Origin of the sequence: Rhodococcus sp. UYP9, assembly GCF_040547235.1 — a bacterium.
In the GTDB taxonomy this organism is placed as follows: domain Bacteria; phylum Actinomycetota; class Actinomycetes; order Mycobacteriales; family Mycobacteriaceae; genus Rhodococcoides.
Genome location: NZ_JBEPPH010000001.1, coordinates 634156 through 691826, shown reverse-complemented (window position 1 = coordinate 691826; position 57671 = coordinate 634156). Strand labels below are relative to the sequence as shown.

The following is a 57671-nucleotide window of genomic DNA, read 5'->3' as shown; positions in this document are numbered from 1 at the left end:
GCCTGGGATGATGGGCTGATGGCACAACGGACGATGCGGTACGAGTTCAGAAGTGGACTCTGATTAGGATCCGCGAACTACCGCGCCACCCGATCAATTGGGTTGCGGGTGCGCTCCTCTTGGCCGCGTCTGTCGTGTTCGCCAATTATGATTTCCAGGACGAAAGTTATCGGGAAGTTTTCTGGCAGTGGCACCGAGGGCCTCCTTTGATTTTGTTGGCAATGGTTGGCTTGATTTGTGAAGTGCTGTATTTGATCGGCAGGATGCGTCGAACGAGAGCGCTCATCTTGCTGCCATCGGCGATATATCAGCTTAAAAATGTGCTGTTCTTCCTGTACGCCACGGATTCGACCTGGCTGCCAGGAATTGCAAGCGCCGCGCTGATCGTTGTCGCTGCAATTGTTGCGCTCGAAAAGCGAGGCCCGGAGATGCTGTCCGGGTCCCCATTGCCTGCCGGATAACGTTGAATCAGAACTTAATTCGGACAATGACGGTGCGTGTAGCGTTCCATAGAATCGACGGGTGTCCAGAACTCGAAACGTGCGATATCCCATGATGGCGACGCCGGTTCACATGATTTGGACCAGCTCAGTCGAACCGCTCGCCGATATGGTGGCTTGATGACGAAGTTCCAGGCCCTGGATGAGTGGGTAGCTGAGAAATTGATCGGCGAGCCTGCATTGCGGAAGCCACCTGGCTCAATCTTCCTGGCGATTGTCTCCGCCGCCGTCATGGTGTGGATCTGTCTTCAGCGCAACTGGTGGCCTTCCCCGTTTGGGGTGTTCGCCTGGCTGGACCCTCTGCTCGTCACCCTCGCCCTGCTTTTCCTTTTCCTCGCTTTAGGCGTATTTTGGGCAATTCGCACTCTGTACGTTCTCTTGGCTGATCGTCGATGGTCCTGGTGGATCCTTCCGGCGCCGATCGGCGTAGGCGTAGGTACGGCTGCATTGGTGCTGCTACCACCGCAATCGATTCTCGGTGATCGAGCCGAATTTGAAACTGTCGCCTCGGATCTGCTGCGAACGCCCGGAACTACTCGCGAGGATTTCGAAATTGGGCCGTTCGACATAGGGTTCGCTCAGGCAACCCCGGAAGGCGAAGTCTACTTTCACGACGAGGGCAGCATGTTCCTCACCACTGTGGGATGGGTGTACTCACCCGACGGTGAACCCACCGGGTTCGATGACTTCACCGCAACACATTTGGACGGTCCCTGGTACGAATTCACAGCCACCTGGCGAGACTGACGAGCACAATCGCAAACGCCGAGAATCGCCTAGTCGAACTCGATTCCGCGCGTGTCGAGGTTCGGCGCGACTTGGATCGACAGCGGCTTGGTGATGAGGCTTTCTACGAGCGTTTAGTCATCTTCTGAGATCTTGCGTGCAGAAGTGGACTTCACAAACGGTCATCCAGGTTCGAGTTATCGGAAGCTGAAACGGGGGTGGACCGACTCCGGAATTGAGGGATGGTCACCGACCTGGTGGCCTCCGCTCCTGTCTGCAGTGTTCACAGAGGACTAGGCGGGGGCTCCCACTCGGGGCGGCAAACTTGTTCGCACTGCTCGACCGTGGCACGTCCGGTCGCCGGCGACAGCGAGGGGAAGCAGAGTCTTCCTCAGTGATCACCGGGATACCACAACGGAAATGACTTGGAAGAGATTTTTCCTTTGATGTCTTTCACCATCGGTTGTGACGGTGGGACCAATGTAGGTTCGCCTGTGCCCGGCTTATCCTCCTGAAGTGTGGAGAGGTTGTCAGCTCCCAGCCGAGCACCCATGACTGCGTCGCTTCCGTATATGTGGGTGGGTGCGGATGGAACGTCTTCCGCCCAAACCTGAAGCAGGTACCGCTCTACAGGCTCAATGGCGTCGCCCTTGGCGCGGCCCAAGTCGCGGCCCACTGCGTGCAACCTGATCCGCACGTGGCCGACGACGTCCGTCACGAGTACCTCGGGCTCGGAATCGTTTATATTGCCCATCCACACCGAGGACGACGGGAAGTGTGGATCTTCTGATGCGAGATTGTTCAGACTGCGCTCACAGATGACGTCCCAGCACTCACCCTCAACCGGTGCAGGGCCCGTCCACTCCTCGATGGTGATTCTCACTGGTCCGTAGGTTGTGCCGGTAACTACGTGGATTGCTCCGTGCCGAATGTCCGTCAGTGCGTCGGAGGTCAACCTCCAAGGATCCTCATCCGCAGTGTCCGGGCGGATCCGAAATTGTCCTTCAGCGGTCTGGACGATTGCCGACCTGTCGCGAATCAGGGTAGCCATGGCGCCAGTATGCTGCCTCCCCAGTCGCGGATCGATGCCTTCGATTCACGCGTTATTTCCGATTTGGCCTACACCGGTTGAACACGGCTTGGATTAGCTACCTGACATTGCGGTCTCGCCAGAGAACTGTCTGACATACGTAGGGCAACGCGGCTACAGCCCCAGCTTCGTCCTCGTCCCGCTCCTCTAGCGAGCCCCGGTCGGGGTCTCACCAGTCATCGTGCGAAGTCCGTGGGAGTTCTTCCGAATAACCACGGCTCGCGGTGCTGATAACGGGCGTAACCTGTCGTTGGAAACCGTTAGCTCGATCGGGGGCCTGCTGTGACAAGCGAGGACGAGCTTGATCAACTAATCCGAGACCGATTCGATTTCAATCGGTCCGACCTCATATCTGCCTTGCGCGCTTTACATCTGCAGCGGCCTGGCTCGGCTCGACGGACCGCCGCCGGGGCACAGTTACTCGATTCCTTCGGCCTGACCGAGGATCCGGAGTCCTGCGACGAGAATGCAGCCGAGGTAATCGCTCATCTGGCTCGGCTCTACAGCACGGCGTACTCGCCCGCAGAGGTAGCGAAAGGGTTGAACGTCAGCGATTCTCGATTGAGGCAGCGCCGCCTCCATCACACGCTGTGGGCAATCGACGACGGTGGCACGTGGGTCTATCCCGCACTTCAGTTCGAACTCGTCGAGAGTCGCAGGGAACCGAAGGAACTCACCCTCAAGCACGTCCGCGCGCTCGATCAGGTACTGCCACATTTGCTGCGCCGAAAGCTGCACCCCGCCGCTGTGGCTGGCTTCCTCACAACACCCCAGCCGGAGCTACTCGTCGATGGGAAGCCAAGATCGGTCAGGGAATGGTTGTTGGTCGGAGAGCCGGTCGACTCGGTGCTGCAGCTTGTCGAGGTTGGCGACTGGGCAGGTTCGTGACGTCGAATCCAAGTCCGATGCTGCCGGATTCACCTTCCCCACAAGTGCTGCGCGAGTTGGGGATCCAGGACGGTGAACTACGGGCGATTACGGCCGAGGAGGTGTGGTGGCGGGTTCATGGGACCGACGGCGACCATGTGCTGGCCTGGGAGCAAAATGTGTACCTACGGACCGCTGTTGCGCTTCGACCCGCACGCCCTACCTCTCGGCTATGACCCGATCGGTCGCGGTGTCTGGTACGGCGCATCAACTCCGGAAGTAGCTCTAGCCGACGCCTTTCAGGTAGATCGCACGATCGATCGAGAGTGCAATCGCCCCTATCTGACGGGTCTTTCGTTCAACCGACCGATCACCGTCCTTGACGTTGCGACCGATAGCGATGGAGCATGGGCGACGCGCGCTGGCGGAAATTTCGCACTTTCGACCGGACAGCATGCAGTCACTCAGCAATGGGCACGCCACGTCGTGGAGGCATTCCCGAACCTTGACGGACTGCGATACAACAGCCGGTTCGCCGGCGGGCCTTGCGTAGCGCTGTTCACACCTGCTGGCGCTGCAATGCCCATTCGACCAGTGCTTTCTTTACCGTTGAGTCATCCTGACCTTTCGGGCCGCATCACTGGCGCTGCAAAAAAGCTGGGCTACCTGGTGGTCTGAAGTCGCTGAGGGACGCAGGTGGCACCGTCAGCGACGACGACGCCGCCGAACTCGGCCGGCGCAGCAGCACGCGCCTACGTCGAAACTGCCGACTCCGACAACGTCGACGTCCCAGGTTGGATCCGTGACGTCGCAGCCGGCGGCAAGGTCCCACCGCCACATCAACACTGACCATCAACAGCGAAGGTCGCCGCCGCGAAATAGTGGTGGCGGCCTTCGACGCGTGCGGTGTCGGTGCGCAACGCAATACTCGCCGGTATGCAAATCCGAAACACTAATTTCATGGCCGTGGTCCGATGGTTGCCTTCGATTCGGCCGCTTTCTGGGTGACAGAAACATATATTGCACCAAGGGTGAGTGAGATTGCGGCGACCCCTGCGGCCACCGATGCGGCGTGGTCGGTGACGGGCACCAGCGCCACCGGGATGGCGAGGCCGACACTGGCACCGAGTTGTTGCAGGGTGCTCCCTATAGCTCCAGCGACGCCAGCATGAAGACCTGCGTTCTGGTTCATGGAACTGTTTGCAGTCGGCATCACACGCGAGGTGCCAAACCCCATGACGCCGAGGGCAAGTAGCATGCTGAACAGGCTCATCGGGACCAATGCCAAGACTGCCTGCCCGAAGCCGATCAAACTTAAGCCGATACTGATTGCGTTCGCAGATGAGCCGAGCAGTCCGCGGCGTCCTACGAACAATCCAATTTGAATAGTCGCTGGGTAGACAAGGAAGAACGCGCCTGCTGCGAGGGGTGAGAAACCGAGATCTCGCTGGAGCGTTCCGCTGACCCAAACGAAGGTCGTGATAGTAGCCACTCCCCAGAGGAAAAGCGCAAGGTAGGCGCTCGCCCTGGCGCTATCGGTGAACAGCACGACTGGAATCAATGGAGTGCTGGAAGCCCGATCCAGGACCGAAAACACGACGATCACGATCAGCCCTGCAAGTGCGAACACAAGGGCCTCGGTCGGGTTGTCGGTCACAGTCAACGCTTGCAGCAGGGCGCCTGCACCGGCGGCAAGAATCAACCCCCGCCATGCTCCTCTCAGATGGCCCGGGGACCTTTCGGGAGAGTCCCTCGCATAGACCGAAAAGATCAGTGCTACAACAACGAACAACACGTTGACGTACATGCACCATCGCCAACCGGCGGACTCGGTCAGGATCCCGCCGAGCAGGACACCGACAGCGGTTCCACTACCCATGATCATTCCGAAGATGCCGTAGGCCCGGTGGCGATCAGCGCCGGGGAAGGCAGCTGACAATCGTGCCATCGCTGCCGGGGTCAGCACAGCGGCACCGACACCCTGAACTACCCGGGCGGCAATGAGAACTCCCGCATTGTCCGCGCTTCCCCCCACCGCTGAGGCAACCGCGAAAATGACCAGTCCGCACGTCATCATTCGTGTGTAACCCAAGGCTTGGGCAATGCGACCTCCGGTGATCATCAGCGATCCCGCAGTGAGTACATACCCCGCCATTACCCAAGTGGCTCCGGCACTCGAAAGCTCGAGGTCGGGAATCGCGCTCGGGAGTGCGAGCGCGAGGATGGTGGCATCGACCGCAACCATCAATTGAGCCGTGGCAACGCATGCAAGCACCTGCCAGGGTCTTGGTCCTTCGGTCATCGAGGCTCCTTATGTTGGTGTCACCAACGAACGGTAGGCTGTTGGTGACACCAACGCAAGGGGTATTCAATGGCCTATCAACCACCGCGCCGACTGCTGCAGACTCCCAGTTGGCTGATGACACAGACAGCGGTCACCGCTGCTCGAGCCTCACGAGAGGTGTTCGATGCGGTGGGTGCGGGCCGCTACCATTACGCAATTCTGTGCGCACTCGACGAATTCGGGCCATGCAGCCAAGCTGATGTCGGCAAGCACTTGCGCATGGATCGCAAAGACGTAGCAGACAGAATCGCTGAGTTGGAGGATTCTCAAAGTGTCACCCGTAAAGCCGATCCCGAGGATCCTCGCCGTAATCTAGTCCGCATCACCGATGCAGGGCGACGGCGAATGATCGAAATACATGACCGCTTGTCCATCGCGCAGGATGAGCTGCTCAAAGACCTCACCCCTCAAGAGCGAGCGAAGTTAGTTCACTTGTTGCAGGTCGTTCTCGGCCATCGAGCAAAGCCTTCCGCCAACGCAGACTGATTGCTCAGTCAATTCAGCTGCACTAGGCGGTCACGATCTACATCTGCACAGATTTCTCGATAAGTTCTGCGCGGTAGTCGGCCCACTGGGGGCAGCTCCGTAAATCTCGATCCCGACGAAACTTGAAGGTAGAGGGCATCAAACTGAAAGAAGTGTCATTGGGCTGGAATGGCTCGAGGTCTCACCCGAAAATCGAATTAGACTAAACGCCAAAGTCGCCGAAAATGCCTTCATCGCTGCCTATTTCCTGCTAGACCGGTCGCCGCGCAGGTTATCCTCCGGAGGGTAGAGGACGCCCGCTACCGACGAATTGACTGCAGTGTGGCCCTATCACCCGATCTTCACCAACAGAAACGTTTCCGGCGACGACCGTCACGTCAGCCGCGAACTCCATGCTGCTGCTGGAACCGTCACAGGCTGTTTGTACGCGAAAGGTCGCGGGATGACGCATCCTATCGATCCGTGACATCGCTTGAATGCCGATAACCATTGAAACGTTAGGCGGGCCAGCGGTCGAAATACCCCGGACAAGACCGTCACGACTTGCCGGTCAGCAACCGATGTAGAGCAAGTCGGATCCACTGGGGTTAGGTGAAGGCGTTGACGTCGGTAAGGGATGCGGAGAGGGTCCACAGTCGGGCGGCATCGACGGGGTCGATCGCCCACGGCTTGACGCCTCCAAGGAGCATGTCGTTGTCGATGGCCATAGAGGCGATGTCGCAGTCTTGGCAGTACGCCCCGGAAAACGCATCCAGGCCTGGAGCGGTCGCCGCCCAGACAGCGGTTGCTGCACCCTGCTCTGGAGTCTTGAACCCGTCGACCTGACGCCCATTCGGATCGATCCAGCCGAGCTCGATTTGTTCCTCTTCAGGGATGTGGCGTTGTAGGGGGGTCAGGATGCTGCCGGGATGAATCGAGAACGCGCTGATTCCCCGCGGGCCAGCGACTGCGGCGAGGTGCACGGCCATCAGCGCGTTGGCAGTCTTGGACTGCGCGTACGCCGCCCAACGGTCATAGCCACCACTGAAGTGCATGTCTTCCCACCGGATGCCGGAGAGAAAGTGCCCGGAGGAGGAAAACAACACGATGCGGGCTCGACCGGGAGTGAGAGCAGGCACAAGCCGGTTGATCAGGGCATAGTGCCCGAGGTGGTTCGTTGCGAAGTGGGCCTCCCAGCCTTCCCCGACGTGCGTTTCCGGGCAGGCCATGATGCCGGCGGCACCGAACGCGAGATCGAGGCGACGCCCCGATTCCAGATAGCGATCCGCGAACCGCTCTACGCTCGCGAGGTCCGCGAGGTCGAGTTCGTGGACCTCAACCGAGGGGATCCCAGCGACGGCCTTGGTGGCAGTGTCGACGCGGCGCGCCGCGACCACCACTGTTGCCCCCGCGTTAGCGAGCGCGCGGGTCGTCTCGAGGCCGAGCCCGGATGCACCGCCAGTGACCAGCGCGACCAGCCCGGAAAGATCGACACCGCCAAGAACATCCGCCGCGGTACTACGGGAATCGAATTGAGAACCGATGGGGTGCTGTTGTACGGGAGGTGTCATGCCCGCTGACGCTATGACCTAGAGCAGGCTCTAGGTCAAGCCGTAGACTCGCGCGGTGGAGTCCATCACCGAGGAAATGTCAATCGGCGAGGTTGCCAACGTGACGGGCTTGAGCGTGCACGCGCTTCGATTCTTCGAGCGTGAGGGACTGCTGCTTCGTGATGTCCCTAGGAGCGGGAGCTGTCATCGGGTATATGCGCCGGCGGATGTGGAGTGGTTGAAGTTGTGCAACCGTTTTCGTGCTTCGGGGATGCCGCTGGCGACCATCCGGACGTTTGCAGATCTTGTCCGGGCCGGGCCCGGCAATGAAGCCGAGCGTCTCGCGGTGCTTCGAAACCATGAGCAACATACGCGGGATCGGATTGCCTCGTTGAACGCCGACCTCCAGGTCATCCATGAAAAGGTGATCGCGTACGAGCGTCATGTTCAGGACGGGACCACTGACGGCGTGTGGGACCCCACTCAACCCCCTGCGGTGAAAGCGTAGACCGCCCGATAGTCGACGATGCCCGGTGCATCCTGATTGCGCCCCTTGACTCGTACTCGCCGAACTGTGCATTCCCGAAGCAGACCGGTACGCCATCCGAACCCGAGTAGTTCTGTGAAGCGCCACGTCAGAGACGGATCTTTAACTCCGTGCTGGAAATCGATTCGCTGTTTCCACCGAGAACTTGCAGATCCAACGAATCCTCTTGGCGGCGAGATTGATCCCGTATACACATCGATGAAGCAAATGGATCAGTCGATGATTACTCGCCCCAGAATCCGGGCACGTACGCGGTGCAGATCCGGTCTCGATTCGTTCGAGGCCGGCCGTCATCCGCGAAGCGCGTGGTGACCCGATCTTCTAGGGCTGACCCACTTTGTTGTCGGGGATGTGTTGACCTGTCGAGACCACGGTCGTTTACGGTTGAGCGCTCTCGGCGATGTGCTGGGAGAGTTCGACTAGGCGGTTGGAGAATCCCCATTCGTTGTCGTACCAGGCGAAGACCTTGACCTGATCCCCTATGACTTGAGTGAGCGGGGCGTCAAAGATTGCGGAGTGAGGGTTGCCGACAATATCGGCCGACACCAGCGGTGCTTCGGAGTAGGCCAGATATGTCGACATTTCCGGGGCGGCGGCAGCACTGCGGAAGGCCGTGTTCACTTCCTCAGCGGTCACTGGTCGGCTGAGTTTGGCGGTCAGGTCAGTGATTGATCCGATAGGCACAGGAACACGCAGCGAAAGGCCGGTGAGCTTTCCATCCAGCTCGGGGATGATCCGCCCGATGGTACTGGCAGCACCGGAGGAGGTCGGGATCGTGGACAATGCGGCAGCGCGCGTCCGACGCAGGTCCGTGTGCGGAGCGTCTTGGAGGCGTTGGTCGCTGGTGTAAGCGTGAATCGTTGTCATCAAACCGGATTCGATGCCGAATGCTTCGTGTAGCACCTTCGCCATAGGCGCGAGGCAGTTTGTCGTGCAGGAGCCATTCGAGAAGATATTTCCCGCCAGGTCGACAGCGTCGTCGTTTACTCCGAGGACGATTGCGGGAACGTCGCTGTCGGCGGGTGCCGAGATGATAACCTTCTGCGCCCCTGCGGCCAGGTGTTGCCGAGCACTCGCGGTGCCCGTGAATCGGCCAGTGGATTCGATGACGACGTCCACGTTGTCATCACCCCAGGGGATACGGGCCGGCTCGCGTTCGGAGGTGACGCGGATCCGAGCGCCATTGACGACGATCGTATTTCCGTCGACATGCACACCGGCCAAGTGCCCAGAAAACGAATCCCATTCGAGGAGCGAGGCGAGGGTTGCCGCATCGGCGATGTCGTTGATTGCGACAACCTCGATGTCGGCGTTGCTGAGTAGTGCGGCGCGGAGGTAGCTGCGGCCAATTCGGCCAAAACCGTTGATCCCGATGCGAGCTGTCATTCGTGTCCCCTTGTTGATCATGACTCGGTGATGATTGCCAGTTGGGCGGCGTCGAGCAGCGAAAGTGCGCCCCTGATTGCTGCGTCCATAGGGCCTTGCTCGCCCTTGGCGCGAGCAAGCACATAGCCGCCCTGGATCACGGCGGACAGCGTTCGGGCAAGGTCGCTTGGGTCGATGCTTGTCGGTAGCTCGCCTGCGGCGATCGCGGCGGCGATCGTCTGTTCCCACCGATCGAGCATCGTGTCGAAAGCATCAGCGACGATAGCGATGAGTTCTTCGTCAGCGACGACTTGCGGGTCCTGGGTCATTCGTCCCACCCGGCAGCCCAACGTTCCTGGGCGCGGCAAAGAGAGATATTGCTTCATCCGTTTCAGCGGAGAGCCCCCTTCTTCGAGAGCGGCGGATGCGGCCGTCAGATCACCGGCAATGGTGGATAGTGCCTCGACGGCGAGTTGGTGCTTTCCGCTGAAGTGGTGATACATGCTGCCCTGGCCGACACCGGCACGAGCCATCACGTCACGTGGACTGGTTGCCGCATAACCGCGGTCCCACAGCAGATCCGCCATCGCATCCGTCAGTCGGTCTCGAGAAGTCATGCAGGGAATGTAACAACTAGTATGTACGGGTTGAAACTGCCCCCTCGGGGGATGGGCGGTTCGGTATCCCGATGCGTATCGACGCCGCCCTTCGGCGAGTATGTCCGGGGCCCGCCCGACCTCGTATTCGCATTGCGCCCTACATCCGCGGTGGCCTGGCTCGGTTCGATTGACCGCCGCCGGGACGCACTTACTCGATTGCTTTGTGCGCTCAGAAGGCCGAGCCGGACAAAGGTGCCGCTCGATCGCAGGGGACCGGCCGCGGATTCTCTGGATCGAGGGCGTTGAGCACGAAGTGGGCCGCTCGCCGGGATCCGGCGATGCCGGCGTGCTCGGTGAAGTCGACGTCGCATCCGTCCTGGACGAGGATGTTGTGAACGTTGTCGCCACCGGGCTGCAATGCCGACGTGTACGGGACTACCAGCTCGTCGTATTTCGTCGCGATGTTGGTGTACTCGATCTCGGGGTAGTAGTAGCCACCCTCCCGGATCGCATGCATGAACGACGAGTCGGGATCGAGCTGCCCACACGCATGGCAGATCGGTAGGTCCTCGGTTTTCATTCCGAGTCGCCGGGCCTGTTCGAATATGAGGTCCATTCCTGCCACAGTGGTGCCGTTCCATGCGGGTGCGATCGAGACGTACTTGTCGATCTTGTCGCGGCCGCCCAGATGCTTCGCGTAGTAGGCAGGCAGGATCGTGCCCTGTGAGTGGCCGACGACATCCACCTTGGAGGCGCCGGTAGCGGTGAGAACTCCGTCGACGAAGGTGGCGAACTCGCTCGCGCTGTCCTCCATGTTTCCCATGCCCCCGATTGCCGTTGCAGGCCAGGGTAATCCGTCCGGTGCACCGTAGGTGAGCGCAAAAATGCAGTATCCTTCGTTCTTCAGTAGAGGAACATATGTCCCCCAGTTGGTCTGTTGCGAGCCGCCGGTTCCGTGCACGAGCACCACTGGGTCGGGATGTTCTTCGGACGGCACGCACCCGTAGTCGTTGGAACCGGGTAGTGAGCCACCGGGATTGGTCAGCTCCGGCACGATGCCGCCGAAGAAGTCGTACGACACCGGGAGTTCCGACGCCGAGGCCTGGCCGGTTCCGGCGAACAGCAACGCAACTACCGAGCCGAGCGCCGCAATCAGTTTCCTCTGCATGTCGAGAACCTAGCCAATGCTTGATCTCATGGGGCCTGTTTGGTCAAAGAAGCGGACCATCGACTCCACGAGGGGAGCGACGACCGCACTGCCGGCACTGACCGAACTGCTCGAGGTACTTCTAACCGATGCGACAGTCAGGTATCGAAACCATCTGGACAGGAGCAGTTCTCAGTTTCCGGCAACGGGGACATGAACTCCCCGGAGTCGATCCAATTCCCGCTCAGTGTGGGGTGAGGTTTCGCAAGGCCAGACCGAGAATGCGCGGCAGGTCGTCGACTCCGTAGCCTGTCCCGGATTTGCCCGTCCGATCGGCAATCAGGTGGTTGGACATGGCCAGCCCGTGCAACAGGACCCAGAGCAGTGGGCCGACGTCCCGGGCGTCGCCGGTGATGAGAATGTTGCTCCGCTGCGCCTCGACGACGAGTTCATGGAAATAGCTGGTGAAGTCGGTAGCGGCCTCTTTCAGCACCCGGCTCGGCTTGAACGTGTAGTCGCCTCCGAACTCGAGCCGGTAATGGTTCGGATGTTCCCAGGCGACACGGACGTAGGCAAGGCAGGCGCGGAACAGCGAGGTAGAAGCTGTCGCGGGTTCCGCTGCTGCGCGCTGCATCTCCGCTTTCAAGAACGCCAGGTTCTCGGCGGCCACCGTACTGAGCAGATCGTCCTTGTCTTGGAAGTGGCGGTACGGCGCGGTCCGCGACACATCGGCGGCCGCGCCGACTGCTCGCAGTGTGACGTGAGCGGGCCCGCCCCGTGCCAAGAGGTCGCTGGCCGCGGCTATCAGGGTGCCGCGCGTGTCTCGGGTCTGTTCTTGCACCTCCTCAGGATATGAGGTTGTTGACGCTGTCAACGATTCGCTGCTAGGTTGACGCTGTCAACTTGGTGCTCGGTGGCGTCGGTTGCCCTGGTCAGGTGGTGGCCAGTCACATTGCTTGTCCTACGGGGGTTCAATGACATCGACAGCGCAGACGCATCTCCTCGAACTACTCCGCACGGATCTCCCGGCCTGGAATTCCCTCCGAGTCCTTGACCTGGAGAGCGTCAGTCTCGTCGACGCCGATCTGACAGGGGTGAACCTGGCTGGTGCAAACTTGTCGGGCGTGGACCTCACAGGTGCCGACCTGTCTGGAGCCGATCTCACCGACGCCACCCTCGCCGGCGCCGATCTGACGTCCGCCGAATTCGTCGGCACTGATCTGGCGAGGGCCGATCTCACTGGAGTGACCGCTCACGACGCCAACTTCACCGGCGCTTACCTCACGCGGGCTTGTTTGAGGGATGCAGACCTGACGTTGGCATATCTGACGTCAACCTTCCTCGGGCACGCGGATCTCGCCGGAGCGGATCTCTCTTGCGCGTACATGACCGGCGCATACCTCGCTGACGCTGACCTGACCGGCGCCATCCTGATTGGTACCTATCTAGGCAAGGCCAACCTGACCGGCGCGAAAATCGGCACTGCCGTCCTGACCGGTGCAGATCTAACTGAGGCAACGATGCCGGACGGCACCTCGACCGACTGACGGCGATCGGCAATCGGTACAAAACTCGGTTCGCCAGCAGCTCGACTTTCAGCCTGGGCCGAACGCATGACGGCCGAGACCGCTACATACGAAGGGAGGCTGGGGGAGGGTGCGGGGGTGGACCCGCGCTCTTCTGACCGCAAATGCATCCAATGTTGAAGACCGCCTTGATGATCCGCAACCAAGCGGCCGTAGTCTTGTACCGGATATCAGACGGTCGCCTCGGTGGGAGATCCGTTGGACTGCCCGTTCTTCTGTTGACGGTGCCTGGGCGTAAGACTGGTATTCCACGAACAACACCTGTCATCTATCTCGAGCACGGCGATTCGTATGTTGTGGTGGGGTCGGCATTCGGAGCGAAGTCCGATCCTGATTGGATGCGGAACCTCGCAGTCGCCGAGCTTGCCCAAATTCGGGTCAGCGATCACGAGTGTGAAGTATCAGCAAGGATCACGGCCGGCGAAGAGCGCGAACGCCTTTGGAGGCAAGTGATTGTGCCCGCACTGCCGACGATCGCGAAACATGAGGTGAGGTCCGGACGCATGTTCCCTGTCGGCGTCCTGGCGAGACATTAGCAGGGGCAACGAACCTCAGCCGAAGGAAGAAGTCTGGACACGCGTGGCGCATCGGTACCGTCAGGACCGCAGAAGGGCCCTGATCCAAGTCGCCTGGCGATTGCGAAGACGACGACTTCCATCGGCACACGAAGCGCACGGCAGTTGAAGACGATCGACGTTCGCGGCCGACCCGTGTCAGGCCATCGGCGGCGTCCGAGCGAACCGTGCGGTCAGGCCCAGCCCTCTGAATGAGCCCCGCGGTCGCCTCGGTCTGGTCGCTGGTCTCGCAATTCGGCTACTTAGCAATTCCTCTCACCAACCCGCACTACCTGTGCACTAAGGACTGCCGCCTCCGCAGCATGAAACGCACTGTGCTTGAGCGCTGTAAACCGCACGGCCGCAACCCCATCTCGAAGGTCCGGTAACTATTTCTTCGACGTTCCAGTGCTCGTAGCAGCTGTGATGAGCGTTGCTGCTATTCCTCTTGCCTTGGCCGAAGTCCGGTGGCGATGGTCACGGAGGCGCATGGCGAGGTCTCCGGTCAGGACCATCAGAATGGATTCGGCGAGTCCGTCGGGATCGGTGCACGGCAGATTCGACGCCAGCGATCGTAGGGTGCGACGTAGGTGAGTGGTGTCCGTCTCGACCGCAGCCGCGATTTCGGCAGGTGGGTCAGCGTATTCGGCTGCGGTTCCCAGGAAGGCGCACCACCGCGCACCGTCCGGTCGATCAGCGAAGTCGTCGATCGCATCGAACACTGAGAGAAGACGCTGCTCATCATTGTCTGCGGTCTCGATGGCGAGGCGCCAGGTGTCCTGCCAGCGTTGCTGGCGACGTTCCAGCGCCGCGGCGACCAGGGCCTCTTTGCTGCGGAAGCCGCGATACATGGTCGCAGCCGAGACTCCAGCTCGAGCCAGGACGGTATCGACGGGTGTGGCCTCGATGCCCCGGGTGAACATCAATTCGTCCACTGCGTCGAGAAGTTTGGTCTCGGAGCTCTTGCGCACCGGCATGGTCTCTACCTTAGACTGCCCAATATGAAACGATCGTTTTCGTTTGTAGACGAACGTGGTGTCCTGACGGTCGCGTTCGGGACCTGCTTCATCGCGGCCACGTACGGACTGGTGCGGTTGGCATACGGACTGTTCCTCCCGGATATGCAGACCGATCTCGGTGTCGGGGCCGAACAGGCGGGGTACATTTCGGCTGGTTCGTCGTTGGTCTACTGCGGGGCCGCAGCAATCGGGTTCGCCTGCGCTGCCACCCGGCCTCGACTGCTCGTACTATTCGCGACGTGCACGGCATGTGCTGGGGTGTGGGGGATGGCTGGTGCCGATGACGCTTCGGCATTCTCGGTTTTCGCTGTGATCAGCTCTGCCGGTGCGGGATTCGCCTCCCCTGCGCTTGTGACCATCGTGAGCCGCAATGTAGGTTCTGAAACCGTCGGTCGTGCCCAATCCACGGTCAACGCAGGGACAGGTCCGGGGCTCGTCGGTGCGGGGGTCCTAGCTCTGGCGCTCCTGCCCGAGTGGCGTCTGGCCTGGATGACGATCGGCGGACTCGCGGCAGCGTTCGCGGCGGCAGTGCTGATGACGGATCGAAAGCGGGCCTCGAGCCGAGCGGCCGCAGGGGCGGGCGGCCTGTCGAAGTCTTGGCTTGGGGCGCACCTCGAGATACTTGTCGCGGCAACTCTGATGGGCGCAGGATCCAGCGCAGTCTGGACGTACGGCCGAAGCTTTCTCGTCGAGACAGGTATCGGATCCGAACACGACACCATCGCTGCTTGGATTGCACTCGGATTGGGTGCGACTGCGGTAATCGCCACCGCCCGAACTGTCTCGACGCTCGCGGCTGTTGATGCGTGGGCTCTCAGTTGCACGGTGATGGCAGTGGCGATCGCGGCCTTGGTGCTGCAACCACAACACCTATCGATCGCGCTGGTGGCGTGCGTGGTTTTCGGGTGGGGGTTCACCGCAGCAACCTCAGCGCTCATTGCGTGGACTACCGACATCGACCCGGCCAACTCAGCTGCAGGTACTGCAATGCTGTTTGTGGCCTTGGTGTTCGGGCAGGCTATCGGCGCAGCAGTCCTCGGTGCCGTAATCACAACCGCCGGGTTCCGGCCCGCGTTCACCGCAGCAGCAATAGTGACAATCTTGGCTGTCGCAGTGCGTGTGGCGCGTCAACGGAGGTAGCAATCGCGTGGACGGCGGCCGTCGAACTGATCTGCCGCGAAGATTTCGGACGTTCGAGATGCCATTTTCAGGACGCATTCGCGGCCGGCGACGGTAGTGGACGTCGTTCGGGGGTTCGGTACCCAAACGCTGAATGCTGGCTCCGCGGGTTGTGTACACCGCCACTCGATCTCGTTTTACGCTATGTCGCTCTGCGCTAGACGAATTCGATCCGGTGGAATGATTCCTGCGCGATAGCGATGGCCCTCCGGCGAGATGGTCAGCTCGTCGTCCTCCACACCGTTGACCTCCCACACATCGACAGGGCCACCAGTGTTGTTCATCCGAACAAACCAGTCTCGCTCCTCGGGGCTGCAGGCCAGAAAGCAACCCTCCTGCTCGGCCTCGTAACTACCGGCTATACCGTGGGCGGCGCCCATCTTTCGGTAGTCGAGGCCGTGCTCACGAATAGACGCACGGTTCAGCACGGATGTGACGTGGAATCGAATGGCCATTGCACACAAGCTAGTCGAAGTCAGAAACGAAACACCACCGATTAGTCCACACCATGCTCGGCGAGCGTGTGAACGGTACCGAGCCGCCCAGGTCGGATCCACCGTTAACCTGACACTCCCGGAGACCGATGTGCACATCGGTCCGGTCGGCAGTACGACGGCAATGTGGGCAATAGACCCGCGGGTCCACAAGAGTCCAGCCTATTCGGAGAGTTTGAGGCCTTGTTCGGAGTCAACTGCCTGACAGCAAGTTGCCGCTGAAGCGAATGCGTAGATCGGGTCAGTGAGCAGTCAGCCGGGTCGTCGTCGCGGAAATCTGTTCGAACGTCGTCGCATGGACAGATGAGCGCAGCATAGGAGCTCATTCAAGAAGCGGTCACACGGAAGCGGTCACACGTCTGTGAAGCCTTCTGATTACACGCGATGCGAACAGGTTCATCAGGGCAATCGACGTAGATTAGGACGATGACCGACGTGCGTTACACCGATTACGCATGGATCCGAGATGATCCATTTCTGTTCGACGAGGGATTCTGTTTGACGATCTGCACTTCAGCGACCATCGACGACGTAGCGGCAGTGCTACCGGCGGTGACCGCATCGAGCAGCGGCGATTACGAAGCCCTCACCGAATTCGCGTATGACCACGGGTTCGATCTGATCGGTGGTCTCCTTCAAGTCGATGATGCCGTCGTTTTCTACGAGCCCCACGGCTACCTTGGTGATGATGCCAAGCAGTCACTATCGGTTGGTCGGACGGCGGTCAGCATCGATGCAAACCCTGCTGTCAGCTACTTCAAGTTCTTCCGAGACGGGTCGACGGTCACAACGTTCGAGAAGATGTTCGCAGACTCACGTAGCGGCGAGGACCCTGATGCACTTCTTCCGCTCATGGAACGGATCGGTGGCTTTCACCTCGGTCGAGAACCTGATGAGATGCTGCCGGAGATCGTCACCTATCACCAGGCAGCGTTCGCGCTGGCCGAGGCGATAACCGTTGTACGGCTGACTCATTCGTTGCTGAGTCAGTCGCAGTACCGTATTTGTCAGTTCACCTGATCAGCAGTAGACCTTCGAGCTCATGCAATTCACCGAGGGTGTCGACCGGGCCTAGCTCCAGGGTGTACATGTCGTAGTTCGCGGTGTCGGACATGGAGCCGACTGTAGGTCCTGTATTGCGACAAATTTGTCGGAGCCTGCTGCGTGTTGGGCTGGTGCCTCTTCGAGTGGAAAGCTGGGCTGATGACGTCGACAGAAATTTCCCAGGACGATTTTGCGTGGGTCGAGGAGGACGACCGCTTCGATATGGGTTTGTGTTTCACGCTGGTGCATTCCGCTGACCCGGAGGCTGTGCTCGAGGTGTTCGATTCCGTGAACCCGAGGAAGGTGCGTCGGGCGGCGGGGATGAGTGATGACGAGTGGATGGACTCGTTCGGCGACGATGATCTGGCGCAGAGGTTTGCGGGTGTTGCCGGTGGCTGGGTGTGGGTGCTCGAGGAGTTCGCGATCAATGCGGTGTTGCCACCGCTGCCGGAGCGGTTGTCGGATGCGTTCGGTACCAGCATCACTGTGCAGTGGGATGTGAATTTGCTGTCGACGTTCGTGTACGCCGTCGATGGCGCCATCGAGCGGCATTTCGAGTTGGGGCGGGTGGCGGACCCGTCGGATCGTTCGGTTCCCGAAGGCTATTTGGATGAGGAAGATGAGATCGATTGGGAGGAATGGATGTCGGGCGGACTGTGTATGCAGGCGCGGCTCGCGGGAGTGATTGCTCTGACGGCTGATCCGATCGAACCTTTGATCACCGAGACCTGCGGTGGGGCATAGCTGTCGGATAGGTTCGACGAATGTCCTTTGACGCACGTGCGGTTGCGCTCGGCCTCGTCGCGGTGCTCGGGCTTGTACTTCTGATCGCGGTGGTCGTTCTCGAGTTGTGGTTTTTCGTGCTGTGGGCGGCGGTGTTGTTGGCTGTGCAGCTCGCAACCTTTGCCGTGTACGCCTTGATCTACGGACGCACGGAGCCACCGGAGGGGAGTGCGTCCGTCGTCGCGTTGGGCTGTGAGGTGGGTCCGGGCGGCAGCGTCACTCCGCTGTTGGCGAGCCGGTTGGATCGCGCGCTCGAGGTGTACAAAGCTCAGCTCGACGCCGGATCCTGGCCCGCCCTGATCATGTCGGGTGGGCAGGGGACCGACGAGTCGGTGCCCGAGGCCACTGCGATGAAGCAGTACCTCGCAGCGCGCGGTGTCGCGGAGGCGAAGGTCTTTGCGGAGACGGAGTCGCGGAATACTCGCGAGAATCTCGTGTTCAGCAAGGAACTACTCGACTCGGCGGGTTTGACGTCCGAGCCGATGATCGTCGTCACCAGCGACTTTCATGTGTTGCGGACGGCTGGGCTCACCCGCGATCTGGCTATCAACGCTCATGTGACGGGGGCCAGAACTGCCCGTCCCTACTTACAAAAAGCTTTCCTACGCGAATTTGCGGCTGTGCTGCAGCGCTATTGGAAGGCCAACGCGGTCTTGCTTGTTGGCATACTCACTTTCGTGGTCTTCCTACAGAACGTCAACTGATGAACACGAAACTCGCACTCTCGCACGTGACGCTGTTGGCGGGGGCGTTCGTGGCAGCGTTGACGCTGACGACGACGGTCTCGCATAACTTCGCGTTCGTTTCCGGCGGTGACCGCCTCGATGTCTTCGTCGACAGTGCGGCATCTGCGGCCACGCTCGGTGCGATTGTTGCCGTGGTGATCGCAACGGTAGTCTCACGCACCCGGATTGCCGGTGCGGCAGCGGGATTCGGTGTTGTACTGCTTGCAATCGTTTCGCTGGTGGAGCCGGCCGGGGTGCTGCAACTGCGGGCACTTGCGGCGGGGCTCATTCTCGGCGGCGTCGTGGCACTGACCGGCATGCGAGAGCGTCGTACATTGCAGTGCGCTCTGGTAGTGGGCGTGGTGTCCGCGACGGCCATGGCGGGCCCGCTGGAAAGCGAAGGCATGTCGCGCCGATACGCCGATTACTTCGAACCTGATGCACCGCAGGCGTATCTATTGGTCGCGCTGGGTGTGTTTGCTGTCCTGTTGGCGGTGTCGGCGTGGGCGCGAGCCTTCGACGGCCAACCCGCAACCGTGGACAACAAGGGCCGAATACTGTTGGTAGGGATCGCTATTCCTGCTGCGGGTTTGGTGCTGTACTGGCTGTTCCAGCGGTCGGTGTGGACCCTCGGGACCGGTGACGCCATGCAGAATCGATGGTTGTTCGGGCTTGCGGTGATCCCGCTACTGGTCGGCGCGGCGTTCGCTCTTCCTGCTGCGACGGGAGCCGTCGTACTCGCTGCCTTGGCGTATCTGGCTGCAGGCTCCACCGGTTCTTTCGAGATGTCGACGGCGCTCGTATTCGTGGCACTGTTGTTGGCGGGCACCGTGGTCGGGTGGCGATGGCGTTCACCGATGATCGGGTTCGCGCTCCTGGCGGTGGTAGCTACTACCGGATTGTTCACCGATCCGCCGCTCGACTGGATCAATATGGGCGCCACCGTTTTCGTGCTTCCCTTCGCTGTCGGCCTGCTCTACGCATCGCTGCTACCGACGGCTGCTCCCGTTGCAACGATGTCGGTGACGACGCCGATCGTGGTGTCGATCCCGATCGTCGCCGAGTTCGGGTGGACGGCCTACACCCCGCTCACCACGATCGAGCCGGAGTTCTCCCCGACCGCCTGGACGTGGACGTCGACCGCAGTGTCCGTCGTTTCGGTCCTGGCGGCGGGCGCGGCTTTCGTGATTCTGCAGAGACGGTCTGGGAACAGTCCCACGAACCTGAAAGGGTGAGGGGACTCGAACCCCTTAGCCCCTTGCCTCTCGTGTTGCTGCCGGGAGTGGGAGGAGCCGATTGATGACAACGTCCAATGCGGCCAAAGCCTGCGATGCTCTGCCGTCGTCGTACAGCATGGTCAGCGCAAGACCGTCACTGGTTGCGATCAATGCATCAGCTACAGCCGAGGTTTCGATGTCTGCTGAAACGGCTCCTTCTCGTCGCCCCTGTTCGAGATAGTCGGTGAGTGCTGCGCGAATGTCGTTGTCGACTGCGATGGCGGCTTCGGAGTAGGGGCGGTGTCCGATCGCTCGGACTGAAAATTCCGCCCAGATTCGGGCTTCCGCTCTTCGTTCGGCGTCGAGGGGGAGCGTGGCGACCAACCAACTCCGTACGACGTCGGTCAGGGCGCCGGTGCGATCGACTGCTTGGATTCGCTCTTCCACTCGTTCGCCTACGAGTTGCAGCGCGAATTCGAGCATGTCGTCCTTGGTGCGGAAGTACTTCTGGATTGCGCCGACGGAGCAGCCGGCACGTTCGGCGACTGCTCTGATGTTCGTTCCGGCGAGGCCTTCGTCGGCGATCAGTTCCAGCAGCATGTTTCCGACATGTCGCCGTCGCTCGCTGGGGTCGTATGTCGGGGGCACAGAATCCAGCATAGAATACAAACGTATTCTATGCTGGACGCTGTCAGTTTCGATCGAATGGAGTACGAAACATGTCCGATAACATGCCAACTCGTCGAGCAACCGACGCAGAGCGCCTCGATGCAACTTTCCACCTGACGGACGCTCTGGCCAGGGGAGCCTTGAGCGGCGAGGAGTACAACGATCGGATCGAACAAGTGAACAGCGCCCGGTCGATCGATCAGGTGACAGTCACGCTGGTCGACTTACCTCCCTTGTTGCCGGCCACCACCACAACCGAGAAGCGTAAGAAAGATGATCTTCGAGAGTGGCTCAGGGAGTGGCAGTACTGGCTCGGCGGTTCGGTGTTGATGGTCGGCATCTGGGGAGTGCAAAGCCTGATCGACGGATCTGCGATCAAGTTCTGGCCGGGGCTTCCGATTGGAATATGGGCCGTCGTGCTCATCGCGTGCGTATTCTGGCCGCGTGACGAGCGCGAAAGTAGCTGACCAGCACAAGATATCGATAATTTTCGATTGTTCCACCCGGCTTGGAACTAGCATCCACCCATGAGTCGAGGTGCGTCGCTCGGACGAGTCGCGGTTGCCTATGTCGTTGCCATTGCCGCCGGATTGGTGTGGCTGGTGTGGGGTCCGGATACCGGCCACTTGTGGCTCGACGGCCTGATTGCCGATCTGATCGCGACACTGGTGATTTTCGCTGCGAGTCGGATTCACCGCAATTCGAGCTTCTACGAGGCGTTTTGGTCAGTGCTGCCTCCGCTGTTGGCGTTCTACTGGTGGGTCGACGCCGGGGCAGGGGTCGACGATGCCCGGTGGTCGCTGATGATGGCGGTGATGCTGGCGTGGTCGGTGCGGCTGACGGTCAATTGGATCTACAGCTTCCCTGGTCTGCATCACGAGGATTGGCGGTATCCGCTGCTGCGTGAACGCGCGGGGCGGTTCGGGTTCGTCGCGGATCTCTTTGCGATTCATGTCTTTCCGACGTTGCAGGTGTTCGCCGGGCTGATTCCGGTCTACGTCGTCGCGACGAGGGCCGGGGAGCCGTTCGGCCCGCTCGACGTCGTCGCGTTCGTCGTGGGTGTGGGTGCGGTGAGCATCGAGACGATCGCCGATCTGCAGATGCACCGCTTCGTCGTAACCAAGTCGCCGGGGCAGATCATGGAGTCCGGCCTGTGGTCGTGGTCGAGGCATCCGAATTACTTCGGCGAGTTCGGAGTGTGGTTCTCGTTCGGGCTGTTCGGGTTTGCTGCCTATCCGGGCGCGTGGTGGGTGTTCGCCGGTGCCGCCGTCATGTTGGCGTTGCTGCTCGGTGCGAGCATTCCGATGATGGAACAGCGAAGCCTGCAGCGACGGCCCGAGTATCGCGACGTGATGGATCGGGTGTCTCGTTTCGTTCCGCGTCCGCCCAAGAAGATCCACGCGTGAGCCGTCCCCGGCTCGTGGTCGCCGGGCTCGGCGACACCGGTGTCCTGACGGCCATTGCGCTTCGACGGCATGGCGACGTCGTGGGCATCACCGCGAAGCCTGGGTTCGTCAGTGGCCAAGAGCTCGGCCTGAGGTTGGCCCGGCCGGAGGCGTGGGCACGTGACTACCGCATCGGGTACGACAGATTCCGGGGTCTCGACCATGCGCGCGTCGTGCACGGCAGTGTCTCTGCACTGGATACCGAGGCTCGGACTGTCCGCATCACCCGCGCCGACGGCTCTGCCGCCGAGGAACCGTACGACGTCCTGGTGATCGCAACCGGAGTGGCCAACGGTTTCTGGCGCCGACCCACCGTGCAGGACACGGCGGGTGTCGACGCCGACATCGACTCGGCGCACCAGCGCATCGCTGCGGCGAGTTCGGTGGTGATCGTCGGGGGTGGTGCGGCAGCGTCGAGTTCCGCTGCGCAGATCGCCGAACGGTGGCCGACCAAGAAGGTGGACCTCTACTTCCCCGGCGAGCGCGCACTGCCGCATCATCATCGACGCGTCTGGCAGCGAGTCGAAGCTCGGCTGACCCGCCTCGGCGTCGGCGTCCATTCAGGTTTCCGCGCGGAATTGCCGTCGGGCGACGATGCCCAACAATTGACCGAGGCGCCGGTGACGTGGTCGACGGGGCAGCCGCCGGTGGTCGCCGACGTCGTGATCTGGGCGATCGGCCGCGTGGAGCCGAACACCTCGTGGCTGCCGGGGGAGATGCTCGACGCCCGCGGCTTCGTGGCGGTGCAGCCGACGTTGCGGGTGGTCGGGCACGAGAATGTGTTCGCGGTAGGTGATGTCGCTGCCACCGATCCGCTGCGGACGTCCGCCCGCAACCGCGGCCACGCACTTGTTGCTCGCAATGTTCGTGCGCACCTGCAGGGCGCTTCGCTGCGTGACTACCGATCACCGGCACGTCGTTGGGGTTCGGTGCTCGGGCCTCAGCGCGACGGGCTCGTCGTGTTCGCACCGACTGGGCACGGAGTTCGAGTGTCCGCCTGGGCTTCCGACGTCGTACTGCAGCGGCTCATCACCCGGTACGGGATCTACGGGGGAGTGCGGAGAACCGGCGACCAAGTTCCTTCCCCTTTCAACTTATAGCTGGGTGAGGGGCTTGTGGCAAGGCCCCCACAGCGGCGCACAATCGTCAGTCCACGTACTGCAACAGACGGAGATCGACGTGACGAACCCGCTGAAACCTTTCGAAGTGCATCCCTCGGGTGCCCTACTTCACGGAACCAAGGCCGACGTGTCGATCGGTGATCTGCTGGTGCCCGGTCGTCCGTCGAATTTCGAGGCCGGACGGATTTCGAATCACATCTACATGACATCGACCCTCGATGCCGCTGCGTGGGGGGCCGAGTTGGCGACGGGTGACGGCCCGGCTCGGATTTTCATCGTGGAACCCGAAGGTGCAATCGAGGACGACCCCAATGTGACGGACAAGAAGCATCCTGGCAATCCGACCCGTTCCTATCGCACGCGCGAACCCGTCAGAATCGTTGGCGAAATAGCGGACTGGGTCGGACATTCACCCGAACAGCAGCGCACCATGCGTGATCGGTTGGACGATCTCAGGAGGCGGGGGCTGGCCGTCATCGATGACTGAATGCCCCGTGAGCGTGGGCGGGGCGCGGAATCGAGGTTGACTTGGAGTGCACTCCAAGACGTACTGTCGCATTCATGAGTGCATCAGCACGGCAAACATCGATCGACCGACCAGAGGGCATCGGAATTGCCGAGATGGCGGAATGCTCGGGGCTGACCCAGGACACGCTTCGATGGTACGAGCGAGAGGGGTTGACTCCTGACATTCCCCGATCGGCAAATGGTCGACGCATTTTCACGCCAAGGATGGTCTCCCTGCTGAATCTGCTTGTTCGCCTTCGGTCGACGGGTATGCCGACTGCTGATATGCGCGATTTCGTGAAGCTCATCGACGGCGGTCCGGCCACGCATCGTCAGCGGGTCGCTATTCTCTCGGCGCACCGCGCGCGTATCGCGGAGCGTCAGCGGCACCTCACCGATGCCAGCAGCGCTTTGGAGTCGAAGATTTCACACTACGAACTCCTCATCTCGGAGGGGTTGGACTGCGAGGGAGCCGCAGTCCCCAATCCAACAGACAACGACCAGTAAGTGGGTACACGCATGTCAGTTCCAACTCGTAGGATCCCCGCCCTCAACCGTGACGTCAGTGCCATCGGCCTCGGCTGCATGGGTATCAATTGGGCATATGCGCGCGACGACGCGGACTCGGCTCGTGCAGGCTCGGAGATACTTGCCCACGCACTCGCGTCGGGAATCGATTTCTTCGATACCAGTGACGCGTACGCCGCCGGAGAGAACGAAAAAATTGTCGGCGACGCTGTGGCTGACGCCGACGTCGTCATCGCGACGAAGGCGGGCCTGATCGGTTCCATGGTCAGCGGGAAACCGACACTGACACGCAATGGCCGCCCGGATCACCTTCGGAAGGCGTGCGATGACAGTCTGCGGCGCCTCGGAATCGACATTATCGACCTCTACTACCTGCACCGCGTCGATGATCAGGTTCCGATCGAGGAATCGTGGGGAGCGCTGTCTGATCTTGTTGCTGCAGGCAAGGTTCGAGCGTTGGGGCTCAGTGAAGTCACCGTCGAGCAAGCATCGGCAGCGCATAGTATTCACCCGGTGGGGGCTGTGCAGTCCGAACTATCGGTATGGACCCGAGACGCATTGGGGCAGGGTGATACTCCTGATGGTGCCGCTGTCGGGAACATCGTCGACTGGACCCGTGAGCGTGACGCGGTGTTCGTTGCTTTCTCACCGCTGGGTCGCGGGTTCCTGACCGGGAGCCTCGATACTGCGGCGCTGCCGTCGAGTGACTTCAGAACGACCCTGCCCCGGTTCACCGGTTCGGCGGCGCAACAAAATCAAGCGATCGTCGACGCCCTCGCCGTAGTCGCTGATCGCCACGTCACGACGCCTGCAGCCATCGCGTTGGCGTGGGTGTTGGCGCAGGGGCAGCACGTAATCCCGATCCCCGGGACCACCAAGGCGAATCACCTCGACGCCAATCTCTCTGCCGCGCAGCTCATTCTTACTGCAGAGGATCTCGATGTCCTCGACGGTGCGCCTGCTGCTGTCGGCCCACGCTACTGACATGGAACAGGTGAATGCGACAGCGTTGCTCGAAATCGACTTTCAACCGTGGGTCATCGAACTTGGGCATGATTCTGATGCGGTCCCTCGGGCAAAACGAATACGGGAAAGATTTCGACGCGAGGGTGCGCTTGTAGTGTGTACCCGGTATCTGAGCCGCGATGCCGAAGATCCGATGCGATCGGACCCTGACGGTGAAGGCGCACGTTTTCACCCCTCGATGGAACCGCAAGCCGGCGACCTGGTTGTAACCAAGTTCGACCGCGACATCTGGAGCAATCTCGATCTGGATGTTCAACTGCGGCTGAGGAAAATCAGCGGAATTGTCGTTACAGGATTCGTCACCGACTTCGGTGTCGATCTCGCTGCCCGTACCGCCCTGCGGCTGGGCTACCGAGTGACAGTGGGGGCACAAGGATGCGCGGGAACCACTGCCGGCGCACACCACTCCGCCCTGGCCTCGATGTCCAAGGCTGGAATCTCGATCGACGAGTAAATCGGAACACATTTATGACCGATATCGCGCTGTCATCCAGTCGTGCGGCTGTGCAGTGTGGGTCCGGGAAGTGGGAGGAGCCGATTGATGACAACGTCCAATGCGGCCAAAGCCTGCGATGCTCTGCCCTCGTCATACAGCATGGTCAGCGCAAGACCGTCACTGGTTGCGATCAATGCATCAGCTACAGCCGAGGTTTCGATGTCTGCTGAAACGGCTCCTTCTCGTCGCCCCTGTTCGAGATAGTCGGTGAGTGCTGCACGAATGTCGTTGTCGACTGCGATGGCGGCTTCGGAGTAGGGGCGGTGTCCGATCGCTCGGACTGAAAATTCCGCCCAGATTCGGGCTTCCGCTCTTCGTTCGGCGTCGAGGGGGAGCGTGGCGACCAACCAACTCCGTACGACGTCGGTCAGGGTACCGGTGCGATCGACTGCTTGGATTCGCTCTTCCACTCGTTCGCCTACGAGTTGCAGCGCGAATTCGAGCATGTCGTCCTTGGTGCGGAAGTACTTCTGGATTGCGCCGACGGAGCAGCCGGCACGTTCGGCGACTGCTCTGATGTTCGTTCCGGCGAGGCCTTCGTCGGCGATCAGTTCCAGCAGCATGTTTCCGACATGTCGCCGTCGCTCGCTGGGGTCGTATGTCGGGGGCACAACGTCCAGCATAGAATACAAACGTATTCTATGCTGGACGCTGTCAGTTTCGATCGAATGGAGTACGAAACATGTCCGACTACATGCCAACTCGTCGAGCGACCGATGCAGAGCGCCTCGATGCAACTTTCCACCTGACGGACGCTCTGGCCAGGGGAGCCTTGAGCGGCGAGGAGTACAACGATCGGATCGAACAAGTGAACAGCGCCCGGTCGATCGATCAGGTGACAGTCACGCTGGTCGACTTACCTCCCTTGTTGCCGGCCACCACCACAACCGAGAAGCGTAAGAAAGATGATCTTCGAGAGTGGCTCAGGGAGTGGCAGTACTGGCTCGGCGGTTCGGTGTTGATGGTCGGCATCTGGGGAGTGCAAAGCCTGATCGACGGATCTGCGATCAAGTTCTGGCCGGGGCTTCCGATTGGAATATGGGCCGTCGTGCTCATCGCGTGCGTGTTCTGGCCGAGTGGCGAGCGCGAAAGTAGCTGACCAGCACAATATTCGATTGCTACCACCGGCATCACCATCCTTGACACGCCGAATATTTTCGAACACAACCACACTCAGGTCCAGGAGACACGCCCTAACTGTCGTTCGGAGCGGAAGCTCGGTTGCGAACTTGGTCTGGTGTACCGAACCCGGCCGAAGTTCCGTCGGTGACCTCGATCCGGTCCTCCCACGGCACACGGTATTTTCCGGCCACGAGATCCTGCATGAACGTGTAGGGGCAGTCGGTCGCACCGCCCTCCACAGCGACGTAACCGCGGTGGCCCAGCTGATAGATGTTGTTCTCGACCCCCCATGTGCGTCGCGCATCATCCGCACGGGACGGCACCACTTCTGCGGTGACCACCCGGTCGGGCGTGCCGTCGCCTTGGACGATCACCATGCCGTCGACGTCGCACACCATGGCCTCACCCTGGGAGCGCTGCCCGGTGGCATCAGCACCGGCCAGGCATACCGATGCAGTGAAGGCAAGGTTGTGGAATGCGTTCGTCTGGTTGGTAATTCGCCAGGAGTGCTGGATCGGATATGTGTAACCGGCGGTGCGCAAGATGACGTTCGCCCCACGGTATGCGGCCTCCCGAGCCACTTCCGGCAGCATCCCGTCGTGACAGATGATGAGGGAGAGCCGCGACCCCTTGGGGCCGTCGCATACCGGCACCCCGAGGTCACCCGGTTGCCACGGCTCTAGAGGTACCCACGGGTGGAGCTTGCGGAAGTAGAGGACCACGTCGCCCGAATCGTCGACGATGATCCCGCTGTTGAAGGGCGCGCCGCCAGGGTTGCGCTCCATCAGTGAAAAACAGCCCCACACATTCGCGTCTGCGCAGGTCTGGCGCAGCAGAGTAATCTCTGGGCCGTCTAGATCACAGAGCAGCTCGTTGTTCAGCCAGGTGGCGGGGTCGAGTCCGTTCAGGCTGTATTCGGGAAACATCACCAAGTCGAGAGTCGGCATCCCCGACTTGGCTCCCCGCAGAACCTCGGCGAGGCGCTCGGCGTTGCGAAGCGTGTCGCCCGGCTCGGTGTTGATCGGTACCTGCGACTGAACCAGCCCCAGGACGAGTCCGCCGGGCGACGGGTTCAGGCCGCCCAGCCCACTCATGCTCTTACCCCGCTCGTCGATTTCGACGGCCACGCATGCGCCCAGGGAGCAGCAGTTTCGAACGCCGCCGAGGCGCGCAGCACCGTGGCGTCCGCGAGATGGCGGCCTACCACCTGCACGCCCACGGGCAGACCTGCGGCGGTGAAGCCGGCGGGCAGGCTCGCCGCCGGTTGACCCGTCATGTTGATGGGGGAAGTGAATCCCAACCACGCAGTGTCGGGCACAGTGTGTCCATCGACCTCTGTGGGGCCCTGAATCCCGGTGGGGAAAGGTGGCACGGTGAGGGTCGGGCTGAGTAGCAAGTCGTAACTGGCCATGAGTCTCCACATCCGGTTGGTCAGTTTCTGTCGCGCGATTTTCGCATCGGTGAGCTGCTCGGCCGTCCACGGCTGCTCGAGGATGGCGACGAGGTGCGGGGACATCTCCGCGCCGTGTTCGGCCACCATGGCGCGCATTCCGGTGAGGTCGGTGTCGCCGACGACGAGGCCCCAGAATGCGTCGAACGGATCGTCCCAGCCGACGTCGACGTGTTCGACGACGGCGCCGAGGTCGCTGAACACTTCTGCGGCTCGTTGTGCGATCTCCCTGACTTCGGGGTCCACCGCGAGGTATCCGAAATCGCTACTGAATGCGACGCGTAGCCCGTCGACCCCACCGTGAGTTGCGTTGAGCCAGTCGACGTCTCCTGCGGGGATCGAGTGACGATCGCGGGGGTCCGGGCCGGCGAGGACGGACATGAGCAGCGCCGCGTCGTCGACGGTGCGGGTCATCGGCCCGATGTGTTCGAGGCTCTCCCAGCTCGAGATGCCCGGGTACCGTTCGTCGCGGCAACCCGGATAGGCGGGCACGCGTCCCATCGAGGCTTTGAAGCCGTAGATCCCGCAGTGCGCGGCGGGGATCCGGACGGACCCACCGCCGTCACTCCCCAGAGCGAGCGGGGTCATCCCGGTAGCTACGGCCACACCGGAGCCCGCACTGGACCCGCCAGGAGTCAGATCGGGGTTCCACGGGTTGCGGGCGGTGGGGCCGATGGGGTTGTGCCCCACTCCGGAGTAGCCGAACTCCGGCACGGTCGTCTTGCCCAACGAGATAGCCCCGGCGCCGCGTACCCGCTCGACGACGATGTCGTCCTCGTCGGGCACGAAATCCCGGTATGCGGGTGCCCCACAGCGGGTCGGCACACCTGCGGTCGCGATGAGGTCCTTGATGGCGATGGGGACTCCGGCGAGCGGGCCCAGTTTCTCGCCGCGGACGATCGCGTCGGACTGCTCCTGGGCTTGGGCGCGGGCGCTGTCGGCGGTCTGCTCGCAGAACGCATGCAGGGTCTCGTCGAGCTCCGCCACACGGGCGAGCGCGGCATCGACGACCTCGACTGGGGAGACCGTGCGCTCTCTGACGAGGCGGGCGAGCTCGGTGGCTGAAAGCGTGGTGAGATCCTCTAGCTGCCCGGTCATGCGGGCACCGCGACGGTGGGTTCGGAGTCTGCGCGCTTGGTGCCAGCTCGGTCGAGCGCAAGATAGACCAGCCCACCGACGAGCAGCCCGGCGATGGCCTCGCTGAGCTGCGGCGCCCACAGGTGGACGACATAGGCGACGAGCGAACCCACAGCCCAGGCAATGAAAGGCGATGTGCGCCAAGCCGTTACGGGCCGGGCGACGCGCACTCGAAGTTGGTCGACTATGAGCACCGCACCGATCGGCGGCACGAAGATGCCCAGCAGGTTGAGCCAAACGGGGAAGTGGCTCCACACCCCGGCCAACGCAGCGACGAGCCCGATCCCGCCGAGGACGAGCGTGAGTACGCGCATCCGGCTACCCGTGATCTGGCTCCAACCGACCGCACCGTTGTAGAGGCAGTGGGTGCACACCGAGCCGAGGTTCACGAAGACGAACACCACGGCGACCGAGGTGAGCAGAGCGCCGTGCGAGGTGAGGATCGGCAGGAAATCCCCGCCACTTTCGTTCGGGGACACTGCAGCTCCGGCGGCGACGACAATGCCGCCGACGAGCAGCGAGATGAAGTTGGCGATCGGAAACGCGGTGAACGCGGCGATCACGGCTTCGCGTCCGGTGCGTGACCAGCGCGTGAAGTCCGCCGTCATGGTGCCGGAGTCGGCGAATCCCGCGATGACAATCGTCACCGCGGCGCCTACGCTGAGAACCCCCGCGCCCGCGCCGCCGCCGGCGTAGGAAGTGACACCCCCGAGACCGCCGTCTCGGGCGGCGAAGGTCAGAGCTACCAGGGCGAGGATGACGAACAGCGGGGCCGCGATGATGCCGATGACCGTGAGCGCACGGATACCGATAAAGGTGACCCCGATGTAGAGCATTCCGGCGATGAAGATGGTGAGGGTTTCGTTCCACCCCAGCGCGGTGTGCAGTGTTGCGCCGGTGAGACCGGTCTGGAACGCGAACCACCCGATCACCACAGTCGACAAGAATCCTGCGGCGACGGCCGCACCCCGGCGGCCGAACGTGCGAGCGGCTGTGAGCCCGAAGTTCTCTCCGCTACGCCCGGCCATGTAGCTCAGCGCGCCGACGTAGGTGAGCAGCACGAGATTGCCGATGAGAATGGCGGCCAGGCCTTTCCAGAATCCGAGGCCGTAGACGATGGTTCCGCCGAAGATGGCGTTGGTCAGGATCATCGGGAACCCGAACCACACGGCGGAGACCGAGCGCAGCGAGCGACGGTGTTCCGTGGGGATAGGTTCGTGCTCGTATTCGTGAGCGAGTCCGTATTCGGTGTCGGCACTGGTGGTCATGGAAGGCCTCTCGGAGGGGTTCTTGGATGGTCGGGTCAGGTGAGCGCGGCAAGCACCGCGTCCGAGGTGGCGACGGCGCCGAAGACACCGCCCTGCATTGTCACCATTCGTAGTGCAGCAGTGTGGTTTTCGGGATCAGTGGCTCCAGTGCAGTCCGACAATACGAGGCACTCGTAACCGCGGTCGTTGGCCTCGCGCATCGTGGTACTGACGCAGACGTCGGTGGTGATGCCAGTGAGAATCAGGTGCGTGATGCCTGTTCTGCGAAGCACCAGGTCTAGGTCGGTGGCGTAGAACGCGCCCTTTCCTGGCTTGTCGATGATGACCTCGCCTTCGATGGGCGCGACCTCGTCGACGATCTCCCAACCCGGCTCACCGCGAGTGAGAATACGACCGCACGGTCCGAGGCTGCCGATCTCGGCGCCGGCTCTCGCAGAGCGCCACAGCTTGTTCGCGGGCAGGTCGGACAGGTCGGGCCGGTGTCCTTCGCGGGTGTGGATGACCGTCATTCCCAACCGGCGGGCGGTGGCGATGACGCGCTGGGTGGGAGCAAGACCTGCTCGGGTGAGCGCCAGGTCGTACCCCATTGCGTCTACGTAACCCCCCACACCGCAGAAGTCGACCTGCCAGTCGATGTTGATCAGCGCGGTGTGCGCCGGGTTCAACTCACCGTCGAAAGGCCACGGATACGGGTCGGCCGGCACCGGGTTCACGGACGAGCTCGGTGCGAAGTAGTTGAATTTGCAGGCATGTTCTTATGATCGGGTATCAAGTGTTAAGGAACGGGTCCTCCGTGTTAAGGCCTTGTTGCGCAATGAGTGTGCGAACTCGGTACCGGATCGGTCCGGCTCAGGCGCGAAGCTATCGACGACGCGCGGTGGCGGCTGATGCTGGTGTTGCTGTTGGGCGCGAGCATTCGGATGATGGAGCAGCGGAGTCTGGAGTATCGCCACGTAGGGGACCGGCTTTATGGTTCTTCTCGCGTCTGCCCAGTGATCCACGCTTGAATGGTTCATTCATACGAATGAATGGCTTCAATGTGACATTCAAGCGATCGTGATTACAAGAATGCTCCGCACACGTTCCCTTGCAACGAAATCGCCTAGAGTATCGAATGTGATCCTCTGTTCGGGCCAAATGCCCGTTTATCAATGCGGGTGATTTACCTCACTATGTCGATTACCGCGATGTATTTATTCTGTTTACTTGCTTTACTGCCTATGCAGTAATTATCCGGTGCGCCACCCTGGCGGTGATCGGGCATGATGGCAAATGCCAAGGGGAGGGCGCGATGTCGGTCGCGGCTAGTCGGATCCGTCGATGACGACAGAGCAAGCATCTCACGTGCAGGCACCCGACAAAGAGAATCTGCGTACGCGGATCTCCCGGAGTGTCCGTGCTCCTAGGCAATTCACCCTTACCGGTCGCTTTCTCCTCACTGCAGGGACGACCACTGTCGCATTCGCGCCGGTGATTTCCGCTAACTTTTTTGCAGCGATCGACGGTGCACCCACGCTCTATCTGGTTCTGTTGCCGATGTGGGTGCTCATGATCGGGTATGGGGTCGGTCAGGTTACCCAGGGACGGGTCATCGACGACAAAGAATTGGACTGGATCGCAGCGCTGGTGATCTGCGTGGTTGCTATCGGCTGCACGTACATGGCGATTCCGCGACTATTGGCGAGTGCGACGCTGTGGCATATCGAGCTGGTACCAATTTTCGCGGTGGTTTTCTGCGGATGCATTCTCAATTTCGGCATCAGACGGGCGTTTCGCGGATGGCGCGTTCTTCTGTTCACGGCGTTCTGTTTCCCGGGAACGGTAGTGCTCGCCTCCGCGTACTTCGGCGGTACACCGCTGGTGTTCAGTCTCGTCGTCGCCGGTCTCAATACTCTTGCCGTGTGGCTTGCGATGGTGCGCCGGCCGGTGCGCTGGGGGTTGTCCTTCGCTGTGGCAGTGTGCACCGTTCTCGGCGCGGTGGCCTTGACGCCGCTGTCTAGTACCGCGGGTCTGGTGGTTCCGTCCATCGTGACGTCATGCTGTGCGGCGGCGTACGCGTTCTTTCGTCCTGGAGTTCATTCGTCCGGGGCGTATTTGGATATGCCACAGCGGTCGTTGATTTCGGTGTTCGTGCTGGCTCTGGTGGCCTTGCTCGCGCTGGCGGTTCTTCCGGACCCTGCTTCGCGCGTGCGCGAATCGAGCATGGCGACCGCCCCGACCGATTGGCTCGACAGCCTTGCCGAATCGAACAGTTTCAACCTGAGTGAGCAGGAACGGTTCGATTGGGGACCGGCAATTCTGGGTCCCGGCGGATCGGTAGTCCGGTACGAGTTGGACGTCGCCGGAGATCCTGAGCGAGTGATGTTCCTCGACGTGTTCACCGCCCGATCAGCGGGTGTTCTCTCCAGCTTCCGGGGGTCGATCTGGTACGCATCGAACCCGCCGGCCCGTGTGAAGGAGAAGTTCGCGGAGTTGGATCATGGTGTCGTAGTGGTGGGTTCGCAGAACGGCACCGACGAGGTCAGCACTCCGAATGAACCACTGTGGGCAGCGCTGGGGTGGACGTGGAAGACACAGTCCGCCGACGACAGCAAGGTGTTCCAGCGCGTGTATCTCATGATGTCCAAGCGCGCGGATGAACCTCGCAACGTTCCTCGCCCGAAGATGCCCACGTTCGAGGGAACCGTTCTGGGACCGATCGACTGGTTGGCTCGTCAGCAGGGCAGCGCGGAGTGGGATTCGGGCCAGGAGAAGTACATGGACACCCTGGTGGAGACGCTCGAATCGATCCTGGCGAGCGGATCCTTCGATGACTGATTACACCCAAGCGTTGCCTGCCCGTTGGTCCGCGGCAGTGACCTTCACACGTGGCCAGGTGATCGGACTGCTCGCGTGTGCGTTGGTGCTGTCGACGTCACTGGTGTTGGCCACCGACAAGACACTGACCGCAATCGTCGTGGTCGTCAACCTGTATTACCTGGCATCCACCATCGACAAGACGTACCTGCTGCATCTCGGCATGACCAAGAGCGTTGCCGTGCGTGTGTCCGACGAGCGGGCGCTGGCTGTCCCCGATGACGAGTTACCTCACTACACGGTCCTGCTTCCGGTATTCGACGAACCCGAGATCGTGCGGACGCTGATGGACGGTGTCGGTCGGTTGAACTACCCGCCCGACAAGTTGGACATTCTGCTGCTACTCGAAGCAGACGACTCCGCCACCATCGAGGCGTTCGAGGAAGGGCGGGTAGGCGGTGTCACTCCGGTACTGGTGCCACCGAGCGAGCCCAGAACGAAACCGAAAGCCTGCAACTACGGGATGTCGCTCGAGTTCGAACGCAGCGAGTACGCCACGATCTACGACGCCGAGGACATCCCTGATCCCCTGCAATTACGCAGAGCTGCAGTCATGTTCGCCGAGTCGCCACCCGAAGTGGCCTGCATTCAGGCTCGTCTCGGTTACTTCAACGAGAAGCAGAACATCCTGACCAAGTGGTTCGCCATGGAGTACGACCAGTGGTTCACCTACATGCTTCCCGCGCTTGCTCGACGCGGATGCGTCATTCCTCTCGGCGGCACGTCGAATCACTTCCGGAGCAGTGTGTGGCGAGAGCTGGGTGGTTGGGACTCGTTCAATGTCACCGAGGATGCCGACTTGGGAGTTCGCCTGGCACGCCACGGTTACCGGACGGCGCTGATGGACTCGGTGACCCTCGAGGAAGCGAACAGTGATCCGGTCAATTGGATTCGCCAGCGTTCCCGGTGGTACAAGGGCTACTTGCAGACCTTTCTGGTGCACTTTCGTTCGCCCCGAAAACTGGTACGCGAGATAGGCCTGGTGCCGACGCTGCGGTTTGCGAACACCACGTTGGGGATGCCGTTGAGCAACGTCATCAACTTGCTCTTCTGGTGCAGTGTCTTGTTCTGGTATGTCGGGCATCCGGCGATCATGGAGACGCTCCTACCCGGCGCGATCTACTACGTCAGTCTGCTGCTCTTCACGCTGGGGAACGTCGTGACACTGATGTTGGGGCTGATCTCCACGCGGGCAACCGAGAAACCTTATCTGCTCCTCGCCGCGCTGACCGTGCCCGCGTACTGGGTCATGCAGGGGCTCGCGGCGGTCAAGGGACTTTTTCAACTCTTCTTCCGTGCGTCGTACTGGGAAAAAACTGTTCATGGCCTGTCGAACGATGGCGAGGGAAACAAGTGAATGCGATCTGTGGTCGAGTGAGAACGGCGTGCTCGGTTCTCGTTGTAGGACTGGTGCTGTCGCTGTCGACGGCAGGATTTCCATCGACTGCCATAGCCCAGCCCTCCGAGTCGATCGAGGATCAGGAGGGCGAGCCGCTGGTCTTGACCTGGCCCGCGTTGGGGTTGGGATCCGAGATCGTCTTCGACGCGGCCGATGCGGAACAGGCTGTGCAGGTGCCCGTTCCGGCGGGGAGTGCGATGCTCGCCTTGACCGGTCAGTTGCGCGCCCCTGTCGAACTCGGACGGGGATATCTCGAGGTCACCTCGGCCGACGGTCGTTTTCTCGGTTCCGCGGACATCCCCGATGTCGAATCGGGCCAGCGTGTGACTCCGTTCTCGATCGATCTCGCGGGTGCGGCCGTCGATGCAGCTGCCGGTATGGCGACACTGCGGATGACCGTCAGGCCTCTCGACCGTTCGAGTGCGGTGTGCGGTGCGCCGCAACGGCTGACAGCGGCCGACCTTGCGGTCAGTTTCACTGCTGCAGAACAGGTCCCGGAAACCGTCGATCAGTTCTTTCCCTCGGTGCTCGATGCGGTGGAGGTGTTCGTGGACCCGGAACCGACGACTGCCGAGAAAGAGAGTGTGTTGACTCTGGCTGCAGCCCTGGTGCATCGGTACGGCTCCATTCCCGTGCAGATTTCGGTACGGCCGTTGAGCCGGACAGCGCCCGTCCCTGCCGGTGGTAGTGGGTTGACCCGCTCGGTCGTGGTGCGTGAATCTGCCGAGCCGGCGGCCAGTATCGCCGACGCCGGCGCGGGGTCCGTTCTCGTTCTCAGCGGAACCGGTGCGTCGCTGGCCGATCAGGTCGGGGTGTTCACTGCCGGCCTCGACCGAATTGTTCAGGTGCGGTCCGCGACGGTCACCAATCTGGAAGCCGATGAAATCCTGGGCACCGACACGTTGACCTTCGAGCAACTCGGCGCCGTCGCATCCACGTCGGTTCTCGGCTCGGCGCAAATGTTTTCGGGCTTCGACTCCAGTTCCTTCGGGTTGACCCAGCCCGGCAGTATGGACGTGCATCTGATGGCCGATTACACCCCGGTGTCCGACGCCACCGCCACTGCCACTATTTCTGCGGGCGGGCAGGTGATGCATTCGCAAGAGTTGGATTCATCAGGCCGAGTGGACACGACGTTCTCCGTCGCCGGCGGGGCAATAGCTCGCGCAGTGGGTCTGAATGTGGCCCTGACCTACAGCCCGACTGCCGGGTGCACTCCGTTCACTGCTCCGATCCAGTTTTCGATCGACCCGGAGTCGACGGTCACGGTGTCCGGAAGTAGCGGCGGCACCGGCGGATTCAAATCCCTTCCCACCAGTCTCATGCCCACCTTCCAGGTCGCGTTCGACGAGCAGGACCCCGAAGCGAACGGCGTGCTCGGATTGTCTTACGCGACGCGCGTGGTGGCGTCGATGCAGACCACAGCGAATGCGGTGATGAGGCCGATGGTCGCACCGATGGATGAGGTTGTCGGTAGCGGCATGGGAGCTCTGCTCGTTGCCGATGCGGATTCGCTCGGCGCTGCGGGTGTAACGGCGCCGTTGGCCGTCGTAGATGGGGCGGTGAAGATCTCGAACGATCAAGGCCTGACCATGGATGTCGACGGCGGAATCGGGTCGTTGCAGGTCTTTGCCGAAGGCGATCGGACCGTCGTCGCAATTACGACGACGGGAGAGTGGTCCCTGGTCGGGCCGGTTCTCGACCGAGCGACTGCCGGCGGTAGCTGGGCGGATCTGTCCGGTGACGTCGTCGCTGCTGGTCTCGGCGGTGAGGCTGCGCCGATGACAGTGATGAGCGATGGACCGGCAGGGGCGGTGTCAGGGCCGGAGCGCGGGTGGGTGACGTGGCTCTGGATCGGAGCGTTGGCCTTGGTCGTCGCTGCGGCCGTGATGGTGGCTGGGTTGTGGATGGATCGACGTCGTAAACGAGCGGCGTCCCAGTAGTGACGGTGACGGATCTTCGGGAACCCGAAACCCCGATCATTGCGAAAACTGCACGGTACGAGCGTGTCTGGACCTATGCGCTGTTCCTCCCGTGTGCGGTGCTGTACGGCATCGTCGGATACCTGCTGGCTTCGACATACAACCTGATCGACGGCGACGGACCGTCTCGAGTGGCCAATGCGGGCTACACAATTTTCAGCCGGGACCCGCATCTCGGTGCGATCGGGTTCGTGTGGAATCCACTACCGAGCGTCGTCGAGATCCCGTTGCTGTTGCTGACTCCGGTGTGGCCGGAGATGAAGACGCTGGGTTTGGCCGGTGTGGTGCAGAGTGCGGTGTTCATGGCGCTCGCGGTGGTGGCGGTTCGTCGTATTGCGTTGGACCGGAACGTGCCTCGGGTATGGCGGTGGCTCGCCGTGGCCACCTTCGCGCTCAATCCCATGATCATCGAGTACGGCGCGACGGGGTTGAGCGAGGCCGCGTTCATCTTCTTCGTCGTCGTTGCCGTTCGACGCCTGCTGTTGTGGATGAGTACTCGCGACGTGCTCGATTTGGCGTGGGCGGGTTTCGCGATCGGTCTGAGCTATCTGGTGCGTTACGACGCGCTCAGCGTGGCGGCAGCAGCAGTGGTGGGTGTATTTCTGGTGACCTGGTTGCGTTATCGGGGTACCGCCGGAAACAAGGGGGCTCTGGGAACAGCTCTGCACGACGGGGTGATCGTGGGATTGCCCGCGGCGGCCGCGTTCGTGGTCTGGGCAGTCGCCGGGTGGGTCTTGACCGGAGAAGCGATTTCGCAGATCACCTCCCCCTACGGAAACTCCTCGCAGGTATCGGTGGCTGCGGTGAACCAGGGCGGAAGCGGGGTAGACCTGTCTTTTGCCAGTGGCGAGATTCTCGCTCGAATCTTCGGCATGCAGCCGTTGCTGGTCGTGGTGTTGGCGGTGGCAGCTGTTGTCGCACAACGACAACGACGCCTCGATTCGTTTGTCCCGACCGCCTTGTTCGGTGCGGTGATCATCTTTCAGGCCGCTGCTCAGATCACGGGTACCACCTTCGGGTGGTTCCGGTTCTACATCTTCGTCATTCCGCTGGTGGTCATCACGGTGCTGACGTGGTGGTCACCGGTAACGGAGCGCGCGCGGAGTGCGTCGGGATGGGCTCGGCATCTGCCCGGTGTGGCCATGCTCGCTGTCGCGGTGACGTCCATTCCGGTCACCTGGGTGTCGATGTTGGACCCTGCGGTGGGGAATCAGAGTGTGCAGTTCGGCTTGCGGTCGATCGTGTCGCCTTCGACGAATCCGATGGACCAGGAGTACTACTTTCAACTCTTCCAGGATGACAGGGCGATCGCCGAGTGGCTCGATCGGCAGAATCTGCCGGAGGGATCGGTTCTTTCCGATAGCTTCCAGAGTTGGGGAATCTGGTTGGCGTCGAACCGACCGGACCAATTCGTGATCACCAGCGACTTCGATTTTTTCGCGGTTCTCAACGACCCCGCAGCGAGTGGCATCCGGTACATCTTGGTCTCCGATCCAGTGGCGGACGGAGGCATGGATGCCATCAACACTCGCTATCCCAGTTTGTGGGACGACGGGGCGGGCATCAGTACTCGCGAGATGAGCGTGGTGGGCCCGGGCGGCATGATCCGCTGGCGAATCTATTCGGTCGACGCGACCGGAGGTTGACGGTTGGCGAAGTTGTCGACGCAGGCGCCTTGGATCTGGCGAACGAGTACAACGGTCAACGGTGCCACGGCGATCAACGCCACCCATGCGACGGGCGACAAGGCCACTACCGAGCCCGTTGCCACAATCAGTACGGCCAACACGAGCGCACCAGCGAGCCAGGGCACGATGCGCCGAGAGTGGATCAAGAAGCCCGCTACTGGGCGCTGAGTACTGGATTGGCGCTGTACCGCAGGCGCGTCGCTATGCAGATCTATCATGACAGTCTCCTGGACCACGAGGTGTCCGGTAAATGTACCTTTGGTTTGTTTAAACTTCAAATACAGACCAGTCGTAGGCGTCTGCCCGATTTTGATGTCATAGAGTCTGCCCACGGCCGGGGCCTGCAGTGGTATCGGCTCGTCAGAAACATTCGGGCGAATGACTTGGTTCGACGATCGATCACCGGCATGATGCCTTCTTATGTACAAAGTGCGCAGACGTAACGTCTTCCTCAGGCCTCGCATGATCGACGTCTACATCGGGCTCGCCGGCGGCGGGATCGTAGCGGCCGGGATGCTTGCGATGAGCCTGCGCTGAACTGAGCTCTCGAATGACTGTGCAGGTCGGGGTGGAATCTGCCCGACCTGCACAGTGATTCGACTGTAATCAGTCGGCGGGCTTCTAGGTGAGTGCGGCGTAGACGACGATGTTGTCGTCGTAACTGCCCGCACCATTGTCGAATGCACCGCCGCAGGTGATCAATCTGAGTCCGGCAGTCCCACATTCGTGATCAAGCTAATACGGGTCAGTCCTTTCGGTGTCGGATCGGACGGTGCGGCGGTGGAGTGTCACAGCGGCGGCGTCGTAAACGCACTGAATCGTTTCTGAGGTATCAATCCAGATCGAGCGCTCTTGGATTTATGCCCCGAATTACGGGAGCAGCTTTCCTCGCGTTATGTTCCCGTTCGGATGCCACGGGTTGACGAGGTTTGTACTCTAGAGTCATGGCGAACACCACGCACCGAGACCTCGACCCGACCTGCCCACCGGCAGAGCCGGGCCGTGACTCCGACCGGTTCGCCAACCGCGACGACGCCCTGGCCATCGCACGTAGCGAAGCCTCGCGCTGGTCCGGCTTGCTCGACCGTCTCGCGAAGTGACGGTCTATCTCGACCTGGAGACCGTACTCGCGATCAATCTAGAACATGGCGGGCCAGGCGCTGGAGTGCGAGATCGCGAAGGTGTCGAAGGGGCCATCAACCGAGCGCGAGCCACCGGTTTCGGACAGGACTTGTTTCAGGACGTGTGGACGAAAGCTGCTGCTTACCTGCATGGCTTGTGCAGCACCCAGTACTTCCATGACGGGAACAAGCGAACGGCGTGGCTGGTCGCGACGACTTTCCTCATCCTGAATGGCAAACGGCTGCCTCACGTCGACGACGTCGAAGCCGAAGCGTTCGTGCTCACGGTTGCTAAGGATCTATTCAGCAACGAGGACGAACCCGACCGCACAATCGAGCAGTCGGCCGAATGGTTTCGCGTCAAGTGGGACAACCAGCGCGTCGGACCTGCCACGGACCCCCGACTCGAGTTCGTTTTCGCCGCACTGAGCTGGCACCACGAGGAGGGAAACTTCTCTCTGGACCATGCGGGCCTGTATGCGCTCACGCCGTTGGAGCCATTTCCCACCGCGCAACTAGCCTTCGGTGTGTTCATGCGCATCCATTGGCGATCAGAAGACCTCGGGAGGGAGCATGAAATCACTGCAGTGCTCACGCCGGACGACGACCACAGTCCACGCGTGAACCGGAACCGAGTCAGTGGAACCGTTGGGCTGCCAGTCCCCAGCGGTCATCCGCACCACACCCACGGTGTCATGCCGATTCTTCTGGGCCTGGAGTTCAAAGCGGTCTTCCTCGGCCCCGGTCACTACCGAATCGACTTGTTCATCGACGGCGCGTCAGCGGCTTCCCTGCCGATGAAGGTCACTGATCCCTACGTTGAAGCTCCAGCCTTCTACGACGCCACCTCCAAGGTCTAGGTTCGGCAGGGAGTACCAAGCCCATCCTTAGCAAGGCCGAGCGTGAGACTCTCGAGCCACGCGTTGAGTTCAGCGCTGCAGCGAAGGCAATCCTGATCGTCGCGAGGTCGCGTTCTAGGTGTGCGTCGTCGTCACACCGCCCTCGGTGGAACTCACGACTGTGCCATCGGGGTTGTACGTTATGCCATCCGGGAGCAACGATGGGAGAACATAAGAGATGTTTCATGCCGCCCAATTGGAGGGCACACGTCAACGCCGGGACCGTTCGCCGCCTTGTACATCGAGGAACGCCCGAGCCGGAATGTGCCCGACCCGTGAATCTCGAACTGGAACGCCATTCGCTACGTCGCAGTCGACGGCACCACGACAAGCGGGGTCTGGAAGACACCCTGCCGTGGAAAGTACGGAGCCTCAAGGTCCCACGCGCGACCCGGATCTACGGTCGCGGTCGAGAGAATCTAGATGAGCCCCAGGATCCGCGCAGGAATCGGCGACAGGCGGCCCGCGAGCCGGGCCCCGAGCAGAGGCCTGTGGTGGTGTGGTTGTGGTGGTGGTGAGTCTCTCGTCCCGAACCCCAACGACCGCGACGTTTGCATCGTCACCGGCGGGGCGGCCTCGTCCCGGACCCGTCTGATCCCGACATGCTCGTAGCTTCCTGAGAGGAGAACACCCATGACTAGATTCCCTACAATCAGTGCGGAGAGCGAGGCCGCGGAGGTCGCGCGTTCCCTGTGTGAAGCTATCGAAGTTGTCGCGGGCATTGTTCGCACGGATCGCGCGTGGTAGCGACTGAGCTCTCGAATGACTGTGCAGGTCGGATGAATCTGCCCGACCTGCACAGTGATTTGACTGTAATCAGTCGGCGGGCTACTAGGTCAGTGCGGCGTAGACGACGATGTTGTCGTCGTAACTGCCCGCACCATTGTCGAATGCACCGCCGCAGGTGATCAACCTGAGTCCGGGATAGTCGATATCGCCGTAGACCGATGCCGTCGGAAACTCGGCCTTGGGATACTGCTCGACATCGGAGATTGTGAAGGTCTGCACGGTGTCATCCTCACGGCTGACGATGACCCTGTCCCCGCTGCTGAGTTCACGAAGCCGATAGAAGATCCCCGGGCTCCCGGCCCAGTCGACATGCCCAGTGATGATCGACGGCCCCAGCTCGCCCGGCGTGGGTGAGCCGTCGTACCAACCGCCGGGGAACCCTTCCGCCGGCACCTCCATGGTGCCGTCGGATTTCAAGCCCAGTCCGATGAGGTCGGAATCGACGCCGATGGCGGGGATTTCGATCCGTATCGGAGTCGACGCCGACGCAGCCGGGGCGCCGACAACTTTCTCGACGACGTCCGCATCCCCCGCAGGCGGGAGTGCAGGTGCGTCCGGTGGCGTAGCGACCGAAAAGGCAGAACCAGAGGAGTCGACCAACGACGATGGCTGCCCGACGACGACTCCATCGGGTTCTGCCGGGGCGCTGCAGCCGGTGACCAAAGCCAGTGCAAGCGCTACGGCTACGGCGAACCCTCCTACTGCGCCCCGACGTCGGGACGCAGTAGGACGATCACTCAAATCTGAGCGATGCGAGAACATCAGCTGCCGTTGGTGTTTCGGTGCTGTCGCCTAGCAACTATCAGTGCGGCTCCACCGACGAGGGCCGCGGCCGAGATCCAGATCGGTGCCCAGTGGCGCGTATCGCCTTGGCTGATCGTGCTGCCGTCACCGGTCTCGACTCCGCCGTTGGGAATCTGGGTGATCTGGCCACCCGGTGCATTGGTGCTCGGGCCGCCGTTAGGGGCAGGTGACTGTGGAGCCTCTGGTGTTTCCGGAGCGTTGGGTGTTCCTGGTGTGCGCGGAACCTCGGGAACTGTAGGTACGCCCGGAACTGTAGGTACGCCCGGCACTGTAGGTACGCCTGGCACTGTGGGTACACCCGGGATTGTGGGTACGCCCGGCACGGTCGGAACCCCGGGGATCGGCGGGATCGTGATTACCCATGGGACCTCAGGAATCGTAGGTACGCCCGGGATTGTCGGGATGGTGATGACCGGTGGTGCGGTCGTTGTCGTGACCGGGGGTGCGGTCGTGGTGGTGGTGGCCGGGGGTGCGGTCGTTGTTGTGGTGGTGGTTGGCGGTGCGGTCGTGGTGGTCGTGACCGGTGGCTCCGTTGTCGTGATCGGCGGCACCGTCGTCGTAGTGGGCGGCGTGGTGGTTGTAGTCGGCGGCGTGGAGCACATCGGCCGGGTGATCGTGTTCGTATCCAGCGCGACTTGACCGTTACGCGCCAGGATTCGGCCCTCGACTTTGGCGCCTGTTTGCAGGGTGATCGAGGTGAGAGCCATGACTGTGCCGACGAACGTGGTGGTCGTGCCCAGCGTGGCGGAGCTGCCGACTTGCCAGAAGACGTTGCACGGGTTTGCACCACCGATGAGGTTTACGGTGCTGTTGGGTGCGGTGATCAACGTCGAACCTGCTTGGAAGATGAAGACGGCCGCCGGATCGGACTGGGCATCCAAAGTGACTGTCCCGGTCAGTCCGAGTGCAGAGTCCGCTTTGTACACCCCAGGAGCCAGTGTTTGCCCACCGAGATCGGAAGATACCAATGTCGGCGGCGTCCGTCCTGCCGCGTCGTTGTATGCGGTGGTCAGATCAGCCTGTGCCTGCAGCGCTGGGGCATCTGCGGAGTGAATGACGCCATCGTTGACCAGGCCCGGGGGGAATCCGGTCACCTCTGTGCCAGGGCTGACCCCGAGATCGCCCGAGACCTTGGATGGGCCGGTGTTGGTGACCGTAGTACCGGCCAGAACTGCATAGCTGTCTGCAGTTCCCAGACCCACCGGTGGGGTGGCTGCACCTGCCGTCGCATTGGGCAGTATCAATAGCGCAGCGGTTCCCAACGCAAGAATGCCGACCGATGGTATGGCAAAAAATCGATATCGTTGGGTGAAATTCGAATTCAATGCAGAACGTGTCTGTGGCATATGTAGTCCCTTTTTTTGGCGGCATGTTTGAACCGCACACCGGCGTCCCCCGACTAGCCGGATTTGTACGTTGAATGAGCCTTTACGGCGGCGACGCTTTGCTGCCTCTGGTGTGGAGGCGCTGGTCATCGAGGTTCCGTATGGGTTGACGTGCAGCGGCGCATGGGCCGAATCTGGTGTAGTCCGATGAACGCCAGATAGAAAAAATGGCGTCGGACTACGCGCTGGGCGCGTCAGGGACTTCCTCGTAAATCCGTGTGTAGACGTTTTACACACTAGGCATACATTTTCTTAATAATCGCGGAATTCGATCGGTTCACAGGTTTGTTTCAACGAAGCTAAACGGGTTTTTGTGGGGAATTTTTGTTCCGGGACTCGCATTCGGCTGAATTCCCTTTTTCTGGCCTTGTTGAGAAAACCAAGCTATTTACTTGCTTTCAGCACCGGTGGGCCTCTGGGTTGAAGCTGTAAGTGTCGCGTGGCTGGGCGAGACTCTGCGAAGAGTCCTCGGTGGGCCGATCGCGAAGCCTGGTACAAAAGCCGAGAAACGAGACGCGAGCATGTGACATGCATTACAGAAAATTACTGAAGTTAAAATTTAGAAACGAATTCATTCAACTGAACGACAGTGGAAACCTTTGAGATACCCGGTTGCGTCATCGATTCTGTCCCGTTGCCCCGCTGGTGATCTCGCGAGTCTGCGTACTTCCGGCCGCTGTCGGAGCTAGGTGTTCGTTGCTCACCGGGTTCATTCGCACCTGCAGCACGCCGTAACCCGGTGTCAATTCTACGCAAATGCTGCCTCGTTCAATAGATGAGCGAGCGGTACGGCACAATGCATCCCATGGCATCGCCCTCCAACCAAATCCGCTACATCATCCGATCGTTCATCATCAACGGCGTACTGTCGTCGATGCTTATACCTACCGGAATGCGGTGGAGGCTGTACCGCGTCATGGGAATTAAAGTTTGTCGGTCGCGTATTTATCCTGGCGCGTTCCTCGCTAGCGGGCGCAATGTCGAAATCGGCCAAGGCGTGTTTTTGAATTACGATGCGTTCATCGACTCATCTGCTCCAGTCGTGATCGGAGACGGCGTATCATTCGGAATGAAGGTGTCTATTGTCACAAGTTCGCACCAGATCGGACCTTCCAGCAAGCGAGCGGGCGCAGGAACGTGCGAGCCTGTGACTATCGGTATCGGAGCTTGGCTCGGAGCGAATGTAACCGTCCAGCCCGGTGTGACGGTCGGCGAGGGGTGCGTCGTTGGTGCTGGCTCTCTGGTCACCAAGGACTGTGAGCCGAACGGACTCTATGTCGGTATCCCCGCCCGACGGGTCCGCGACCTCGACTGAACGGCAGATGCTCGCGTAGTTGTGGTGATTCCAGCGCCCCGGTGTGTTTTTAGAGAAGATTGCATGGCGAACCGCCCAGGCTTGCATTCCTGTCGTCCCTGCCTCAAGAAGGGTCTAAGTCTCTGGTAGAGACTGTTGTGCGGGTGGGACAGGTGTTCTGCGCCGTGCCTATCGTGGCTTGCTACTTACTGACTTATGGTGCGGACCTTGCGTCGAAGGGTGATATCAATCGGGTTTGGGATTCTTCGGATCGCCCTTGGCCCGGCTCTGCTGAGAATTGGTAGTAGCCTTCTGAAGTGCTGAGCGATCGCGGTTATGCCAGTGACTTGCATTACATGAAAATGCTGAAGCGGGATTTAGTGAACGAATTAATTGAACTGAATGACAGTGGAAACCTTTGAGATGCCCGGTTGGGTCATCTATTCTGATCCGTTGACCCGCTGGGGATCTCGCGGCGACACGCAGGGTCGGTTGCGTCGTGCCCGGCTAATTTTCGGTGTTCCTTTCGGCGCGCACTTTGTCACACCTGACCCTTAGGATGTGCGAGAGCAATGACTAGTCATCGACGTCATGCGCTCGACTTCGCGTTCACACTGTTCGCGATTCACATTCGGCCTCTGAAATAGGAAGACTGCCCCATGCGAATTACCGTGTTCGGAACCGGCTACCTCGGCGCGACCCACGCGGCGTGTATGGCGGAGTTGGGGCATGATGTCCTCGGAGTCGACGTCGATCCAGCCAAGCTCGCCAAGCTTGAGGCTGGTGAGGTTCCGTTCTATGAGCCTGGGCTCGAAGAGGTACTCCAGCGCAACATCGCAGCGGGCCGTCTGAAGTTCACTTCTTCCTATGAAGAGGCTGCAGAGTTCGCCGAAGTCCACTTCCTCGGCGTTGGCACTCCGCAGAAGAAGGGTGAATTCGCGGCCGACATGATCTATGTCGACGCGGTCATCGAGCAGCTCGCACCGCTGCTCACCAAGCCTGCAGTCATCTTCGGCAAGTCTACGGTCCCGGTCGGAACCGCTGCCCGGCTCGCGACACGAGCCCGGGAGCTCGCGCCGGCGGGCGATGAGGTTGAGGTGGCGTGGAATCCGGAGTTCCTCCGTGAGGGCTACGCCGTCAAGGACACCCTGCATCCGGACCGCCTGGTGCTGGGCGTAGACAAGGCGCGCCCCGGCCGTGCTGAGGAATTGGCTCGCGAGGTATACGCGCAGCTGCTCGAAGAGCAGATTCCCTTCCTTGTCACCGACCTGGCGACGGCCGAGCTGGTCAAGGCCTCGGCCAATGCCTTCCTTGCTACCAAGATTTCGTTTATCAATGCGATCGCCGAGGTCTGCGAAGCCGCAGGCGCCGATGTGACAGTGCTGGCAGATGCCATCGGTCACGACGATCGCATCGGTCGTAAGTTCCTCAACGCCGGCATCGGTTTCGGTGGCGGATGTCTACCCAAGGACATCCGCGCATTCATGGCCAGGGCCGGTGAGCTGGGCGCCGACCAGGCGTTGACGTTCCTGCGCGAGGTCGACAACATCAACATGCGGCGCCGCACCCGCATGGTGGAGTTGGCCAGAGAAGCCTGCGGGTCCCTGCTGGGCGCGCGGGTCGCGGTCCTCGGGGCGGCTTTTAAGCCCGACTCTGACGACGTACGCGACTCGCCGGCCCTCAATGTCGCTGGTCAGATCCAGCTGCAGGGTGCTGCGGTCAACGTGTACGACCCGAAGGCGATGGACAACTCACGCGCCTTGTTCCCCACACTCGGCTACAGCACCTCAGCGCTCGAAGCGTGCGAAGGCGCGGATGTAGTGCTGGTGTTGACGGAATGGAAAGAGTTCAAGGCACTGAAGCCGAAGGACCTCGACAGCGTGGTTCGGGCGAAAACCTTGATCGACGGTCGAAACTGCCTCGACCCGGTGCAGTGGCGCGATGCTGGATGGACCTACCGCGGGCTTGGGCGTCCGTAAAGCAAAGCTGACATTGTTTATAGCGATTTAACAGACGCGACAATATTTAGCAGGTGACAAAAGAACTGGCGTCATTCAATCGTATGAATCGGCGTCAAGACTGTTTTCGACTGCATGGAAACCTTCAGAATGACCGTTAAACTGGCAATCCAACCGCATTGTCAATGTTTCCAGTTACGAAAATTTATCGAGGGGGGCGCGGTCGGCCGCTCGCTTTGGAAGGGCCTGGCGTGCATGCGCCCCTGTAGCTTCAGTCAGGAAAAAGCTTGTCACGCTGCAAGATTGCTGATCAGGGTCGATTGGGCGTGTGGGTGTAACAGGAGCTCGCGCTCGTTCGATAGGTAGTGTGGGTAGATTTCTGTACACGCTATGCTCGCGGTCTGCATAGCCGGTGTGGTAAACCAATTAAGTCACGTAATTAAACTGTGATGTGACTCACTTGGAGAGTCGGATTTCGGACAACGTGCGAAAATTTGAATGCTCGAGCAGTAGAGCTGCAGTAGGTGCGTCCATGCCAATGTGGAATTGAATCGTCGGGGTTCGCAGGCAATCGTTGACAGTCCTCCCCAAGGCTGTCGCAGTACCGTTAGGAGGGGAAGTCGGTGGCAACGCTGGGAACAGTAAGGCAGACTTCGCACGCAGTATCGCCGGGCAAGCAGGCGTGGCGAGTACGCCGATTGACTTCTCGCCGCGTGTGGGAACACCAGTACATAGACAGACTCCGAGTCACCGACAGCGTTGTCGTCCTAGTTGCCGTTGCTCTGGCGCAGTTGATCCGGTTCGGCGAACTTCAGACAACGGCGATGCTGAGCTACACGGGAGTCTCCGTATCTCTCGCGGGCCTCTGGATCGCGTTCCTTGCCATCTTCCGCACCCGCTCGACCCGCGTGATCGGGAACGGCGCCGAGGAGTACCGACGCATCGTCTCGGCTACCTTCCGGCTCTTCGGTGTCATTGCGATACTGGCGCTACTATTCAAAATCGACATCGCGCGTCTATATCTCGCGATCGCGTTCCCAGTTGGCCTGTTGGCCCTTCTAGTCAGTCGCTGGATGTGGCGCAAGGGTGTCGCCGCCAAGCGCAGCAAAGGTAAGTATCAGACCGCGGTGCTGATCGTAGGTAGCCGGGCGGCAGCAGTCTCGATGGCCAAGCAGTTCGAGCGATCACCTGCAGCCGGATACAGCGTGGTAGGCATGTGCCTGCCAGGGTTCGAACCAAAGCGTGATTCGGCTGTGGTGGACGGCTACGAAATTCCAGTGCTCGGCGACGAGCACAACGTCCTCGAGGCCATCCAGGCTTCAGGCGCGGATACTGTCGCCGTCACCGCCACCGAGCATCTTGGAACCAAGGGCATCCGCAAAATGGTCTGGGATCTTGAGAAGAAAAACATTGACCTTGTGGTCGCGCCTGGTGTCGTCGACGTAGCGGGCCCCCGGTTGGTCATGCGTCCGGTCGCCGGCTTCCCGTTGATTCATGTGGAGAAACCTCAGTACAACGGCGCAACTCGCTTCAGTAAGACGGCCTTCGACTTCATCTTTGCAGTCCTGGTTCTTGTGTTGATATCCCCCATCTTGTTGGCGACAGCTGCTGCGGTGAAGGCTACGAGTCGCGGTCCGGTGTTCTATAAATCGGAGCGCATGGGCATAGACGGTAAACCTTTCCCGATGATCAAGTTTCGCAGCATGATCCAGAATGCTGACAAGCAGGTAGATGCCCTGCTTGCTCAGAACGAGAGTTCGGGCGGCGTGTTATTCAAGATACGTGAGGATCCTCGTGTGACGAAGGTCGGTAAGTTCATGCGTAAGTACAGCATCGACGAGCTACCCCAGTTTTTGAATGTGCTCCGGCGCGAAATGAGCGTGGTTGGACCTAGGCCACCGTTGCGACGCGAAGTCGAAACCTACGATGGCGATGTACGACGACGGTTACTTGTGAAGCCTGGGATTACTGGACTATGGCAGGTAAGTGGCCGTTCCGACCTGTCGTGGGAAGAAACTGTCCGACTGGATCTCTCTTACGTGGAGAATTGGTCGATGGTGGGGGATCTCCTAATTATCGCAAAGACGGTCAAAGCAGTTGCTGGTAGCAGCGGGGCGTATTAAAGCTCAAACGTTAACCGCTGGACAGCTCTTCAACATTCATCGACTGTGCCTGGAGTAGACATGAATAAAGGATTGACCACCGGGACTGAGCCATCTAAGCTCGTCGAGATTATCCCGGCCGGGGCAAGGGTCTTGTGGGTGGCCTCGACGGGAGGACACCTTGAGCAGCTAGTCCGCATGGCAAGCAACGTTGAGTCCGATCCAGCCTCGAGCTGGATAACGTTCGATTCGCATCAATCTAAAAGCTTACTTCGCGGCCGTAATGTGGTGAATGTGCCCTACGTAAAACCCCGTGACTTTAAGGCCGCATTTCATGCGGCACGGATAGTGGCACCGAGTATCACCAAGGATTCGTACGACGTATGCGTAAGTACCGGAGCAGCACTCGCATCGTCTATTCTCCCGCTGGCAAGAATTCGGGGCCTTCGCACAATTTATGTCGAGAGCGTGAGTCGCACCGAGGGGCCTTCTTTGACAGGTAGGCTTATGAGGGCATTCCCTGGCATTTCGACGTACACCCAACATCGGACCTGGGCGAAGGGCGGCTGGCGCCAACTGCAATCCCTGCTGGAGGAATGGAAGCCTGTTTCTGTTTTGCCGAAGACTGGATCCCTGAAATTATTCGTTACTCTCGGTACGATCAAGCCATATAGATTTGATCGTGCAGTCGATTCGATATTGTCGTTGTTACGCCCCGGCGATGAGGTGGTCTGGCAACTCGGCGCGACGACCCGCAGCGACCTACCAGGAGAAACCCATTCCGAAATACCAGCATCCCAGGTGCTTACTACAGCACTTTGGGCCGATGTAGTCATTACGCATGCGGGTGTCGGGTCTATTCTCTCTCTTTTAGATGTTGGTATATGCCCGATCCTGGCAGTCAGGGATCGAGACCATAACGAGCATGTCGATGGACACCAGAGTCAAATAGCTACTGCTATGGTCTCTCGCAAGTTGGCCTACCGATTGGACCTCAGTGAGCCTAGGCGCGATACGCTGTACTCCGCTGCCGCAACAAAAATTGAACCGCAGGCACAATGAACAACGAAGAAGGTCTATTTATTAGCTGGGTCAAACATCACGGCAGGAGTCAGGACCTCGCGTTAGCGCTAGGTATGCTCCCCGTGTTCATAGAGGGTGGTGCCGGCCCGCTACCAATCCGCTATGCGATTCAATCGATCAAAACAATCCGTATGGTTCTAGAAAAACGCCCACCGGTGATGGCAATAATGCTGCCGCCACTCCCGTTGCTTATTGTTGTCAAACTCTTTTTCCGTGGCCGACTTATTGTTGACCTGCACAGTGGTGTCTTCTTAGATCCCAAGTGGAAATGGGCATTAGTTCCGACGCTGCGTCTTATCGGCCGTAAGGCAATAGCAATTGTTACAAATTCCGCACTACAGAGTGTTTGTCAGACACACGATGTGAAAGCTATCGCTCTCCACGATCTAATTTCCAGCCCGACGGGGAGCTCCATCAAGACGCGCGACCGAACTTTCCCATCATTTATTCTTACTCCACTGAGCTACGCAAACGACGAACCAGTTGATGAGATACTCGGCGCTGCGGCCCTGGACCCAAGCCTCAATTGGGTGTTAACTGGCAAAGCACCAGAGGTAGTAAAAATGAAAGCAACGGACAATGTGACCTTCTCCGGGTATGTGACTGACTCGGGCTACGCAGACTTATTGCAGGACTGCGCGATCGTGGTAGCACTTACTGATCGACCACATACCATGCAACGTGGCGGGTACGAAGCGATGATCTATGGCAAACCGCTAGTGACAAGCGAATTTCCTGAGTTGCAGCGTTTCTTCGGTGACGCGGCGATGTACGTGCCGACCACTGCTACAGGGATACTCGGCGGAGTGCGGGCTGCCACAACTAGCGCGGAAGAGACATCGAAATTGATGCGTCAGCTGCAAGTGAAACACGTGGCGGACCAGAAGGAATCAGTAGCGAGTCTGATTCGTTGGGTCAAAGAATTGAGCGAGGTGCACAGACCGTGATGCGAGTAGCGTCTCCCTCAGTCGAGGATTTGATCGACAGTTCAGTAAATCATCGATTCGTGCTGAACTATCGAGATATCGTGGTCTGGATTGCGCTGATCTCAACTGCATTTCCTACCCTCTATGGCGTTGAGTGGAAGGCCACCTTGGGTCCGGGATCGGTATATTTGTCCGATCTACTTCTGCTTGCAAGTACAGTTGCGGCCGTCAAGATTGTTAGATCGACGCCATATTTAGGCATGCTTTCTTTAGGTGTGGTCATTTTTGGCTGTGTCGGGGTATGGCACGGCGCCACGGTGTCTTGGGTAATTCGTGATATGAGACCGACACTCTATATCGTCGCAGGTATAGTCATAGGCGCGTACCTCATGGCTCGGCCCGAGTCTTTACGATTTGGCGGACGTGCAATAACCTGGCTAATTTCTGGAACCGCGGTACTAGCAATTTTGAGTCAATTGACCTCCACCACTATCGTCGGGAATGAGGCTGGCGCTGTCAATGCCATATACTACAGCGGTCAGGCTCAATCTCTGGATAGTCGAAGAATTCAGACGGAAACCGTTTCAATTGCACTATTTGTCACATGTTTTCTTATCTCGGCTTCAGTATTCAAGTTGAAAATTGGTAGACTAATCGGAAAAAAGCACCTGATGGTCTTAATTTTCGCAGCAACATCATTGACCATAATGTCTTATTCTCGAAACTCGCTAGCGGGTATCGCCGCGGCCTCGTTTCTATCTGTCGTGATTCCTTTCGCATCTTCTCGTTGGGATAGATTCGGCCGACTTACGCTGCTAGCTTTGACTGGGATCGTCCTAGCCGGAATTCCCGTGTGGATCGGCTACCAATACGGATATTTTGCGAATGTGATCGACACGTTCTCAAGCCGAGTGTTGACTGGAATCGCACCCGACGTGATCGCCACCGACCCCTCTGTGGGATGGCGTTTTGTTGAGATGAACAGCGCGTGGACCTTTCTCTCCAACAATCCGCTGACTGGAACCGGTTTCGGAGCATATTATCGAGAAAAGTTATTTGGAGAACCATTCGTGGGTGACCAGGGGCGCCTCTATCTTCATAATTACATGATATTGCCATTCGTCAAATTCGGTGTCATCGGCGGCACGCTCATGATTTCGCTCATTGGTCTCGGTATATATAAGCTGTTTCGAGCTGCCAATAACCAGAATGTTACTAACCGGCGCTTTTGGGCATCGTTAGGATGTGCCTTTACCGCGATGATGGTCGTAAGTCTCGTAAGTCCGATCATGCATGCAAGAAGTTTTGCCGCATTCGGCGGGTGCGTAATAGCCTGCGGTTTGATTGTCTGCGTTGACAAACGCGCACAGATGGCTGACACACGATGAGTAACCTTGAGTCCGAGAGTTTGCAACCCCGACCGCATGGACGAAATTCTTTCGTCAGTCGCTTCCGGACGGTGCAACGACTGGGCAAAAGGTTCTCGCTTCTAATTATTACAAACACTGTAGTAATAATATTGATTGCCGTTTTCTGCGTCGTAATGCATGAAGGTGTCCGATACAGCGACGAGCAAGGCTATTTAGAACTTGGGAAGGGCGTTGGTCAATTCGGCGTCTACCAGTTGAACGGACTAGCCACTGCTTATAGGCCGCCAGCTTGGCCGTTGTGGATTTCGACTACATTCATAATTGACTCTCCAGGCTGGGTCGTGTTTGTGATTCCAGCGATACTTCTGATGGCATCGGCCGTCTTAGCTTCTTCGATCGGCTATCGGATAGGCGGCCAGATCGCCGGCATCACAGCCCCAATTCTCGTTGGCCTCTATCCCGTCAACCTGTACACAGCGACCACGCTGTACCCTCAGACATTGGCGCTGGCGTGCATCCTTGCCCTTTGGGCGATGTGGATATTTGCGCCGACTGTCACCAGCAGTAAGTGCAGGGCAGTTGTTGCTGTAGGCGCTGGATTAACAGCATCGTGCCTGGCCTTGGCGGTGCCGACTCTGGCACTCACTGCCGCAGTGCTCTTGTTAGCGGTTGTGGTTACATTTTGGCGCATTGGTGCACGATTGGCTGCCGCGCTAAGTGTGGTATTCGCAGCAGGAACCTGGCTAATATGGGTCGTTCGAAACTACATAACGATCGGTGAGGCAGTTTTCCTCTCGACGTCGTCAGGGTTCAACCTCCTTCTCGGTAATAGTCCCAACGCGACGGCGGATAGTGGCGTATCCGCTGATATCAGCCCGAGCGTCGAGTATGCGACGGCGCACGGAATGGGTGAGCTATCTCGTAACGACTTCTACTCAACAGAGGCGCGGAGCTGGATAACGTCCAACCCGGAAGAGTTCTCAATCTTATACGTTAAAAAATTAGTAAACTATTTTTCGCCATATAACGAGCCGCATAGCGCTGCACAAAATAATGCTACGGTCCAGGCACTGATTGCGACCGTGGCCTTCGGTTCAATATTAGTACTGTGCATTGTACGTATACTCGGTCGAGAATCGATAAAAATGCACGCGAATGAATGGGTAGTAATCGCACTATTTTTTGCTAACGGTCCCATAATGGCGTTGTATTTTACGCGAACTAGATTTAGACAGCCGTTGGATGGGTTGATGGCAGTCGAAGCGGCGATAGGCCTTGCTGTACTCTTCGCGATCTGCTCACGTTTCCTGCAACACCGGAGGCAGCGAAAAGATAGGGTTGGTTTACCGTTATGATGACGCATCGACTACCAAACTCACCATCATTACTGATCGTCTCCAAAGTTCTTGGGTCTATCCTGACATTAGCGACCGCTCCGCTTATTGCAAGGGCGTTGGGTCCCGACGGTCGAGGAATTACGGCGGGAATCACCGCTGTGGTGTTTCTAGTCCCACTGCTCTGTGGATTTGGGCTGCCTTGGGTCGTTCGGCGACGTGTAGCTACTGCTGCGGATCCGCATGCAGTAATTAGGTCCGCTCAACGGCTCAGTGTCTTGTCCCTAATTCCGGCACTATTAATTTCGGCACTCGCTGTGAGCACGATATTCTCGGACCTATCTTCTCTGGAAAAAATTGTGTTTTACCTGTGCTTGTCTACCACACCATTAGTTGTTTCGCGGAACGTACTGATAAGCTATTTTGTAGTAACAAAATCGTACACAAAGATTGCTGTTCTCACCCTCGCTCAGCCGTTATTCTACGTCGGCGGTATTTTTGTTTGTTTTGCGATCGGACAATTAGCAGTAGTTGGTGTCATCGCTGTATACGGTCTGTCGATCGTGGCTACATACGTTGCGACAATCAGATTCAACGTCGTGCGGTGGCGCGGGTCCCGTGTCCCATTCGGTGCGCTGTTGCGTGAGTCGGCTCGGGCAGGTGGTGCGCAGATCGCCGAGATGTCCTCGTACAGATTGGGCCTTATCCTGCTTCTGCCCCTTGCGGGTGCATCCGCGCTAGGCCAGTATTCTGTAGCAACGAATATCGCCATGGCTCCCAGCCCAGTGGGTAACGCACTTGGGGCGAGTTCGTTTGTTCATATTGCCAAGTCGTCTGATCGCGAACAATCAGACATCGCAGCGGAGTCAATACGTCATTCGACGATAGTAGGTTTGCTGGCGGGTGCTTTGGTCGCTGCGATTGCTCCCCTCGCTGTGCCCATCATCTTCGGAAACGAATTCAGACCCGCTATTGAAACGACCTTACTTCTAAGCGTTGGTACTGTTTTGGTAATTGTGAACCAAGTCCTCACCTCGTCGTTATTCGCAATCAATAAAGGGATGGCTGTTACCTTTTCTCAACTTTCAGGACTCGTCGTGAGCGTTCCACTGCTTATTATTTTTGGGCAAAAATATGGTGCAAATGGAGCCGCGTTGTCGGCTGTGTGTGGCTATTTCGTAACTACACTTTTCGGCGTTTCTGCGATGCCAGTGACCATCCGTGGCCTCGTTCCCAGAAGAGGTGATTTCCAGTCTACTTTTCGTGCTCTCTTTCGCCGTGCCCCCGATCCTGTCTCAGGTAAGACTGCATAGAGTAGATCGTCGCAGGCCGGTGCTGGCGGGCTAGATTAATCTCGCGATAGTTTGGAAAGGGTAAGTTGTGATAGTTCGGGGTACAGATGGTCGGCAGTCATCAAAGAGGCCGAAGGTGACTGTAGTTACGGTGGCTTACAACTCGGGGGATGTTTTAGAGAAATGCATCTGCTCGATCGTTGACGATGATGACATTGGTACCATTATTGTTATCGACAATTCGACGGACCATCATCAGCGCGCGCGGACTAAATCTATAGCAGATAAATATGATGTCCAATACAAATCGAACCCGACTAATCTCGGGTTTGGAGTCGCAGTCAATACCGCGATACTAGATGCCAATCTAGACAACGATGATCTAATTTGGATACTTAATCCCGACACAGAGGTCGACGCCGGTGCGGTTGCGGGCTTAGTGGATGCCGTTGTAAATCGGACCTGCGAGATCGTGTCGCCCCTCATCACAACTGGGGTTGATCGTGACAGATTGTGGTTTGCGGGGGGCGAGATCGATGTGAATCGACGATCTGTTCGTCATCCAGGCATTGGCTTGCCCCTGACTGAGATTCCAACCCTCACCAGGATCAACTTCATTACCGGTGCCGCCATGATGATGAGCGCCTCGACGTGGCGGCGGCTTGGTGGGTTCGACCCGAAGATCTTTCTCTACTGGGAAGATGTCGACCTGTGTATCCGAGCACAAAAACTCGGCATCCGCATGGCGGTGGTTCCGAACTCTGTAGTCTGGCATGCAGTCGGTGCATCATCAGCGGCAGAAGGTAAAAGTGAGATTTACTACTATTCTATGCAACGGAATAGAGTCATCGTAATGGGTCGTTATTATGGTCGATTCAGTACCATTTTTGGACCGGGAGCTATCGAGACGGCTCGTATATTTGCGCGGGCTGCGAAGGAATCGAAGGGGCGCGCAAGTAAATTGCGTGCTGCGGTCAGGGGGTATGGCGCCGGATGCAGGGAATCTCTTAAGAGCCGGCATTCGAGAAATAAGAAGCCAGCGGTCAGTCGGTTCGAAGCTCCGACCAGAGTTTTGGCCTTATGGGCTGACTCCCATTCCGCGAACCTGGGAGTTAGGGTTTTGGCGGAAGGGGCTGAGTCGTTGGCTAAAGTTACATGGGGAGGCGACGTAGAGGTCGTATGCCAGGATTTCGGCTCGGGATCGACCGGTGTCTCGCTAGGCGCGCGGTCCATTATGAAGGACATTGGTCGGAGCCGAGGGCCCATCAAAGAACATTTTAGAAGTTTCGATGCAGCTTTCGATACAGGCGCCGGGGACAGTTTTACTGATATATACGGGTATAAGCGTCTGTTAACGATAATCTATTCGCAACGTCTACTCAAGCGATTGGGTATCCCAAGCGTGATGCTGCCGCAAACGATAGGTCCCTTCAAATCGCGCACTGGTAGATTGCTTGCACGTGGTGCACTTGCGAACTTTGACTGTGTTCTATCTAGGGATGCAGTCAGCGCCCAGTGCGCCGAGTCGCTAGGGCGAGAAGTTGATGGTATCAGTACGGATTTAGTTTTTATGTTAGTAAATCCCAGTGAATCGGTACAAAGCGATGTTCTCGTGAATGTGTCTGGATTGCTGTGGCATGAGAACTCACACGTCAACTATGTAGACTATCGTGGTTTCGTCCGTGAACTCATTGATGGCTTGATTGTTGCTGAAAGACAGATAACGCTAATCGCACACGTGCTCGACTCGCCGCGTGAAGACAATGACGTTCCAGTACTGCGGTTGCTCGCCGAAGAGTATCAATCCGTTGGTGTAACCGCAGTTATACCGACATCTTTGGATTCTGCGAGGTCGATTATCTCTGGAGCTAATATTTTGATCGGGTCAAGAATGCACGCTTGTTTGAATGCTTTGTCTGTGGGCACTCCGGCTATCGCGTGGGCGTATTCGCGAAAGTTTGAACCTTTGATGGCGGCACTCGAGTGGCGCGCGGTTTTAGATTTGAAGCTGTCCGACGATATCGCGAACGACACCCTACAGCTTGTGTCTCAGCTTCAAGACTTACCGTATCCGGTTGCCGCTGTGCAAGCGAGGGCACGTGATTTCTCGAAAGTCGCGATGGGCGAGATTGCGAAAAGGTGGCATACGGTATGAAGAAGTCGGTGGCCCAAGAGATATCGAAGGTAGTTCGTAACGGAAATTGTAGTGGCTGCGGTGGATGTGCACAGGTATTTCAAGATGTCTCTATGGAAATAGTTAAGAATCGCTTTCTGAGGCCTTCACTGGGTGTGGAGAAGGACTACACAACAGTGGGCGACGTCATGAAGTTCAGGAGTGTCTGTCCGGGGATTGGCGTCCATGCACCGGTGCCCGTTGAGGATGGGATGAAGCAAGATTCGATTTTCGGGCCCTATATATCGGCATGGGTGGGGTGGGCTTCAGACGAAGAATTTCGCAATGCTGGCAGCAGTGGTGGTGTGCTGACAGCCCTTTCAGCCTGGATGGTTGAGAAGGAGCAGACTGCGAAGGTAGTCGGGACTACTGCGCTTGAGGGGTCTACGCGCAGCACTTCGACGAACATAACTAGTCGGAAGGACGCGCTGTCCGCGGCTGGATCACGTTACGCGCCAGTAGCAAATTTGCCACTATTTGTAGTCAATGGTTCGAGTAATGCCTTGGTTGGAAAGCCCTGTGAAATCTCATCAGCACGAGCCATAATGGGCTTAGAAGGCGGTGCTGTAGAGGATACCCCCTTCATGATGTCCTTTTTTTGCGCGGGTGTTCCGAGCCAGAGTGCAACAGATGTTCTCGTCGAAAA

55 protein-coding genes and 1 pseudogene (1 of these 56 running past the window's edge) are annotated in these 57671 nt (G+C 59.6%); 38 read left to right on the top strand and 18 right to left on the bottom strand.

Features of this window, described 5'->3' with window-relative positions; genetic code table 11:
- Window positions 1-119 precede the first annotated feature (119 nt).
- Together ABIB36_RS03235 and ABIB36_RS03230 are read left to right on the top strand one after the other, a co-directional pair.
- On the top strand, window positions 120-461 hold the full coding sequence (locus tag ABIB36_RS03235; protein ID WP_354559130.1) for a hypothetical protein: 342 nt from the start codon (window positions 120-122) through the stop codon (window positions 459-461).
- A gap of 159 nt (window positions 462-620) precedes the next feature.
- Window positions 621-1247 carry a DUF1109 domain-containing protein gene (locus ABIB36_RS03230; protein ID WP_354559129.1) on the top strand — a complete coding sequence of 209 codons (627 nt, stop codon included), beginning with the start codon at window positions 621-623 and terminating at the stop codon, window positions 1245-1247.
- A 370-nt stretch (window positions 1248-1617) separates the two neighbouring features.
- Here ABIB36_RS03230 and ABIB36_RS03225 read toward each other — a convergent pair whose 3' ends face one another.
- Complete coding sequence (locus tag ABIB36_RS03225) at window positions 1618-2277, bottom strand: hypothetical protein (RefSeq protein ID WP_354559128.1); 660 nt, start codon at window positions 2275-2277, stop codon at window positions 1618-1620.
- A 321-nt stretch (window positions 2278-2598) separates the two neighbouring features.
- Here ABIB36_RS03225 and ABIB36_RS03220 point away from each other — a divergent pair, with 321 nt between their 5' ends.
- From ABIB36_RS03220 to ABIB36_RS03210, 3 genes and pseudogenes are all read left to right on the top strand, one after another.
- Window positions 2599-3204, top strand: coding sequence for a DNA-binding protein (locus ABIB36_RS03220; RefSeq protein WP_354559127.1), 606 nt, complete (start codon window positions 2599-2601; stop codon window positions 3202-3204).
- Between the two features lie 17 nt (window positions 3205-3221).
- Window positions 3222-3861, top strand: a pseudogene (locus ABIB36_RS03215) (RES family NAD+ phosphorylase).
- A gap of 18 nt (window positions 3862-3879) precedes the next feature.
- Complete coding sequence (locus ABIB36_RS03210) at window positions 3880-4032, top strand: hypothetical protein (protein WP_179142331.1); 153 nt, start codon at window positions 3880-3882, stop codon at window positions 4030-4032.
- A gap of 109 nt (window positions 4033-4141) precedes the next feature.
- Here ABIB36_RS03210 and ABIB36_RS03205 read toward each other — a convergent pair whose 3' ends face one another.
- A complete protein-coding gene (locus ABIB36_RS03205) occupies window positions 4142-5485 on the bottom strand; it encodes an MFS transporter (protein WP_354559126.1) in 1344 nt (447 codons plus the stop codon).
- 117 nt (window positions 5486-5602) lie between these two features.
- Here ABIB36_RS03205 and ABIB36_RS03200 point away from each other — a divergent pair, with 117 nt between their 5' ends.
- Complete coding sequence (locus ABIB36_RS03200) at window positions 5603-6013, top strand: MarR family winged helix-turn-helix transcriptional regulator (protein WP_354559125.1); 411 nt, start codon at window positions 5603-5605, stop codon at window positions 6011-6013.
- Window positions 6014-6600: 587 nt separating this feature from the next.
- Here ABIB36_RS03200 and ABIB36_RS03195 read toward each other — a convergent pair.
- Entirely contained in the window at window positions 6601-7563 is a 963-nt protein-coding gene (locus tag ABIB36_RS03195; RefSeq protein ID WP_084347401.1) for an oxidoreductase, read from the bottom strand.
- Window positions 7564-7618: 55 nt separating this feature from the next.
- Between ABIB36_RS03195 and ABIB36_RS03190 the strand changes: the two genes are divergently transcribed.
- Entirely contained in the window at window positions 7619-8050 is a 432-nt protein-coding gene (locus tag ABIB36_RS03190) for a MerR family transcriptional regulator (RefSeq protein ID WP_256895681.1), read from the top strand.
- Window positions 8051-8467: 417 nt separating this feature from the next.
- Here ABIB36_RS03190 and gap read toward each other — a convergent pair whose 3' ends face one another.
- From gap to ABIB36_RS03170, 4 genes are all read right to left on the bottom strand, one after another.
- On the bottom strand, window positions 8468-9475 hold the full coding sequence (gap, locus tag ABIB36_RS03185; protein ID WP_354559124.1) for a type I glyceraldehyde-3-phosphate dehydrogenase: 1008 nt from the start codon (window positions 9473-9475) through the stop codon (window positions 8468-8470).
- Window positions 9476-9492: 17 nt separating this feature from the next.
- On the bottom strand, window positions 9493-10071 hold the full coding sequence (locus tag ABIB36_RS03180) for a TetR/AcrR family transcriptional regulator (protein ID WP_084347403.1): 579 nt from the start codon (window positions 10069-10071) through the stop codon (window positions 9493-9495).
- Window positions 10072-10282: 211 nt separating this feature from the next.
- Window positions 10283-11221: an esterase/lipase family protein gene (locus tag ABIB36_RS03175; protein ID WP_354559123.1), complete on the bottom strand. Its 939-nt coding sequence runs from the start codon at window positions 11219-11221 to the stop codon at window positions 10283-10285.
- 223 nt (window positions 11222-11444) lie between these two features.
- The gene (locus tag ABIB36_RS03170) at window positions 11445-12041 is read right to left on the bottom strand and encodes a TetR/AcrR family transcriptional regulator (protein ID WP_354559122.1); all 597 of its coding nucleotides are present in this window, start codon (window positions 12039-12041) and stop codon (window positions 11445-11447) included.
- Between the two features lie 133 nt (window positions 12042-12174).
- Here ABIB36_RS03170 and ABIB36_RS03165 point away from each other — a divergent pair, with 133 nt between their 5' ends.
- Window positions 12175-12747 carry a pentapeptide repeat-containing protein gene (locus ABIB36_RS03165; RefSeq protein ID WP_354559121.1) on the top strand — a complete coding sequence of 191 codons (573 nt, stop codon included), beginning with the start codon at window positions 12175-12177 and terminating at the stop codon, window positions 12745-12747.
- A gap of 143 nt (window positions 12748-12890) precedes the next feature.
- Window positions 12891-13322, top strand: a complete 432-nt coding sequence (locus ABIB36_RS03160; protein WP_354559120.1) for a nitroreductase/quinone reductase family protein — start codon at window positions 12891-12893, stop codon at window positions 13320-13322.
- A 407-nt stretch (window positions 13323-13729) separates the two neighbouring features.
- Here ABIB36_RS03160 and ABIB36_RS03155 read toward each other — a convergent pair whose 3' ends face one another.
- Window positions 13730-14317, bottom strand: coding sequence for a TetR/AcrR family transcriptional regulator (locus tag ABIB36_RS03155; RefSeq protein WP_354559119.1), 588 nt, complete (start codon window positions 14315-14317; stop codon window positions 13730-13732).
- Window positions 14318-14341: 24 nt separating this feature from the next.
- Here ABIB36_RS03155 and ABIB36_RS03150 point away from each other — a divergent pair, with 24 nt between their 5' ends.
- Entirely contained in the window at window positions 14342-15499 is a 1158-nt protein-coding gene (locus tag ABIB36_RS03150; RefSeq protein ID WP_354559118.1) for an MFS transporter, read from the top strand.
- Window positions 15500-15675: 176 nt separating this feature from the next.
- Here the strand turns inward: ABIB36_RS03150 and ABIB36_RS03145 are convergent, their stop codons facing one another.
- Complete coding sequence (locus ABIB36_RS03145) at window positions 15676-15993, bottom strand: hypothetical protein (protein ID WP_354559117.1); 318 nt, start codon at window positions 15991-15993, stop codon at window positions 15676-15678.
- A 465-nt stretch (window positions 15994-16458) separates the two neighbouring features.
- Here ABIB36_RS03145 and ABIB36_RS03140 point away from each other — a divergent pair, with 465 nt between their 5' ends.
- From ABIB36_RS03140 to ABIB36_RS03125, 4 genes are all read left to right on the top strand, one after another.
- Window positions 16459-17052, top strand: a complete 594-nt coding sequence (locus ABIB36_RS03140) for a DUF6461 domain-containing protein (RefSeq protein WP_354559116.1) — start codon at window positions 16459-16461, stop codon at window positions 17050-17052.
- 183 nt (window positions 17053-17235) lie between these two features.
- Complete coding sequence (locus ABIB36_RS03135) at window positions 17236-17820, top strand: DUF6461 domain-containing protein (RefSeq protein WP_354559115.1); 585 nt, start codon at window positions 17236-17238, stop codon at window positions 17818-17820.
- 20 nt (window positions 17821-17840) lie between these two features.
- Window positions 17841-18563: a YdcF family protein gene (locus ABIB36_RS03130; protein ID WP_354559114.1), complete on the top strand. Its 723-nt coding sequence runs from the start codon at window positions 17841-17843 to the stop codon at window positions 18561-18563.
- On the top strand, window positions 18563-19819 hold the full coding sequence (locus ABIB36_RS03125) for a hypothetical protein (protein WP_354559113.1): 1257 nt from the start codon (window positions 18563-18565) through the stop codon (window positions 19817-19819). The genes ABIB36_RS03130 and ABIB36_RS03125 overlap by 1 nt, the downstream gene beginning before the upstream one ends.
- 15 nt (window positions 19820-19834) lie before the next feature.
- Here ABIB36_RS03125 and ABIB36_RS03120 read toward each other — a convergent pair whose 3' ends face one another.
- Window positions 19835-20449, bottom strand: coding sequence for a TetR/AcrR family transcriptional regulator (locus tag ABIB36_RS03120; protein ID WP_354559112.1), 615 nt, complete (start codon window positions 20447-20449; stop codon window positions 19835-19837).
- Between the two features lie 71 nt (window positions 20450-20520).
- Here ABIB36_RS03120 and ABIB36_RS03115 point away from each other — a divergent pair, with 71 nt between their 5' ends.
- From ABIB36_RS03115 to ABIB36_RS03085, 7 genes are all read left to right on the top strand, one after another.
- Window positions 20521-20937, top strand: coding sequence for a DUF1707 SHOCT-like domain-containing protein (locus tag ABIB36_RS03115; RefSeq protein ID WP_354559111.1), 417 nt, complete (start codon window positions 20521-20523; stop codon window positions 20935-20937).
- Window positions 20938-20997: 60 nt separating this feature from the next.
- Window positions 20998-21876, top strand: coding sequence for a DUF1295 domain-containing protein (locus ABIB36_RS03110; RefSeq protein ID WP_354559110.1), 879 nt, complete (start codon window positions 20998-21000; stop codon window positions 21874-21876).
- Window positions 21873-23015: an FAD-dependent oxidoreductase gene (locus ABIB36_RS03105; RefSeq protein ID WP_354559109.1), complete on the top strand. Its 1143-nt coding sequence runs from the start codon at window positions 21873-21875 to the stop codon at window positions 23013-23015. Before ABIB36_RS03110 ends, ABIB36_RS03105 begins: the two co-directional genes overlap by 4 nt.
- Before the next feature lie 79 nt (window positions 23016-23094).
- A complete protein-coding gene (gene arr, locus ABIB36_RS03100) occupies window positions 23095-23523 on the top strand; it encodes an NAD(+)--rifampin ADP-ribosyltransferase (protein WP_354559108.1) in 429 nt (142 codons plus the stop codon).
- Window positions 23524-23597: 74 nt separating this feature from the next.
- Window positions 23598-24050, top strand: coding sequence for a MerR family transcriptional regulator (locus ABIB36_RS03095; RefSeq protein ID WP_354559107.1), 453 nt, complete (start codon window positions 23598-23600; stop codon window positions 24048-24050).
- A 12-nt stretch (window positions 24051-24062) separates the two neighbouring features.
- Window positions 24063-25055, top strand: coding sequence for an aldo/keto reductase (locus tag ABIB36_RS03090; protein ID WP_354559106.1), 993 nt, complete (start codon window positions 24063-24065; stop codon window positions 25053-25055).
- 1 nt (window position 25056) lies between these two features.
- On the top strand, window positions 25057-25551 hold the full coding sequence (locus tag ABIB36_RS03085) for a cysteine hydrolase family protein (RefSeq protein WP_354559105.1): 495 nt from the start codon (window positions 25057-25059) through the stop codon (window positions 25549-25551).
- A gap of 32 nt (window positions 25552-25583) precedes the next feature.
- On the opposite strand, the gene ABIB36_RS03080 is transcribed toward ABIB36_RS03085, so the two are convergent.
- A complete protein-coding gene (locus tag ABIB36_RS03080) occupies window positions 25584-26204 on the bottom strand; it encodes a TetR/AcrR family transcriptional regulator (protein WP_354559104.1) in 621 nt (206 codons plus the stop codon).
- A 71-nt stretch (window positions 26205-26275) separates the two neighbouring features.
- Here ABIB36_RS03080 and ABIB36_RS03075 point away from each other — a divergent pair, with 71 nt between their 5' ends.
- Window positions 26276-26692 carry a DUF1707 SHOCT-like domain-containing protein gene (locus ABIB36_RS03075; RefSeq protein WP_354559103.1) on the top strand — a complete coding sequence of 139 codons (417 nt, stop codon included), beginning with the start codon at window positions 26276-26278 and terminating at the stop codon, window positions 26690-26692.
- Between the two features lie 94 nt (window positions 26693-26786).
- On the opposite strand, the gene ABIB36_RS03070 is transcribed toward ABIB36_RS03075, so the two are convergent.
- From ABIB36_RS03070 to biuH, 4 genes are read right to left on the bottom strand one after another with little or no spacing between them, the layout of a single operon-like run.
- Window positions 26787-27809: a formamidase gene (locus ABIB36_RS03070; protein WP_354559299.1), complete on the bottom strand. Its 1023-nt coding sequence runs from the start codon at window positions 27807-27809 to the stop codon at window positions 26787-26789.
- Window positions 27806-29263, bottom strand: coding sequence for an amidase (locus ABIB36_RS03065; RefSeq protein WP_354559102.1), 1458 nt, complete (start codon window positions 29261-29263; stop codon window positions 27806-27808). Before ABIB36_RS03065 ends, ABIB36_RS03070 begins: the two co-directional genes overlap by 4 nt.
- The gene (locus ABIB36_RS03060) at window positions 29260-30570 is read right to left on the bottom strand and encodes a cytosine permease (RefSeq protein WP_354559101.1); all 1311 of its coding nucleotides are present in this window, start codon (window positions 30568-30570) and stop codon (window positions 29260-29262) included. The genes ABIB36_RS03065 and ABIB36_RS03060 overlap by 4 nt, the downstream gene beginning before the upstream one ends.
- Before the next feature lie 35 nt (window positions 30571-30605).
- Window positions 30606-31283, bottom strand: coding sequence for a biuret amidohydrolase (biuH, locus tag ABIB36_RS03055; RefSeq protein WP_354559100.1), 678 nt, complete (start codon window positions 31281-31283; stop codon window positions 30606-30608).
- Window positions 31284-31890: 607 nt separating this feature from the next.
- Between biuH and ABIB36_RS03050 the strand changes: the two genes are divergently transcribed.
- The 4 genes from ABIB36_RS03050 to ABIB36_RS03035 are packed head-to-tail and all read left to right on the top strand — an operon-like array spanning window position 31891 to window position 38453.
- Complete coding sequence (locus ABIB36_RS03050; RefSeq protein WP_354559099.1) at window positions 31891-33387, top strand: hypothetical protein; 1497 nt, start codon at window positions 31891-31893, stop codon at window positions 33385-33387.
- A complete protein-coding gene (locus ABIB36_RS03045) occupies window positions 33380-34783 on the top strand; it encodes a glycosyltransferase family 2 protein (protein WP_354559098.1) in 1404 nt (467 codons plus the stop codon). Before ABIB36_RS03050 ends, ABIB36_RS03045 begins: the two co-directional genes overlap by 8 nt.
- Window positions 34780-36768 carry a hypothetical protein gene (locus ABIB36_RS03040; protein WP_354559097.1) on the top strand — a complete coding sequence of 663 codons (1989 nt, stop codon included), beginning with the start codon at window positions 34780-34782 and terminating at the stop codon, window positions 36766-36768. The genes ABIB36_RS03045 and ABIB36_RS03040 overlap by 4 nt, the downstream gene beginning before the upstream one ends.
- Before the next feature lie 5 nt (window positions 36769-36773).
- A complete protein-coding gene (locus ABIB36_RS03035; RefSeq protein WP_354559096.1) occupies window positions 36774-38453 on the top strand; it encodes a glycosyltransferase family protein in 1680 nt (559 codons plus the stop codon).
- Here the strand turns inward: ABIB36_RS03035 and ABIB36_RS03030 are convergent.
- Window positions 38426-38713: a hypothetical protein gene (locus tag ABIB36_RS03030; RefSeq protein ID WP_354559095.1), complete on the bottom strand. Its 288-nt coding sequence runs from the start codon at window positions 38711-38713 to the stop codon at window positions 38426-38428. The genes ABIB36_RS03035 and ABIB36_RS03030 overlap by 28 nt on opposite strands.
- Before the next feature lie 726 nt (window positions 38714-39439).
- Between ABIB36_RS03030 and ABIB36_RS03025 the strand changes: the two genes are divergently transcribed.
- Window positions 39440-39595 carry a hypothetical protein gene (locus ABIB36_RS03025; RefSeq protein ID WP_354559094.1) on the top strand — a complete coding sequence of 52 codons (156 nt, stop codon included), beginning with the start codon at window positions 39440-39442 and terminating at the stop codon, window positions 39593-39595.
- On the top strand, window positions 39592-40476 hold the full coding sequence (locus tag ABIB36_RS03020; protein WP_354559093.1) for a type II toxin-antitoxin system death-on-curing family toxin: 885 nt from the start codon (window positions 39592-39594) through the stop codon (window positions 40474-40476). Before ABIB36_RS03025 ends, ABIB36_RS03020 begins: the two co-directional genes overlap by 4 nt.
- An 870-nt stretch (window positions 40477-41346) precedes the next feature.
- Here ABIB36_RS03020 and ABIB36_RS03015 read toward each other — a convergent pair.
- On the bottom strand, window positions 41347-42045 hold the full coding sequence (locus tag ABIB36_RS03015; protein ID WP_354559092.1) for a class F sortase: 699 nt from the start codon (window positions 42043-42045) through the stop codon (window positions 41347-41349).
- Window positions 42046-42065: 20 nt separating this feature from the next.
- Complete coding sequence (locus ABIB36_RS03010) at window positions 42066-43454, bottom strand: ice-binding family protein (RefSeq protein WP_354559091.1); 1389 nt, start codon at window positions 43452-43454, stop codon at window positions 42066-42068.
- Between the two features lie 844 nt (window positions 43455-44298).
- Here ABIB36_RS03010 and ABIB36_RS03005 point away from each other — a divergent pair.
- The 10 genes from ABIB36_RS03005 to ABIB36_RS02960 all read left to right on the top strand — a co-directional run.
- Window positions 44299-44808 carry an acyltransferase gene (locus ABIB36_RS03005; protein WP_354559090.1) on the top strand — a complete coding sequence of 170 codons (510 nt, stop codon included), beginning with the start codon at window positions 44299-44301 and terminating at the stop codon, window positions 44806-44808.
- A 638-nt stretch (window positions 44809-45446) separates the two neighbouring features.
- A complete protein-coding gene (locus ABIB36_RS03000; RefSeq protein ID WP_354559089.1) occupies window positions 45447-46766 on the top strand; it encodes a UDP-glucose dehydrogenase family protein in 1320 nt (439 codons plus the stop codon).
- 677 nt (window positions 46767-47443) lie between these two features.
- Entirely contained in the window at window positions 47444-48868 is a 1425-nt protein-coding gene (locus tag ABIB36_RS02995; RefSeq protein WP_354559298.1) for a sugar transferase, read from the top strand.
- Between the two features lie 60 nt (window positions 48869-48928).
- Window positions 48929-49909, top strand: coding sequence for a glycosyltransferase (locus ABIB36_RS02990; protein ID WP_354559088.1), 981 nt, complete (start codon window positions 48929-48931; stop codon window positions 49907-49909).
- The gene (locus tag ABIB36_RS02985; protein ID WP_354559087.1) at window positions 49906-50877 is read left to right on the top strand and encodes a glycosyltransferase family protein; all 972 of its coding nucleotides are present in this window, start codon (window positions 49906-49908) and stop codon (window positions 50875-50877) included. The genes ABIB36_RS02990 and ABIB36_RS02985 overlap by 4 nt, the downstream gene beginning before the upstream one ends.
- Window positions 50877-52244: an O-antigen ligase family protein gene (locus ABIB36_RS02980; protein WP_354559297.1), complete on the top strand. Its 1368-nt coding sequence runs from the start codon at window positions 50877-50879 to the stop codon at window positions 52242-52244. The genes ABIB36_RS02985 and ABIB36_RS02980 overlap by 1 nt, the downstream gene beginning before the upstream one ends.
- Window positions 52245-52315: 71 nt before the next feature.
- Window positions 52316-53581, top strand: a complete 1266-nt coding sequence (locus ABIB36_RS02975; protein ID WP_354559086.1) for a glycosyltransferase family protein — start codon at window positions 52316-52318, stop codon at window positions 53579-53581.
- Complete coding sequence (locus ABIB36_RS02970) at window positions 53578-54873, top strand: lipopolysaccharide biosynthesis protein (protein WP_354559085.1); 1296 nt, start codon at window positions 53578-53580, stop codon at window positions 54871-54873. Before ABIB36_RS02975 ends, ABIB36_RS02970 begins: the two co-directional genes overlap by 4 nt.
- Window positions 54874-54988: 115 nt before the next feature.
- Window positions 54989-57007, top strand: coding sequence for a polysaccharide pyruvyl transferase family protein (locus ABIB36_RS02965; RefSeq protein ID WP_354559084.1), 2019 nt, complete (start codon window positions 54989-54991; stop codon window positions 57005-57007).
- Window positions 57004-57671 carry the 5' portion of a Coenzyme F420 hydrogenase/dehydrogenase, beta subunit C-terminal domain gene (locus ABIB36_RS02960; protein ID WP_354559083.1) on the top strand. The gene runs 595 nt beyond the window's last position, so the window shows 668 of its 1263 coding nt (coding positions 1-668); it begins with the start codon at window positions 57004-57006; its stop codon lies beyond the right edge, outside the window. The genes ABIB36_RS02965 and ABIB36_RS02960 overlap by 4 nt, the downstream gene beginning before the upstream one ends.

Excerpts from the sequence above, each read along its gene's own strand:
- ABIB36_RS03230 (WP_354559129.1), top strand. The coding sequence starts at position 621 with ATGACGAAGTTCCAGGCCCTGGATGAGTGGGTAGCTGAGAAATTGATC.
- ABIB36_RS03225 (WP_354559128.1), bottom strand. The coding sequence starts at position 2,277 with ATGGCTACCCTGATTCGCGACAGGTCGGCAATCGTCCAGACCGCTGAA.
- ABIB36_RS03205 (WP_354559126.1), bottom strand. The coding sequence starts at position 5,485 with ATGACCGAAGGACCAAGACCCTGGCAGGTGCTTGCATGCGTTGCCACG.
- ABIB36_RS03200 (WP_354559125.1), top strand. The coding sequence starts at position 5,603 with ATGACACAGACAGCGGTCACCGCTGCTCGAGCCTCACGAGAGGTGTTC.
- ABIB36_RS03195 (WP_084347401.1), bottom strand. The coding sequence starts at position 7,563 with ATGACACCTCCCGTACAACAGCACCCCATCGGTTCTCAATTCGATTCC.
- gap (WP_354559124.1), bottom strand. The coding sequence starts at position 9,475 with ATGACAGCTCGCATCGGGATCAACGGTTTTGGCCGAATTGGCCGCAGC.
- ABIB36_RS03180 (WP_084347403.1), bottom strand. The coding sequence starts at position 10,071 with ATGACTTCTCGAGACCGACTGACGGATGCGATGGCGGATCTGCTGTGG.
- ABIB36_RS03175 (WP_354559123.1), bottom strand. The coding sequence starts at position 11,221 with ATGCAGAGGAAACTGATTGCGGCGCTCGGCTCGGTAGTTGCGTTGCTG.
- ABIB36_RS03165 (WP_354559121.1), top strand. The coding sequence starts at position 12,175 with ATGACATCGACAGCGCAGACGCATCTCCTCGAACTACTCCGCACGGAT.
- ABIB36_RS03160 (WP_354559120.1), top strand. The coding sequence starts at position 12,891 with ATGCATCCAATGTTGAAGACCGCCTTGATGATCCGCAACCAAGCGGCC.
- ABIB36_RS03155 (WP_354559119.1), bottom strand. The coding sequence starts at position 14,317 with ATGCCGGTGCGCAAGAGCTCCGAGACCAAACTTCTCGACGCAGTGGAC.
- ABIB36_RS03150 (WP_354559118.1), top strand. The coding sequence starts at position 14,342 with ATGAAACGATCGTTTTCGTTTGTAGACGAACGTGGTGTCCTGACGGTC.
- ABIB36_RS03145 (WP_354559117.1), bottom strand. The coding sequence starts at position 15,993 with ATGGCCATTCGATTCCACGTCACATCCGTGCTGAACCGTGCGTCTATT.
- ABIB36_RS03140 (WP_354559116.1), top strand. The coding sequence starts at position 16,459 with ATGACCGACGTGCGTTACACCGATTACGCATGGATCCGAGATGATCCA.
- ABIB36_RS03135 (WP_354559115.1), top strand. The coding sequence starts at position 17,236 with ATGACGTCGACAGAAATTTCCCAGGACGATTTTGCGTGGGTCGAGGAG.
- ABIB36_RS03130 (WP_354559114.1), top strand. The coding sequence starts at position 17,841 with ATGTCCTTTGACGCACGTGCGGTTGCGCTCGGCCTCGTCGCGGTGCTC.
- ABIB36_RS03125 (WP_354559113.1), top strand. The coding sequence starts at position 18,563 with ATGAACACGAAACTCGCACTCTCGCACGTGACGCTGTTGGCGGGGGCG.
- ABIB36_RS03115 (WP_354559111.1), top strand. The coding sequence starts at position 20,521 with ATGTCCGATAACATGCCAACTCGTCGAGCAACCGACGCAGAGCGCCTC.
- ABIB36_RS03110 (WP_354559110.1), top strand. The coding sequence starts at position 20,998 with ATGAGTCGAGGTGCGTCGCTCGGACGAGTCGCGGTTGCCTATGTCGTT.
- ABIB36_RS03095 (WP_354559107.1), top strand. The coding sequence starts at position 23,598 with ATGAGTGCATCAGCACGGCAAACATCGATCGACCGACCAGAGGGCATC.
- ABIB36_RS03090 (WP_354559106.1), top strand. The coding sequence starts at position 24,063 with ATGTCAGTTCCAACTCGTAGGATCCCCGCCCTCAACCGTGACGTCAGT.
- ABIB36_RS03085 (WP_354559105.1), top strand. The coding sequence starts at position 25,057 with ATGGAACAGGTGAATGCGACAGCGTTGCTCGAAATCGACTTTCAACCG.
- ABIB36_RS03075 (WP_354559103.1), top strand. The coding sequence starts at position 26,276 with ATGTCCGACTACATGCCAACTCGTCGAGCGACCGATGCAGAGCGCCTC.
- ABIB36_RS03070 (WP_354559299.1), bottom strand. The coding sequence starts at position 27,809 with ATGAGTGGGCTGGGCGGCCTGAACCCGTCGCCCGGCGGACTCGTCCTG.
- ABIB36_RS03065 (WP_354559102.1), bottom strand. The coding sequence starts at position 29,263 with ATGACCGGGCAGCTAGAGGATCTCACCACGCTTTCAGCCACCGAGCTC.
- ABIB36_RS03060 (WP_354559101.1), bottom strand. The coding sequence starts at position 30,570 with ATGACCACCAGTGCCGACACCGAATACGGACTCGCTCACGAATACGAG.
- ABIB36_RS03050 (WP_354559099.1), top strand. The coding sequence starts at position 31,891 with ATGACGACAGAGCAAGCATCTCACGTGCAGGCACCCGACAAAGAGAAT.
- ABIB36_RS03045 (WP_354559098.1), top strand. The coding sequence starts at position 33,380 with ATGACTGATTACACCCAAGCGTTGCCTGCCCGTTGGTCCGCGGCAGTG.
- ABIB36_RS03030 (WP_354559095.1), bottom strand. The coding sequence starts at position 38,713 with ATGATAGATCTGCATAGCGACGCGCCTGCGGTACAGCGCCAATCCAGT.
- ABIB36_RS03025 (WP_354559094.1), top strand. The coding sequence starts at position 39,440 with ATGGCGAACACCACGCACCGAGACCTCGACCCGACCTGCCCACCGGCA.
- ABIB36_RS03010 (WP_354559091.1), bottom strand. The coding sequence starts at position 43,454 with ATGCCACAGACACGTTCTGCATTGAATTCGAATTTCACCCAACGATAT.
- ABIB36_RS03005 (WP_354559090.1), top strand. The coding sequence starts at position 44,299 with ATGGCATCGCCCTCCAACCAAATCCGCTACATCATCCGATCGTTCATC.
- ABIB36_RS03000 (WP_354559089.1), top strand. The coding sequence starts at position 45,447 with ATGCGAATTACCGTGTTCGGAACCGGCTACCTCGGCGCGACCCACGCG.
- ABIB36_RS02990 (WP_354559088.1), top strand. The coding sequence starts at position 48,929 with ATGAATAAAGGATTGACCACCGGGACTGAGCCATCTAAGCTCGTCGAG.
- ABIB36_RS02985 (WP_354559087.1), top strand. The coding sequence starts at position 49,906 with ATGAACAACGAAGAAGGTCTATTTATTAGCTGGGTCAAACATCACGGC.
- ABIB36_RS02980 (WP_354559297.1), top strand. The coding sequence starts at position 50,877 with ATGCGAGTAGCGTCTCCCTCAGTCGAGGATTTGATCGACAGTTCAGTA.
- ABIB36_RS02970 (WP_354559085.1), top strand. The coding sequence starts at position 53,578 with ATGATGACGCATCGACTACCAAACTCACCATCATTACTGATCGTCTCC.